The organism is Pseudarthrobacter sulfonivorans (assembly GCF_001484605.1).
In the GTDB taxonomy this organism is placed as follows: domain Bacteria; phylum Actinomycetota; class Actinomycetes; order Actinomycetales; family Micrococcaceae; genus Arthrobacter; species Arthrobacter sulfonivorans_A.
Genome location: NZ_CP013747.1, coordinates 2,009,894 through 2,066,400, shown reverse-complemented (window position 1 = coordinate 2,066,400; position 56,507 = coordinate 2,009,894). Strand labels below are relative to the sequence as shown.

Below are 56,507 nucleotides of genomic sequence, written 5' to 3'. Positions count from 1 at the left end.
TGATGTCCGGGTCCAGTGCCAGTGCGCGGGCGATTGCCACACGCTGGCGCTGGCCGCCGGAAACCTGCGACGGCGTGACCTCGGCCGCGGACTGCGGCAGGCCCACCAGGGCCAGCAGATCCTTGACCTTCGCGGCACGCGTTGCCGCAGTGCCGATGCCGTGGATCTGGAGGGGGTCCGTGAGGATGTCCTGGACGGTCATGCGCGGGTTCAGCGCCGTGGCGGGGTCCTGGAAGACCACGGACACGGAGCGGCCGAATTCCTTGCGCAGGGCGGCGTTCCGCTTGATGGCGGGCTTGCCGTGGAACAGCACCTCGCCCGACGTCGGCGTCTGCAGTCCCACGAGCACGGACGCGAGCGTGGACTTGCCGCAGCCGGACTCACCCACGATGCCCACGGTTTCGCCGCGGCTGATGCTGAAGTCGACGCCGTCGACCGCTTTGACGATGTTCGGGCGGAAGACCCCGCCGCCACGTGCGTGGTGGTAGACCTTGACGTCCTTGAGCTCGATGACCGGCTTGCCGGTTGATTCACTCACTTTGCATCCTCCTTCAGGTGGCTCGCCCAGTAGTGGTCAGCGTCCCCGCCGCCGGCGGCTCCTACTGACGTCAGGACCAGCTGCTGGTCGGGGTCGGCGTCGGACCGCAGTGAACGCGGGGCGAAGCGGTCGCCCGGGGCGAAGTCGCGCGGGGACGGGACGGTGCCGGGGATCTGGTGCAGGCGCACGGCGTCGGCCTCGATGGAGAGGACAGCGCCGAGCAGGCCGCGGGTGTACTCGTGCTTGGGGTTCTGCAGCAGCTCCGAAGCCTGCGCGGATTCCACCACCTGGCCGGCGTACATGACGGTGATGCGGTGGGCCAGGGAGGCCACCAGGGCAAGGTCGTGGCTGACGAAGACCATGGCGAAGCCCAGCTGTTCGCGCAGCTCGTTGAGCAGGTCCACTACCTGCTTCTGGACGGTGACGTCCAAGGCGGTGGTGGGCTCATCGGCAACCACGATCTTCGGTGAACGGGACAGGGCCATGGCGATCAGGACGCGCTGGCGCTGGCCGCCGGAGAGCTCGTGCGGGTAGCTGGCGAGCGTCCGGACAGGATCGAGCTTGACCAGTTCCAGCAGCTCGGTGGGGGTCTTGCGGCCTCCGCGCTTGGTCAGCTGCTCCATCTGGTCCTTGATCTTCATGGACGGGTTCAGGGAGCTCAGGGCGTCCTGGTAGACCATGGCGATCTGCTGGCCGCGCAGGCCTTCGTAGGCCTTGATGCTGCTGTGGCTGGTGGCCGGATCCAGCAGTTCCTTGCCGTCGAACTTGATGGACCCGGTGACCTGCGCGGTTTTGGGCAGCAGGCCCATGACCGCGAGGGACGTGATGGACTTGCCGCAGCCCGATTCGCCCACCAGGCCCATGGTTTCGCCTTCGCGGACCGTGAAGGAGACGTTGTCCACAATCGCGGTGTCGCCGAAGCGGCCCGGGAAGCGGATGGACAGGTTCCTGACCTCGAGGACGTTGCGGGCGCCGGCCGGTACCTGGGGGAGGCGGTCGGTGCGAGTGGCCTCGATGGCGGAGAGCAGTTCCAGTTCCTTGTCCAGCAGCAGGTGCGGGTTCGCCGCGGCCAGCTTCGGATCGGAGAGGATGGCTGCCTCGTTGTAGTGCTCCTCTGTGAGGACGTCGCCGTAGGCGGCGCGGACGCCGTCGAGCTCGTGCTCTTCCACCACTGACGGCTGGGCCACGGAGGTGCCGATCTGGGTGTCGACGCCGGCACCCACCGCTGCGCCGGCCACAGCAGCTGCCGAACCGTCGTCGTCCTTCACTACAGGTGCCTTGCGCAGTTTCGGGTTCACCATGGCGTCGGTGAGGCCCTCGGCGAGGATGTTCAGCGACAGCACGGTCAGCAGGATGGTCACACCGGCGAACGTGGTGGCCCACCAGCCGCCGGACAGGACCAGGTTGCGGCCGTAGGAGATCACGTTGCCCCACGACGGGGCGGGATCCTGGACGCCGGCGCCGAGGAAGGACAGCGAGGCTTCGAGGATGATGGCGTCGGCCACCATCACCGTGGCGAACACCAGCACGGGGGCGGCGGTGTTGCGGACGATGTGCTTGAGCAGGATGTAGAAACGGCCTGCGCCGATCACACGCTCGGCACGGACGTAGTCCTCGCCGTACTGGGAGAGCACGTTGGCGCGGACCACGCGGGCCAGCTGCGGGGTGTAGATGATGGCGATCGCGATGATGATGGTGGGAACCGAGTTCCCGAACGCGGCCAGCAGCACTGCGGCCAGGGCGATGCCCGGGAACGCCATCAGGATGTCCATGAGGCGCATGATCAGTTCGTTGACGGCCTTGCTGGACGTCGCGGCGAAGGAGCCCAGCAACGCGCCCACCAGGATGGCCAGGATCACGGCGCCGAGGCCGATCATGAGCGAAGACTGGGCGCCGAACAGCAGGCGGGAGAAGATGTCGCGGCCCAGCCGGTCGGTGCCGAAGAAGTGCTCGGCGCCCGGCGGGGTGGCGGGGACGAAGGTCTCCAGCGGATCGTGCGGCGCGATGACCGGCGCGAACACGGCGGAGAGGACGATCATGATGAGGAAGAGGAGGGCGATGCGGGAGCCCCAAGGCAGCGCCTTGAAACGGAGGCCCGGGGCACTCAGCCGTTCAGCAAGCTTGCTACGCATGAGCTATACCGTCCTGATTCGGGGGTTGATGAGCAGGTACAGGAGGTCCACCACGATGTTCACCAGAACGAAGGTGACGGAGATGGTGAGCACCACGCCCTGGACCAGGTTGACGTCCAGGTTGGTGATGCCGTTGAGGATCAGCTGGCCCATGCCGGGCAGGGCGAAGATCATTTCAATCACGACGGCGCCGCCGAGCAGGTAGCCCACGCGGAGTCCCAGCACGGTCACCGGGGTCACCAGGGCGTTGCGGAGGACGTTCTTGGAGACCACTTCGCGGTAGGGGACGCCGTTGCCGATGGCGGTGCGGACGTAGTCGCGGTCCAGCTCCTCCACCATCGAGGTGCGGACCACGCGGATCAGCGAGGCGGAGACCGGGATGCCGAGGGCCAGGGCCGGGAGGGCCATCGAGTTGAGCCAGCCGCCGAAGCCGGATTCCGGCGTCGCGATGCCCCCGGAGGGGAACAGGGGGCTGGCGCCGAGGGCGAACCACTGGATCAGGAGGATGCCGAGCCAGAACGACGGCGTGGCGATCGCGGCGATCGAGAAAACGCGGACCAGCTGGTCCTGCCATTTGTCCCGGTACAGGGCGCCGAGGATGCCGAAGGTCAGGGACAGGACGATCGCGATCAGCACGCCCAGGAAGGTCAGCTGCAGCGTCAGGGGGAACGCGGAGCCGATCATGGCGGCCACCGACTTGGCCGGCGGGGTGGTGACGCCGAGGTCGAGCTGCAGAAGCCTGCCGAGGAAGGCGAAGTACTGGATGACCAGCGGGTCGTTGAGGCCGTTTTCCTGGCGGTACTGCTGCTTCGCTTCTTCGCTGGCGCCGTCGCCGAGGGCGGAGCTTGCCTGGTCGCCGGGAGCGGCCTGCAGGACAAGGAAGACGAGCAGGGTGATGCCCAGGATCATCAATGGCAGTGCTGCGAGTCTGCGGCCTAGCAGACGCAATATCGTGACCAATTTGTTCTCCGGTTTGTTTGGTTGTGCCGCGGGGGCCGCGTCACGGGGTGGTGCTTCTCAACTTAGAGGGGCTGTGGCCAGCGGGCCACAGCCCCTGCTGCGTCGAGTTGGTGGTGCCGTCTCCCGGGAGGTCCCGGGGGGGGCGCTCCTTAAGAGGTGCGTCCGACGTCGATGAACGACATGCCGGTGGTGGGCAGCGGCTTGAAGCCGTTGAGCTTCTTGTCGTCCCAGGCGGAGGGCAGCTGGCGGTGGAAGATCGGGTACAGGGGAACTTCGTCGGAGACGAGGTCCACAATTTCGCCGGTGATCTTCTTGGCATCTGCTGCGGCAGCCTGGGAGCCCTTGTTCATCAGTTCCTGCAGCTTGGCGCGCTCCGGAGCGGTCCAGTAGGCGCGCTTTTCCATCCAGGTGGCGCCCGAGTAGAACCAGCTCAGGAGCAGGTCCGCGTCGTTGCCGAAGACTGACGGGTCGCCGGGGGCTGCGACCACTGAGTAGTCGCCGGTGCCGACGCGGTCTGTGTACAGCGCGCCGGACTGGATGCTCTTCACGGAGACCTTCACTCCCGGGATCTTGTTCCAGGATTCGAGGATCAGCGGGGCAACGTCCTTGACCCAGGCGGTGTCCGTGGTAAGCAGTTCGAATTCGAGGCTCGTGACGCCGGCCTGCTTCAGGAGGTCTTCAGCCTTCGCGGCGTCGTAGCCGTAGACGTTCTTGGCCTTGACGTAGTCCGGGTGGCCTTCCTGGAAGTAGGAGCTGGCAGCCTTCGCGTTGCCGAACAGGGCCTTCTTGATGATGGCTTCCTTGTCCAGGCCGTAGTGCAGGGCCTGGCGGACCAGCTTGTTGTTGAACGGCGCCTTGTTGCAGTTGAACATCAGGAACATCAGGCCGAAGGACTGGACTGATTCAACCTTGACCTTGGACTTGAGGCCGTCGATGTCTAGGTAGGGGACGTCCTCGATGGCCTGGACACGGCCGGACTGCACGGCGGTGACGCGGGCGGCCGCGTCGGAGAGCAGGAGCCAGGTCATGCCCTTGGCCAGCGCCGGCTTGGGGCCGTTGTAGTCCGCGAACGCTTCGAAGACGATCTTGTCGTCCTTGGCGGCGGAGACGAGCTTGTAGGGGCCGGTGCCGACGGGCTTGGCGTCGAAGGCCTTGAGGTCCGTGGCCAAGGCCTTGGGGACAACCTTGACCACGGAGATGCGGGGGCCGAAGCCGGGGAAGGCGTACTTGAGGGTGAACTCGACCGTCTTGGCGTCAACGGGCTTGACTTCCTTGATGAACGGGATGAACTGCGAGAACAGGGACTTGTTCGCCGGATCCATCACGCGGGTGAAGGAGAAGGCCACGTCTTCGGTGGTGACCGGGGTGCCGTCGTGGAACTTGGCGCCGTCGCGGATGGTCACCTGGTAGGCGGTGTCGTTGACCTTCTTGGGGTCCGATGCCGCCAGCGCGTTGTAGGGCTCGCGGGTGGCCGGGTGCAGCTCGATGAGGCCTTCAAAGATGTGCAGGTTGACGGCCATCGGCGTGGCGCCTGAGGAGCTCAGCGGGTCGAAGCCGGTGGAGAGGGCGTAGGAGATGCCCGCTTCGATGGTGAGGTCCTTGTTGACTGCCGCGGCGCTCGCCGAGCTGCCGGTGGTGGTAGCTGCCGGGCTGCCGCACGCGGCCACTGAGGCGGTGAAGGCTGCAGCGGCGCCCATGGCACCGGTCAGCTTGAGGAAGTTCCGGCGGCTGGCGTCATTGACCAGCGGCAGGTTCTTGGTGATGTTGTTCATGAGGGCCTCGCCATTCCAGAAGGTTTATCGGATGTAGGACGTCCGAGCTCGTATGTCGACTGTAAGCGTCATCACAGGTTCACGTCAAGCGCCAGTTTCCTCCGACGCTCTCTCACTTCCTGCGGGTTTTCCCCGGACGCTCTCTCAGATCCTGCGGGTTTTTCGCAAACGGTCTCTCACTTCGGCTCGCTTATGTCGCCAGAGACCGTGTCAAACGTGAAAGCACGACGGCGGCGCTCGGCAGTGCCGCCGCGCTCGCCGACCACTTCAAAGACCACGTCCGCGCGGCCCTGTGCCACATCCGCCTCTGTGACGGTGTACCCGGGCGTGAAATAGAGCGCCTCTTGCCCGGGGCCAAGATCCGCCGCGGGGAAGGCATTCGAGCCGGGACCGGACAGCCGGACGGCGGTCACCGGCGAGGGTCCGTCGTTGCGTGCCCTGCCGGTGAAGGCCAGGATGTCCCCGACCTTGTAGCCGGGAATGATGGGGCCGTAATTCAGGTCCTGTGCCTCCCGCGTGCCGATGACCTGCGCAGCTTCGGCCGAGTAGCCCTGGCCGATTTCTTTCCAGGTGTGCACACCCCAGTCCTCACCGGCGGACTGCATGACGTGGAACTCGCCGGCGTTCTGCCAGACCTTCGGGCGGCCGGGCGTGATGGAACGCAGGTCCATGTCGAACACCAGCCCGGCGCCGCCGTCCGGAACCCTCGCATCGGCGTCGGATTGGGGCGAAGCGCTAGGGTCGGCGGCGGCAGCGGGGCGGGCGGTGAGCTGCGCCGTGAGTTGTTCCGCGGGCACCGAGGCGAACACGATTTCCCGGTAGCCCTGGCGCTCGTAGAGGACGCCGATGTTGCCGTCGGGGAGCCGGGCGGCTGTTGAATAGGCCGAGCTGCCCGGGCACAGGACCAGCTTCGCGGGCCAGCTGAGGCCGTCATCGGTGGACAGGCTGATCACCGTGTTCCGCCGCAATGCCGTGTCCAGGTTGTTGGTGGCCAGAAGCCATGAGCCGGTGGCGTCGTCGGCGGGGGAAGCCAGGGACGGCAGGCCGTCGAAGCGGACCAGCGAGCCGTTGTCACCCGGGTCCGGGAGGTCCTCGACCGGACGCAGCGCGCTCCAGGTGGCCCCGCCGTCGTCGGATATTGCGGCAAGGCGGCGCGGTGTGCCGCGGCTGTGCATCAGGAGCCGGCCGTCCTGGAGGGAGGCAACCTTGTTTTCGTTGGGGGCGTGGCCGTGCGTCCGGGCGCCGATGGGCTCCCCGAGCGTCCAGGTGTCGCCGTGGTCGTCGCTGTAAGCGGAGGCGGCCATGATCTCGCCGCCGGCTAGGACCACAAACTGCTGGACCAGGCGGCTGCGGTAAGGGCCGGTGTGGATCTGGATGCCCTGCCCCGCCGCCGCGAAGATCCCGGTGATGGCCGGCTCGCCCGTACTGAGCCCACGCGTGTGAACCGGCTGGCGGATCTTGAGCTGGGCGGTGATCCTGCGGTGCTGCCAGGTCAGGCCGTCGTCGTCCGAGTAGCTGAGGTCGCAGTGCTGGACGTCGTTATCGGGCTCCAGCCCGGCTGCCGCTTCGAAGAATCCGGCACGCGTACCGGCAGCGTGGAACATAAAGATCCGGCCGGTTTCGACGTCCACCAGGAGGCTCGGATCGCCGTAGCCGTTGAGGCCGCCGCCCGTCCTCACTACCTGCTGTTCGCCCCAGGTCCGGCCGTTGTCCGTGCTGCGGCGGAGCAGGAGGTCGATCGGGTTGGGAAGGTCATCGAGGTTGGGGCGGCCGTCGTAGGCGGCCAGCAGGGTGCCCTGCCGCGAGACCGCGAGGGCGGGGATCCTGTATTGCCGGTAGCCGCCGGTGCCGCGGACCGCCAGGACGTGTTCGGCGTCGGGCAGGGCAGCCCTCATTGACTGGAGGACATAGGATGTCATATCTCCATGGTAGGCGACGCGTAACACGCCTGTGTAGGCGGGCGCATCTCTGGCAGAGTATGACCATGCTCACAGTTATAGGCGAGGGCCTTGTTGACGTTGTCCAGCGCGCCTCCGGAATCGAAGCCCACGTGGGCGGCAGTCCCCTTAATGTCGCGGTGGGCCTGGCTCGCCTCGACCATCCCGTGCAGTTCGTCGGCCGCTACGGCCGCGACGCCTACGGGGATTCGGTGGCGGCGCACCTGCGCTCCAGCTCCGTTATGCTGCCGCTGGGCCCCGACGAGCTGCCAACCAGTGTGGCCACCGCCGTAATTGACGACGACGGTGCCGCCACCTACACGTTCGACCTCGCCTGGGAGCTTCCCGGCCTGTCGGACCGCCTCGCCTTTATGCTGCAGGGAACCACCCTGCTGCACACCGGCTCCATCGCCACGATGCTGGCGCCGGGCGCCGCGGCGGTGCTCGCCGCCGTCGAGCACGCCCACCCCGCCGCCACGATCAGCTTCGATCCCAACTGCCGGCCCAGCATCATCACCGACGTGGATTATGCACGGCGGCAGGCGGAGAAATTTGTCACCCTTTCGGACGTGGTCAAGGCCTCGGACGAGGACCTGGAGTGGCTGTACCCGGGTGTGGACGTGCTGGAATCAGCACGCCGCTGGCTGTCGTTGGGCGGTTCCGAGGGGCCTGCCCTGGTGGTGGTCACCCGCGGCGCGGCCGGTCCGTGGGGAATTACGGCCGCCGGTGAAGCCGCGATTGACGCGCCTCGCGTGGAAGTGGCCGACACCGTGGGCGCCGGTGATTCCTTTATGGCCGCGCTGCTTTCGGGGATCGTTGATCGGGGCCTGGACGGCGCGCAGAACCGGAAGGACCTGCGCGAGCTTCCGGCCGAGGGCCTGGCTGAGCTCCTGGCCCACGCTGCCCGCGCGGCGGCCGTCACGGTTTCCCGCCCGGGCGCCAACCCGCCCACGCGCGCCGAACTGAACGCGGTTCCGGCGGAGTAACGCGCGCCGCGTGGCCCTGGCCCCGACGTCCCGGGCCCGGGGCCGTCAGGTCGTCGGGCTGCGCAGGTGCTCCTGGCAGCCCACCGCGTAGGCCTCGCGGAGCCAGGCGGCAAGTTCGCCGTCGACGTCGGATGCCTCGGTCACGCGCACCGTGTACAGATGTGTGTACGGAGACAGCGTTTCGATTCGTCGGAATCTGGGCGACTCAACCCGGCGCGTGAGCCAGAACTCCACATCGAGCCACTTGTTCGCGGGTTTGACCCCGGCGAACCGGACCCGAACCATAAAGGCGACACGGTCCCGGTACGGAACAAGCGTTACCGGGCCGATCGCCTCAACCGTCCGGCGAACCACCTCGAACAGCCGGTGGATGCTGGCTGGCCTGCCGCGGAACGGCTCGTCGAGGGTGTGCTGTGAGCAGGAATGGTTCATGTTCCGTGTGACAAACTGCCGTCCGCAAGAGGGGCAGGTCCACAAGGCGCGGCCAGTGCGCCGGCCCGGTGGCGGGATGTCCGCGCCCAGCACCTGGGCCACGAGCTGTTCAACGCGGCGCGCACGCGTCGACGGGGTCCGAGCGTCCTCGAGGAAACGCATCAGCTCCCGCCGCTGCGAAACGGGCAGCTGCCCCCAGTTGCCAGCCGCTCCTACAGTCGCGTCCAGGGCGGCAGCCAAATCTCCGGGCGGGATGACCTCGTCGGAGCCGAGCGCGTGAACGTCCACTGTGACCGCTTCCCCGACGCGCACGCCCGTTGCCGTCCGAAGGCCGCCGGAAAGATACAGGACGTGCTGGCCGGACCTGCCCGGCATCACCGTGGCGTTGAACTCCGCACCCCTGAGCGTGCCGGTCACCCTGATCCGGCCATGCTCCGCAAGCGGCAGCAGCTCAGCCACAGCTGCCGCCGGGACGTCCACGAATGGGTTGGAGCCCCGCAGCTGAACGTCGGCGGTGAAGCGAACCATAGGGTTATTATCGACCCGGCCGGTCGGCTCGAAAAGGAACCCTGAGGGATCGCGAAAAACCCGCCCACTGTCTGTAATCCGGAGAAGTTGCAGGCAAGCGGGCGGGTTGAACGCGGGCTATTCCTTGCCGAGTCCGGCGGCTGACGTCTTCTGCCCGGTCACCTCGTTCAGGGCCGTCAGGTCAAAGATGCCGTTGATGTCCGCCTGCTTGGTGGTACCGGCTTCCACGCCGTCCTTGAGCAGCTTGGGGTAGGTTCCGGCGAGCGGATCCACCGTGAAGACGATGTTCTTCAGGGACCGCTCGATCACGTCGGCCTTCAGTTCGGCGCCGGCCGCTTCCTTGAGGGCAGCGTTGATGACGCTGGCCTTCTCGGCGGCAGCCGCGCTGTTCAGCCAGTCAACGGACTTGGCGTGGCCTTTAAGGAGCGCCTTTACGGTGTCCGGGTGCTCGGCGGCGAACTTCTTGTTCACAATCAGGATGGTGGTGGGGAACTCGCCGGCCTTGCCGGAGAGTGAGCCGTCCCAGAGGTCCTTTTCGTCCACCAGGACCTTGGCCCCGGCCGTCAGCACCAGGCGGGAGGCCCAGGGCTCAGGCAGCCACGCGCCGTCGAGCTTTCCGTCCTGGAACAGTTTCAGCGTCTGGGCGTTTTCGGTGGGGTTGATGGCCACATCACCGCTGCCGTCAACGTTGGTTTTGTAGCCCTGCGAGCCCAGCCAGGCGCGGAGCGCCACGTCCTGCGTGCCGCCGAGCTGCGGCGAGGCGAGCGTCTTGCCCTTCAGGTCCGCGGCGGAGGTGATTTCCGGCTTGACCACCAGCTGCGCACCACCTGCGGCCGCGCCGGCAATGATGCTGATGGACTCCCCGCCGCTCTTGACGAACGAGTTGATGGCCGGGTTCGGGCCGATGTAGGTGGCGTCGATGGCGCCGGCGTTCAGGGCTTCGATCGCGGCTGGCCCGGCGTTGAAGACCTGTGTGCTGAGCTTGGTATCGCCCAGTTCTTTGGCGATGTGGCCCTGGCTGACACCCACCAGTGCGGGTGCGTGCGTTACGTTGCCGAAGTAGCCGAGTTTGAGCTCTGCTGCCGGGTTGCCGGCCGGTGCGGCAGAGGTCGCTGCGGAGGTGGCGGCGTTGTTGCCGGAGACGGCCGAGGCCACGGCCACGCCGCCGCCGACCAGCGCCAGAATGCCGGCCACGATGCCGATCTTCAGGCCCAGCGGACGCTTCGGAGCGGAAGCCTGGCCGGCCACGATGCGGGTGGCGGCCGGTTGGTTTTGCGGAGTGTTATCCGGGGGAGTTGTCACGGTATTTCCTTTGCTTGCGGACATGTTGAAGATGAGGTTACGGACGGCCCCCACGCCCCACAACGGCACCGGACACGGACGTTCACGCAACGACGTGCAGGCTCAACAGAACGTAGCGCGGCGTCAAAAAACGTCGTCGGGCGACTCCAAGAGGCCAGCCCCAGGGAGGAGGCTTCACGGCCCGGGAAGCCCGCCGCTCCACGTAGACTGGCAGGATGCGGCTGGTAGCAAGTGATATTGACGGAACGATTCTTGGGCACGACGGAAAGATCAGCGACCGCACAGTCCGGGCCTTCCATGCCTGCCGGGACGCTGGCATTGAGCTCGTTTTTGTCACCGGCCGCCCGCCGCGCTGGCTCCACCCGCTGGAGGAACAGCTTGGCCACACCGGCACGGTCATCTGCTCCAACGGCGCCGTGGTGTGGGACCTCGAAGCGGACCGGCTGGTTTCCGCCCGGACGCTGGGCATGGACGCTGTGCTGGAACTGCGGCGGATCATCAAGGAACTGCGCCCGGCCGCTCTCTTCGCCGCGGAAACGCTGAGCGGATTCCATCTCGAGCCCGGTTTCATCGAGAACGGTTCCAGCGAGCTGCTGGCCGAATTTACCCCCGCCCCGCTGGCCGAAACGCTCACCCCGGACGACGCCGTCGTGAAGTTCCTGGCGATTGTCAGGGATGGCACCGCGGACGACTTCCTGGCCGCGGTGCGGCCCGCCGTCGCCCATCTGGCGTCCGCCACGCACTCCGCGCCCACCGTGGCGATGCTGGAACTGTCCCTCCCCGGCGTCAACAAGGCCGTCACCCTGGCCGAATACGCCAACTCCCTGTCCATTGACGCGGCAGACGTCGTGGCGTTCGGGGACATGCCCAACGACGTCGAGATGCTGCGCTGGGCAGGCCACGGGTACGCCATGGCCAGCGGCCATCCGGACGCCATCAGCGCCGCCGGGCAGCAGGCACCCCACTTTGACGACGACGGCGTTGCCCAGATCCTCGAGGCCAGGCTCGCTGCGCTGGGGGTAGAGCTGTCCTGATCCCGGCGCCATAGCCGGAATTCACAGCTTCCGCTCACCTTCCGTTCACGTTTGCCACCTACCGTGGGCTACGGATACACATCCGCGGCTAAAGGGGAAGTCATGGCAAGGAACGGCAATCAACGCGCGGCCGAAGCGCCGCTGCGCCCGGCAGAGCCGGCTGCGCACTGGAAGGCACTGAAAGAGGGCGACCGCGTGCGCGTCCGCCGCGCCCCGGGATACGAAACGAGCGGGTTCGTGGACGCCATCACGTGGGACCACACCGCTGTGTGGGTGGATCTCGACGACGGCCATGGCCGCACGCTGCTGCACTGTAGTGACGGCGTGGAGATTGTGCCGCAGGACGCTTAGCCCAGGGGCTCCGGTACGCTCACAAGCGTGACTGAGCCGTTTTTTGATGCTTCCGGCGGTGCTGCCCGTCCTTCGCATCCCATCGCCATGGCCCACCGTGGATTCTCGCGGGAGGGGCTGGAGAACTCGATGGCCGCCTTCCGGGCCGCCGCCCAACTTGGCTATGAGTACCTCGAGACGGATGTGCACACCACCTCCGACGGCGTGCTGCTGCTCTTCCACGACGACACCCTGGACCGGGTCACTGACGGCCGTGGCCGGATTTCCGAGCTAACCGCCGCCGAGGTTTCCACCGCGCGGATCGGCGGGCGCGAGCCCGTGCCGCTCTTCGATGACCTGCTGATGGCCTTCCCGGCCGCCCGGCTGAACCTGGACGTCAAAGACTGGAACTCCGTGCAAAGCCTGGCCGCCGGCATCGAACGGCACGCCGCACATGACCGTGTCCTGGTGGCAAGTTTTTCGGACCGCCGACGCCGGGCGGTGCTGAAGCTGCTGAGCCGTCCGGTGGCGTCGTCGGCAGGGATGGTGACGAACGCGCTGTTCGTCCTGCTGGGCCCGGTACTTCCGGCCGCGTGGCTGCGCTATGTGCTGCGGGGCCCGTTGCGGGATGTCCAGGCGCTGCAGGTTCCGGTCCGGTACGGGGCCATCCGCGTGGTGACGCCTGCCTATGTCCGGCGGGCGCACGCCCTGGGCCTCGTGGTCCACGTGTGGACCATCAACAACCCTGCCGAGATGCACCGGTTGCTTGACCTGGGCGTGGACGGGATCGTGACGGACCGCGCGGATCTGCTGAAGCAGGTCCTGCAGGAGCGAGGCGAGTGGCAGGGCAGCTGACCCGGGTTGGAGCGTGTCGTTGTCGAGGGTACCGTTTTCGAACGTGCCGGTACCCGCTGTGCCGCCGCGCGGTCCCCGTCAGTCAGCGCCGCCGGGACCGTGGGCGTGATCGGCTGCGGCGGCGAGGCGGCGGAGCCCGTCGGGGTCAAGCGGCGTATTCCATGCCGCCCAATCCTTAGGCTGCACCGAGGGCCGGCCCAGCAGGTAGCCCTGGCCGGCGCTGAAGCCCAACTCGGTGAGGACCATCAGTTCCTCGGCGGTTTCAACACCTTCGGCCACCAGAATACTGCCGATCTGCTCCGCGAAGTCCACCAGGCAAGCGGCCAGGGCGTGCTGGGACGTATCCGTGTCCACGCCGCTGATCACGTTCCTGCCCAGCTTGATGAAGTCGGGCCGCAGATGGAGCATCCGGCTGAGGGCGCCCGCGCCGGGGTGTGAATCATCGATTGCAATGCGCAGCCCGCGTTCCCGGAGCGGCGTAATTGCGGAAACGAAATGCGAGTATTCCTCGTCCGGAATTCCGTCCGTCAATTCGAGCACAATGCGGTCTATTGGCAGCTCGATGTGGTCGAACAATTCGGGCAGCCGGGGATCCAGACATGACGTGGGGGAGATGTTCAGGGCGACATAGACGTGCGGGGGGAGTTTTGCGGCTGCGGCGGCTGCGGACGCGAGTGCCGAGAATTCCAGGTTGGCGCCCAATCCAACGGCGGCCGCCTCGGCGAACCAGAGTTCCGCGCTGGCGCCGTCGTCGCTGACAAAGCGCGACAACGCCTCTACGCCCACAACGGCCTTGGACTCGAGGCCGTAGATGGGCTGGAACGCGGTCATCAGCATCTGGTTTTCCAGTAGCGAGCTGATCCGCGACAGGCTGCGCAGGGAATCCAGCTGCTCGGCCACCTGTGGCGGCATGGCGCTGGGAGGCTGCGGGAAGCGCGCGGTGTCGGGCGTATCCGCGTCTGTGGTGTCCTGTTGCCGGCGTTCCAGAAGATATTCCAGCAGGGCCCGTTCCGGCATGCCGGGGTTTTCCCCCAAGCGGTTGCTAAGGCGCTGACGTATTGCCGCGCCGGCAGGATCGGAATCCGCCAAAACCGCCGCAATAACTCCCCAAGCTTGTACGCGAACCGTCATTAGCAACGCCCCCAGTTGACGAAGTAATGGCTCCTTGGCCCCTTTATTTTCAAATTTCCAGTTGCCTTCGGAATGCGCTACTTCTGATTAATGCCGATCTTCCTGGCCTCGAAGAATCGGATACCGCAACTTGATGGTATATCGGGATGATCCAAAAGCGCAGCCCCTAATCGATCAACCTCTATTACTTTCGGAAGAAGTTTCGGCCAGCAGCGCAGGAATCCGTTCGGGCGGGACGGGTTTGCTGAAGAAATAGCCCTGTGCGCTGAGGCACCCGAGGTTCCGGAGGTGCTCGGCCTGTTCCGCCGTTTCCACGCCTTCCCACACGGCTTCGAGCCCGCAGGCGCGCACCAGCTGCAGGACTGCAGCCACCAGTGCCGGCTGGCTGGGGTCTGTGCCCAGGCCCTCGATCAGGGACCGGTCCACTTTGACCCGGTCCACGGGGAGCCGGCGCAGGTAGCTGATGGAGGAGTATCCGGTACCGAAGTCGTCGATCTCGATCCCGACCCCCAGCCCGCGCAGCCCGCCCAGGGAATACCGGTCCAGGTCGTTGCCCCTGACGATGGCCGCTTCGGTCAGCTCCAGGACAACCTGCTCGGGACGGACGCCTGTCTCCTTGAGCACGGCGCGGACGTCCTCGATGAACTGCAGGCTCTGCAGATCCGTCGCGGAGATGTTGATCCGGACGGAAAACCGGCTGTCCACCAGGTCGGCATCAATCCAGGTGCGTAGCTGGCCTACAGCCGTGTTTAGCACCCACAGGCCCAATTCGGAGATCAGGCCGGCATCTTCTGCCAGCGGGATGAACTCGTCCGGCATGATGCGCCCGCGGGTGGGGTGGTCCCAGCGGATCAGGGCTTCCACCCCTTCAATGCGCCCGGTGCCCAGTTCAACCACGGGCTGGTAGTGCAGCACCAGGCCGTTGCCCTTGATGGCGGCCCGGAGATCCTCAAGGAGTTGGCTGCGGAGCCTCCGGATGAGCAGGAGCCCGGGTTCGAAGACGTGGAGCCGGTTCTGGCCCTCGGCTTTGGAGGCGTACATGGCCACATCGGCCTCCATCAGCAGGTCCTCGGCCCTCCGCCCGGCCGCCCCGACGCTGAGTCCTACGCTCGCCCCGCAGCGGACGGTCCGGTCAGGCAGGTCAATGGGTTCTTTGATGGCGGCCAGGATGCGCTGGCCTACGACGGCGGCCTGGTCGGCGCCCGTGGCCGGCATAACGATGGCGAACTCGTCCCCGCCCAGCCGGGCAACCACGTCGCTGGTACGGACGGCGCTGCGGATGCGTTGCGCCACGGTGATCAGGACCTGATCGCCGGCAGTGTGGCCGAGGGTGTCGTTGATGGATTTGAAGGCGTCAAGGTCAAGGAGGAGGATGACGGGCTGGCTGAGGGGATCGCCGTCGTGGTCCTGGGCGGACTTCAGCGCGGACAGAAGCGCTGAGCGGTTCGCGAGGCCGGTGAGGGGATCCTGCATGGCCATCATCTGCATTTCGCGGTGGGCTTCGTGCAGCAGCTGTGTGCGGACCTCAACGCGCTGCTCAAGCTCTTCGTAGATGATCTGAAGGTCCTCGGCCAGGAGGTTGGTGCCCATGATGATGGCGTCGAGCTCGTCCCGGGCCGGCGATACTTCTATCCGCGACTGGAGGTCTCCGGAGGCGAGCCTGACGATGCCATCGAGCAGCTGGGAGAGCCTGGGGTCATCGTCAGCGAACATCTGGTGCCTCCTTTCCGGGTTCAGGTTCCGTGGGACGCGTGGGCTCCAAGGCGGAGGTTCACGGTGACAGTGGTGCCAACGCCCAGCTCCGAGGTTACGTCAATGCGGCCGCCGTGGCGTTGGACGATGTCCTGCGTGATGGCGAGCCCAAGTCCGGTGCCCGGAACCGCCCCGGACATCGCGTTCGAGGCGCGGTAGAAGCGGGTGAAGATGTGGGCTATCTCGTCGCTGGAGATCCCTATCCCGCTGTCCGAGACGCTGACCGTCGCCCAGCGGGTGCCGTCTGCATCTGCCCGCGTCAGGCTGACGACATCGATCTGTCCGCCGCCTGGGGTGAACTTGATGGCATTGGAGACCAGATTCGTGAAAACCTGCTGCAGCTGAACCTCATCGGCAAGGATTTCCTGATCCTCCGAGGCTTGAGCCATCACAATGGCGACGTTCTGCACTTTCGCGAGCGGCCTGAGCGCAGCGGTGACGATCTCCAGAGTCCGAGCCAGCCGGACAGGGGTCAGGTGCAGCGGGCTTTGTTCATGCCCGTTGCGGGAAACGCTCAGCATGTCTTCGATCAGCAACCGCAGCCGTTCCGTGTTCCTGACCACGATGTCCAGCATCTGGTGGACCTCGCTGGACACGGGATCGGACGTATTCTCCTGGATCATGTCCAGGTACGCCATGATCGATGTCAGCGGCGTGCGGAGCTCATGGTTGACGGTGGCCAGGAAGTCGGTTTTGGCTTTGTCCAGCTGCTGGAGCTGCTTGACCACCTGCTGCTGGCTGGTGATCAGGTGGCTTTGGATCAGGCCGTGGGCGGTATTGCCGGCCACGTGCTGGATCAGTGCCAGCTCGGCCCGCGACCATTCCCTGGGCGAGTTAAGCAGGGCGATCCAAATAATTCCCAGGGACGTGCTGCCGTCCCCCATCGGGACGGCCACGAATGCGGCGGCGCGCAGTTTCGCGAGTTCGGCCGGCAGTTGGACGTCGCCGGTGCCCAGCGGTGCGAACGCTCCGTCCGCCGTCAGTGCCTCAGCCCGCGACCACAGTGCGTCAGCCGTCCTGCGCACCGGGTCTTCGTCCGTGAACAATCCTTCGGGCAGCGGAGCCAGGCCGGGCCGCTGCCACTGGGCGGTGATGGGTGGCACCCTGTCGTCGTCGAATGTGGTCAGCCAGACGCGGTCCGCGCCGAACGTCTCGCCGAACCCCCTGACCACAAAGTCGGCGATCTGTTGCGGATGGTTGGTTCCGCGGACCGCCGCGGATACCTGCCGCAGCCTTTCGCGGAGCGTCTCCGCTTCCTGCCGCGCTTCATTCCGGCGGGAGACCAGGTTGATCAGGGCTGTGGCGCGGTGGACGAGTTCCTTGGCAGCAGGCGGCTTGGCGATGGAGTCCCGTACGCCGGCATGCTCCACTGACTTGACCTCTGCCGGACTGTCGAGATCCACGAGGACCAGCACAGGGGCGGTCGCGTCGACGTCGGAGAGTGAACTGTCCAGGATCAGGACGGAGGGCTCGCGCTCGTCCAGAAGCGCCGACAGACTGGCCGCGTCGCCGCCAGTTTTGACCGTGAAGCCCGCCGCCTCCAGGGCCGCCGTGGTGAATTCCCGGCGCCCGGCGTCGGGGTCCGCAACGACAGCCAGGTATGGCACGGTTGCGAAATGTGGTGTGACCGCTGGCAAACCTGCCCCCTTCGCTCCTGAGTGAGCACCTGCTTGCTCCTGACTGAGTACATTGTAGGGTGACGGAGCACACCTGTTCCTATAAGAATGCGCGGAGGGTAATCGTGACAAGTCAGCCTGAAGAAGCAGCCAAGGCGGACCTGACGCTGGATGAACAGGGTGTTATCCAGCTGAAGTGGCCGCGGGGCGTGTCCATCGCGGAATCCGACGCCCAGGCCGCCATGCAAAACGTGAACGACCTGTGCGGGGCCCGCCGCCATCCCATGCTGGTGGATATGGCCACCACGGCCCAGGTCAGCCGGGGAGCCCGTGCCGTTTTTGGCCGCCCCTGCCAGGCTTCCCGCATTGCGCTGCTGGGGGCGTCGCCCGTGGACAAAGTACTGGCCAACTTCATCCTGGGCATCAACAAACTGCCCTGCCCCACCCGGTTCTTTACGTCCCGCGACGACGCCATGGCCTGGCTGCTGAAGGAGCCCGCGGCCACCGCCTGAACGGACCAGCCCGGCCAAACCGCCGCAGCCTGTTTGACGTCCTATATTTGTACGGTGTCCTCCCCAGCGAAACCGGTGCTCGCCGCCTTGCGGAAGTACTTGATCCTGCCCAAACTGATCAGGCTGTCCTGGTCGGCTCCGAAAAACAGGACCATGGCCTGGGACAGGTATTGGGCCGGAATCGCCAGGACGGGCGCCCGGAGTGACGTGCTGTGGGACTCCGGCACGGATCATGAGCTGCTGGGCTACCGGGACGTCCTGCAGCGGCACTTCGATCCCAGCCTTCCCGTGGTGGATGTGGGGTGCGGGCACGGCGCCTTCAGCCGCGCGCTGACAGCGTTTTCACCCCAGGTCCTGGGTGTTGACGTCTCTGCGAACGCGGTGGCCCGTGCCCGTGACGAATCGGCGGGCGTTGAGGGTGTCAGCTACCTGGCGCGTGACATGACCGAGCCAGGGGCGGCTTCCGGGCTGGTGGGATCAACGGATGCCAACGTCTTTGTCCGCGGTGTGCTGCACGTCCTGACCCCGGCCGACCAGGCCGCGCTGATGGAAAATCTGAGGCAGCTCGTGGGCGCCCGCGGCACAGTCTTCCTGGCGGAGACTAACTTCCAGGGCAACCCGGTGGAGTACGTCGCGCATCTGGGTGCGTCGCTGCGGAGCATCCCGGCCCCGCTGGAGCTCGCGATCCGGACACTGCCCATGCCGGGCCACTTCGGACCGCAGGAGCTCGCCCGTGTGATGCCCAGGGACCGGTGGACGCTGGTGGAGGACGGGGCCGCGACCATCGAGACCAACCCGCTGATGGACGCCGGGGGGAACAGCCGCATACCGGGTTACTTTGCGGTGCTCAAGGCTAAGGATCCCGACGCCGGCCGGTAGGGGGCGTCCCGTGCTGTCCGCATGTCGGATTGGGCAAGCGCTTTCCCGGACGCGGCTGGCATGATGGACGGCATGCGCATTCTCATCGCTCCGGACAAGTTCAAGGGCTCGCTCACCGCCGCGGAGGCCGCCGCCGCCATCGCCGAAGGTGCGCTGCGCGTCTACCCGGACGCCGTCGCCAACCAGTTTCCCATCGCCGACGGCGGTGAAGGAACCCTGGAGGCTGCCGTTTCGGCCGGCTACGAGGAGCGGCTCAACGCCGTCGTGGGTCCCATCCTCGCCCCCGTGGGCGCCGCCTGGGCCATCCGGAAGAACGCCGACGACGGTGCTACCGCCGTCATCGAGACGGCGCAGGCCTCCGGCCTGGCCGAGATGGAGCCCACCCCCGCCAACGCCCTGCGGGCCCACAGCTACGGCTGCGGACAGCTGATCGCCGCGGCCCTCGACGCTGGAGCCACCGAGATTGTGCTGGGCCTGGGCGGATCGGCCATGACCGACGGCGGCAGCGGCGCCCTGCGTGCGCTGGGACTCAAGCCGCTGGACGCCGCCGGCAACGTTGTTCCGCTGGGCGGCGGATCACTCGCCGACGTTGCAGCCCTCGACACCACCGGACTGGACCCGCGCCTGTCCGCCGCCTCGTTCAGGATCGCCGTGGACGTCCAGAACCCTCTCTATGGCCCCACAGGCGCGGCCCACGTCTTCGGGGCCCAGAAGGGCGCCGACGACGAGGCAATGGAACAGCTCGACGCCGGTCTCCGCAACTGGGCGTCCGTACTCCGGGAGGCCACTGGCCGGGACGTCAACATCCCGGGAGCCGGGGCGGCGGGCGGCTTCCCGGCGTCGTTCCTTGCCTTCACCAACGCCCGGCTGGAAGGCGGGTTCGCGCTCGTCGCCGGGCTCACCGGCCTCGCAAGCCAGCTGGACAACGCCGACCTGGTGATCACCGGCGAGGGTTCCATGGACTCGCAGTCGCTGACCGGCAAGGCCCCCATCGCGCTCGCCGACGCAGCCCGGGAACGCGGGATCCCGGTGATCGTGGTGGCGGGGCGGATCCTGGTGACGCCCGAGGACCTCGCGGCGCACGGCGTGGTAGCCGCCGCGCAGCTGCTGGATGTCGCGGCCAGCCCGGAAGACGCCGTCGCCAACGCGGCAAAATACGTGGCCTGGGCTACCAGCCAGGTTCTGGAAGGCGCCTGAAGCCAGCCCCGGCGGCAAGCGCCCCCGGCGGCGCTGGGCTTACTGCCTGGGCTGCGGCTGCCTGGGCGCGCGCCGCTCAGGCCCCGGTCTCGTAATGCGGCTCGGCCACCGGCTTGGACTCGGGTGAGCCCTTTTCGCGGAGGTAGACGGAGGCGCCCACCAGGACCGCCACGGCGAGGAATTCGCTTTGCCAGTTCTGGAAGGACTCGAACCAGAACCGGCTGGTGGCCAAGTACTGGAACAGGGTGACGGTGGGCTGGCCGTGGGTTTGCTGCTCCTCGTTGTAGGCCGACGTTCCGCCGGCGGCGTGCAGGCTGAACGAGGCAACAAACAGCAGCAGCAGGAGTATGGACAGGGAGTGCTCATACAGCTTCAGCACCAGGCCGCCGCGCTTCACCGGCCACGGCGTGGCCTTGCTGATGGTGGCATCGCGCGGATCCTGGTCCTGCGGCGCAGCCTTGCCCACGGGCTTGGATTCGGAGGACCCCTTCTGGAAAAGGAACACGGTCAGGATCACGTACATGGCCATCTGCAGGAACTCGGATTCCCAGTTTTCAAACGTGGCCTCCACAAAATTGCCCGTAGACAGGTACTCCAGAACCGTGACTCCCGGCTGCCCGTGGGCCGCCTGGTCCTCGCTGTACGCGGCAGCTCCGGAGAGGATCATGCCAACAAAAAACGCCAGGAAAAGTCCGGCGTTGGCGAGCAGAAGCCCGTGTTCCTTGGCCCACGTGCGCATGTGCACTCCTTCGAACGAATCCCCCGCAGCTTGCTGACCTGGCTATTGTTCGGCTGCGCGTTTATTGAGCCGCAGCGGGACGTAGACCAGCAGCACCAGAAGGACCGCCAGCAGGATTCCGCCGGCGGTCAGGCCGGCGGTGCGGCCCGCTGTCACGTCGAAGACCAGGGCGGCTGTCCCGACACTGAGCATCCCCACGCCGGCCAGGGCAATTTTGGTAATGGTGTCTGCGCTGGAGACCAGGGTTTCCTTGAGCCTTTGGCGGAAGAGCCGGCGGTGGACGCTGACGGGCAGCAGGATAAAGGCGGTGGTCAGCGTCGCGATCACCACGTTGACGAGGTAGAGGCCCACCTGGAAAACGTCCAGGTCCTCGAACCGCTGCTGGAACGGCAGCGTCAGCAGAAAACCGGCCAGGATCTGGACCCCGGTCTGCAGCACCCGGAGTTCCTGCAGCAACTCAGCCCAGTTCCGGTCAAGCTGCTCCTCGCGGGTTTCATTCCGGCCGGTGCTGCCGGTGAAGTCCTCCCCATCCGACATGTTTCTCCTTGCTCCGGGGCTAGGCGTGTGCTCCAAAACTAGGCTGAAGTTGCGCCAAGGGCAACGTTTGATAAGTTTACTGATTATTTGCCGATTCAAATGATGAGGGCACGTCAGATTCACATCCACAACAAGGAGGAACCATGAGTCAGGACAACCAGCGCACGGAACCGGACGAGGAAGTGGGCGGCTACGGCACGCCGACGCCGGAACAGGAGCTGGGCGGCGCGGAGACCAATGATCCCGGGTTCGAGCCGGGCGAACCGCCCGTCCCGCGCGACGCCGACGTGCCCTCCGCGGAGGCGGAGATCAACGACGCCAACGCCGATTCGCAGGGTTCTGGACCCTTCTCGTCGGAATCGGGACAGGATGCTGCCGGCCTGCCGGACGGCAGCGGAACCGACCGCGCCAAGAACAAATCACCGAACGACGACGGCGACGAAAGTTTCGACGCCGGGTAAGCACTGTTCTGTGCCCGGACTGCGGTTTTTATGTGGCTGGACCACGCCCTGGGGGCCTTCGCCGGACGTATCCTAGAAGCAGGTTTTGCAGTGGGCCACGCGTTTCGAACCTAGGCGTGGAACATGGCCGCGGAGACACCGGGGGAGCCGGGCTGGGAATCGCTTCCCGACCCCCAGGATGTGGTGTTCGACAGCACGGATGTTGAAGACTTCCTTGCTGCGGTTACCCGCGAGTTCATGCGCGACATCGATGGCGATTCCCGCGGGATCAGCTGGGCTGTCACCTTCTTCCGCCCCGGATCGGCCCGAACCGCCGCAGCCGGCACTCCCGCGGCCCGCGCCGCAGACGAAGAACAGTGCTCGTTTGCAGACGGACCCGTGCTTGAGGCCGTGCGCACGGGGAATTTTGTGCACCTGGCCGACGTCGCCCGCGACCGGCGATGGCCGGGCTATGCCAGTGCTGCCGCGGACCACGGCGTCAGGTCGCTGCTGTCAATGCCGATTGCGGCCGCCGCCGGTTGGAGCGCCGCACTGAGCCTCTACGCTTCCACTCCCCACGCCTTCACCAGCGAGGACATCATCAGGACGCGCCGGTATGCGCGGCAGGTGGCCCGGTCGCTGTGGATGGTGGTGCGGGTGGCGGAGCGGGCCGAAGCCGGCGCGCAACTGGCCGTAGCCCAAAGCTCCATGGTGCTTATGGACCTGGCAGTGAGCACCCTCAAATCCGATTACGGACTCGGCCATGAGGCGGCCCTGCAGTACCTCCGGACCGTCGCGCGGCACACCCGCCAGGGGCTTCGTGAGACCGCCTTGAATATTGTGGCTGCCTCGCGCCCGGACCCCGCCGGACGTGACCAGGAAAACGCCCCTTTCCGGGGACTCGCTGGAATTGAAACCTCCTCCCTCAGCGAGGGACCCTACAAAACAGGGAGCACGGCATGAACGTCTGGAAACAGGACATTGCAGCCAAGAAAACCGCTGTGGAACCGGCGCCCCACCCGTGGCACCGCTTCGTGGCACTGGGCGATTCCTTTACCGAGGGCATCGGAGATCCCGAGCCGCGCAGCGAGGGTGGTTTTCGCGGCTGGGCGGACCGTGTGGCCGAGGAGCTCAGTGCGAACCAGCCTGATTTCGCCTACGCCAACCTTGCCGTCCGGGGCCTGCTGGTACAGCAGATCCTCGACCACCAGCTTGCCGCGGCGGTCGCCCTGAAACCTGATCTGGTCACGCTCTCCGCCGGCGGTAACGACATTGTTTTCCGGCGCAGCGATCCTGACCGGCTCGCAGAAAAAATCGACGACGGTGTGGCACAACTGGCAAGGTCCGGCGCCACCGTGGTCCTCTTTGCCGGGCCGGATTGGGGTGCGACGCCAGTCTTCAGCCAGATCCGCGGCAAAGTGGCGATCTTCAATGAGAACCTCCACGCGGTGGCGGCCCGCCATGACGCGGTCATGGTTGACCTGTGGTTCCTGCGCGAACTGTCGAACCCGGGCATGTGGGATCCGGACCGGCTGCACTTCTCACCACTGGGGCACCACACCATCGCCGCGGCCGTGCTGAAGGCCCTGGGTGTCCCGCACACGCTGGAGCCCCTGGCGCCCAAGCCGCCGCTGCCCCGCGGCTGGAAGGAAGCCAGGACCGAGGACCTCATCTGGGCACGGGAATACCTGGTTCCGTGGGTGATCCGGCAACTGAAGCACCCCGCAGCCGGGGAGCTGACCGCCAAGCGTCCCGAGCCGCGGCCAGTCTTCGGCATCGGAACCCCGTCCGGACCATTCATCGGCGGCGGTCACGCGGCCTGACGCAACAGCCGGACGCAGGTGCGGACGGGTCAGCGCTTCTTCTGCGCGCGTTTCGCTGCTGCGTTGACGGCTGCCTTGACGGCGGGAGGCAGGCCCGCCTGCTCCGCTTCCGGTTCAGCCACCGAGCCGCGGACCTTCGCGATGGCTTTCATGCCGTGGTAAATCACCAGGGCGGCGGCCGAGCCGAGGGCGATGCCCGTGAATGTCAGTTCCCCGATGGTCCACGTGTAGTCGGCAATGCCGATGATCAGGGCGACGGCGGCGGTGGTCAGGTTCACGGGGTTGGAGAAGTTCACCTTGTTCTGCACCCAGATCTTGACACCCAGGATGCCGATCATGCCGTAGAGCATGGTGGCCGCTCCGCCCAGCACGCCCGGCGGGACCGTGGCAATGAGTTCGCCGAATTTCGGCGAGAAGCTCAGCACAATGGCGAAGACGCCGGCAACCCAGTACGCCGCCGTCGAATACACCTTGGTGGCCGCCATAACGCCGATGTTCTCCGCGTACGTGGTGGTGCCGGAGCCGCCGCCGATACCGGCGAGGACCGTGGCGGCACCGTCGGCCATTAGCGCGCGGCCGGAGACGCCGTCGAGGTTCTGGCCGGTCATGGCCGCCACGGACTTCACGTGCCCGATGTTTTCGGCCACGAGGACCAGTACCACGGGGACAAAGAGGCCAAGCACGCCCACGTGGAACTCGGGGGTCTGGAAGTGCGGGAGGCCGATCCAGGCGGCGGCTTCCATTTTTTCGTAACTCACTTCGCCGCGCAGCATGGCCACGAGGTAGCCCACCACCACGCCCACGAGGATGCTGAGCCGGCCGACGATTCCGCGGAAAAGAACGCTGACCAGGATGATGGTGGCCAGCGTAATGACGGCGGTGACGGGGGCGGCGTCGAAGTTCATTTTCGCCGCGGGGGCCAGGTTCAGGCCGATCAGTGCCACGATGGCGCCTGTGACGATGGGCGGCATCAGCCGGTTGATCCAGCCCGCGCCGAACTTTTGCACGATCGCGCCGATCAGGGCCAGGGCGACGCCGGCGAGCACCACTCCGCCCAGCGCGCCGGGCACGCCGAACTGCTGCTGGGACGCCATGATTGGCGCGATGAACGCGAAGCTGGAGCCGAGGTAGCTGGGAACGCGACCCTTGGTGATCACCAGGAACAGCAGCGTTCCGATGCCGGAGAAGAAGAGGGTGGTAGCCGGCGGCATGCCGGTGATGATGGGCACCAGGAAGGTGGCTCCGAACATGGCTACGACATGCTGCATGCCCACACCGATGGTCAGGGGCCAGGCCAGCCGCTCATCCGGAGCAACCACGTGGCCGGGCTTAATCGATTTGCCGGTGCCGTGGAGCTTCCATTTCATTCCGAGCATGCTCATGGTCGGGGCCTTTCAAGGGGGTTGCCGCTGGGGCTGGGATCTTCCGGTGCAACAATACCGCGCGGCCCGGTCCGGGTCAGCAAGTGCTGTCGAGTGCCTTCCGCGCGATCCTCAATACTTCCCAGGCCAGCTCATTGCTGGGCGCGTACGGGGTGAGGTTTAGCGGTCCAGGTGGATACGCCAGATTAATGGTCAACTGGCGCCTGGCGTCCGGGGTTGTCAGGGCCATCGTTCCGTATCCTGCCGTGTCGCCCGGGTGGCCGTAGTAGAAGCCGCCTTCGCAGGCGTCGCCCCACCGCTCGAGGCCCAGCCCGTAGCCCTCGGGCGCCAGCAGCATCTCTTTGACGGTGGCCGGCTTCAGGAGCCGCCCGTCCATGAGGGCAGCGTAGAACGTGTTCAGGTCGCCAACGGTCGAGACCAAGCCGGCCGCGGTGTCGCCGATGAGCCCGGCCAGGTACGTCGTGTCGACGCGAACGCCGTCGATGGTGATGTAGCCGTGGACCATGGTTGCGGGTGCCGGGCCGGGTCCGGTCAGGTGGGTGCCGGTCAGCTTGAGGGGTTCGATAGTGTCTGACCGGAGGACCTCGGCGATGGGCTGGCCGCGAAGGCGCTGCACCATGAGGCCAAGGGCAATGTAGTTCGCGTTGGCGTACTGCATGCCACCGCCGGGAGTCAGCACCCACGGCACGCTGGCTGTCAGGGCAAGAATTTCTTCAGCCGTGATGGGCTGCGTCAGCGCCTGCTGCAGCGTGCGCGACGTCAACTGCGGGTCGTGATAGTTGGGCATGCCGCTCGTGTGCCGCAGGAGATGCTCCACCGTGACAGGGCCTGGCGGCTTCATCAGGCTGTCGAATTCGGGGAGGTGCCTCCCCACCGGATCCTGGAGCCGGATGATGCCTTCCTCCACCAGTTTCAGGACCGAAACGGCCACCATGGATTTGGTGACGCTGGCGACGTGGACCGGGTCGGTGACCTCGGCCGGCGCCGACGTTTCAAGGCTGCGGACGCCGCCTGCCGACGAAAATGTCTCGCCGTCGATCCGCGCCTCGATCAGGACTGCCGTGGCTCCGAGGTCCAGCATCCGTTTGCTGAATTCCGCCAGGATGGTCCGGTATGTCACGGTCGCCCGGGTGACCTGCACAGGCGCCGGCGGCGCCGCTGTGCAGCCCGTCAGCACTACTGCCACGATGGCGGCCAGAACGGCGGAGAACCGGACCGGTGATGGGCGCTTCCGAGGCTCCGACATGTCTTCACGTCCCTGCTGGGGTCGGGCGGCGCAGGAGCACGATCAGGCAGGCTGCGCCTTTACCGCCCATGTTCCTCAGGCTTTCTGGAGGGGTCAAGCCGCAATCCCGGCTCCGCTGTGCGGAACGTCACCTGCCGTATTGGGAAGATTGCGGGCGTGCTTGAAGTTACAACTATGGAAAGCAGACCGCCGGCCCATCATTTTCGATGAGCGGGCCCAGCGAAAGGTACGCCATGACTATTGCCCACGAAGAAGCGGTTATCGATTCGGCCGCCGTCGACGCCATTTTTGCCGAGGCCCGCACGGCCAACTCCTTCACCGGCGAGGTGACCGAGGACCAGGCCCGCGCCATCTACGAACTCACCAAGTTCGGCCCCACGGCATTCAACTCCCAGCCCCTCCGCGTGACCTACGTCCGCTCGGACGAGGCCCGCGCCACGCTCGTTGACACCCTGGCCAACGGAAACAAGGCCAAGACCGCCTCCGCGCCGCTGGTTGCAGTCCTCAGCTACGACACCGCCTGGGCCGAGCAGTGGGACAACTTCCTCCCCGAATACAACGCTCCGAAGGCTATGTACGACGCCGCCCCGGACCTGGCTGCGTCCACCGGCAACAACAACGCCCACCTGCAGGCCGGCTACTTCATCCTGGCCGTCCGGTCCCTCGGCCTCGCCGCGGGCCCGATGACCGGAGCCGACTTCGGCGCCATCGACGCCGCGTTCTTCCCGGCCGGCGACCAGAAAAGCTTCCTGGTGGTCAACATCGGCCAGGCCGGCGCAGACGCCTGGGGCGCAGTGAAGCCCAAGTTCAGCTACGAGGACGTTGTCCGCACCGTCTAACGCTGTCTCACTAGTCCGAAAATGGAGGGGACGTGACCGCGGTCGGTGCGCACTGTGGTGCACTCCGTCGTGGTCTGGCGGGTGTTGGTGTTGGTATGAAGACGGGGTAGGGTCAGGCTGCGGGTGCGAGGGTGACGGTGTAGCCGAGGGCTTCGAGCTGGCGGATGTGGCCTCGTTTTCTGCTCTCGGGGTCGGTGCGGCGGCTGAAGTAGTCGGGGCCGAGGTCGTTGAACCGGGCGTCCGGGTCTTGGAGCAGGTGCCAGATGATCACGAGGATGGAACGTCCGGTGGCGACGATAGCGCGTTTCTTGCCCCGCCGCCGCGCGATCCTCTGGTGGCGTTCGCCCAGAAAGGTGTGAGTTTTGCTGGCCCCGACGGCGGCCTCGCCCAGGACCCGGGCGAGATAGCGGTTGCCGTGTCCGGTCGAGCCGTTTCCCTTGGTCTTCCCCGCGGAGGAGTTGATGCCCGGGGAGAACTTCGCCCAGGAACACAGGTGCCCCGCGGTCGGGAACCGGGTCATGTCTACCCCGATTTCGGCGATAATAGCGGCAGCAGCGACGGGGCCGATGCCCGGGATCTCATCCAGGCGTTCCGCTGCCGCCGCGAAAGGGGCCAACTGCCCCTCGATCTGTTCATCGACCGCGGCGATATCGGCATCGATGCCGTCGATCCTTGCCAGCATCCGGGCCAGCAGGAAGGCGTGGTGGTCATCAAATTGGCCGGTGAAGGCCTCCTCAAGTTCGCTGATCTTCCCCCGCATCCGGGTCCGGGCCAGCTGCGCGAGCCTACTCGGGTTCCGTTCGCCGGCGATGAGCGCTGCCATCATTTCCCGCCCGGACACCCCGAAAATATCCGAAGCGACGACGGAGAGCTTGATGCACGCGTCCTCGAGGAGTTTTTCGACCCGGTTCTTCTCCGCGGTCCGGGTTCCGACCAGATCAGCGCGGTACCGGGTCAGGTCCCGCAGCCGGCGGATCGGGGCAGGCGGGACGAAACTGGGCCGCAGCATCTGCCGCTCGGCGACCTTGCACAGCCACACGGAATCGAGCACGTCCGTCTTCGGCCGGCCCGGCAGATGCTTCACGTCGCGGGCGTTGACCAGCCACGGCTCGAGCCCGTGCGCCTCCAGGAGGTAAAACACCGGCTTCCAATAGTCCGAAGTCGCCTCCATCACGACCCGCTCGATCCGGAGGTCCACGAGATGGTTGGCCAGCTCCATCAACGACCGCGTCATCGTGGAGTGCGTGGACACCTCCTGCAACCGTTTCCTCCGGTCCCCTTCCGCGGGGACCCGGACACAACACACGAGTTCGGCCTTGCCAATGTCGATCGCGGCGACTCTGGCAATGATCTGATCCTCATCCTGGGTTTCAGCCAGCATGGCTACTGCTCATCTCCTCACAGAGCGGAACTTCTGATTATCGAAGCGGCCGCCCGCGGGGATCACCGGGAAAAATCGGAATCTAGTCCTCGTTCTCGGTAAAAGGAAACAGTGAAGGGCCCACGGCGTGATCCCCGGCGCCCGGCTTAATGACGGACTGAAAGAACCATAGTGACTACGGCGTCGGCAGGCGACCACAGGCACATTTTCAGCCCGGAACGGGCGCCCCGCAAGGGGCATACAGGCTTAATGCGGCTTTAACACCGACGCTCTCTCACTTTCTTGAGGAAAGTGAGAGAGCGTCGGTCATTTAAGCGCATCTAGTGAGAGAGCGTTCGCTTTTGCCTGCGCAGGTTAGGCGATGACGCCGTCCACCAGCGCCTTGGCTTCCGCCTGGACCTGCTTGAGGTGCTCCTCGCCCTTGAAGGACTCGGCGTAGATCTTGTAGACGTCCTCGGTCCCGGACGGGCGCGCGGCGAACCAGGCGTTCTCCGTGACCACCTTGAGCCCGCCGATCGACGCGCCGTTGCCGGGCGCCTCGGTCAGCTTGGCGGTGATGGTTTCGCCGGCCAGTTCAGTTGCGGTGACGTCCGACGGCGAGAGCTTGCCGAGTGCCGCCTTCTGCTCCCGCGTGGCTGCTGCATCAATGCGCGCGTAGACGGGGGCGCCGAACTGGTCGGTCAGGCCCTTGTACAGCTGTGACGGGGACTTGCCCGTGACGGCGGTGATTTCCGAGGCCAGCAGCGCAAGCAGGATGCCGTCCTTGTCCGTGGTCCAGACGCTGCCGTCCAGCTTGTTGAAGGAGGCGCCGGCAGATTCCTCGCCGCCGAACGCGCCTTCGCCGGACAGCAGTCCCGGCACAAACCACTTGAAGCCCACAGGGACCTCAACCAGTTTGCGGCCCAGGCTTTCCGCCACACGGTCGATGATGGAGGACGAAACCAGGGTCTTGCCCACCACCGAGTCGGGGTTCCAGCCGCTGCGGTTGCGGTAGAGGTAATCGATGGCGACGGCGAGGTAATGGTTCGGGTTCATCAGGCCACCGTCGGGGGTCACTATGCCGTGCCGGTCGGCGTCGGCGTCGTTTCCGGTGGCGACGTCGAACGCGGCCGAACTGCCGCCGTCGGACATCCTGTTGATCAGGGAAGCCATAGCGAACGGCGAGGAGCAGTCCATCCGGATCTTCTCGTCCCAGTCCAGGGTCATGAACGCCCACTGGGGATCCACGGTGGGGTTCACCACGGTCAGGTCCAGGTGGTGGCGCTCGCCGATCTCGCCCCAGTAATCCACGGCGGCACCGCCCATGGGGTCGGCACCGATGCGGACACCGGCCTCGCGGATGGCGTCCAGGTTCAGCACGGACGGGAGGTCGTCAACGTAGCTGCTGAGGAAATCAAACTTGCCGGTGCTGTCCGCGGCGAGGGCGTCGGAGACGGGGATGCGCTTCACGCCCCGCAGGTCGTTTTCGAGGAGTTCGTTGGCGCGGTTGGCGATCCAGCCCGTGGCGTCGGAATCGGCCGGGCCGCCGTGCGGAGGGTTGTACTTGAAGCCGCCGTCTCCGGGCGGGTTGTGGCTGGGCGTGACCACAATGCCGTCTGCTTCCGGAGTGCCGGGCTGGCGGTTGTTGTTGTATGTGAGGATGGCGTGGCTCAATGCCGGTGTGGGGGTGTAGCCGTGCCGCGCGTCGATCAGCACGTGTACGCCGTTGGCTGCGAGAACCTCCAGGGCGGAGTTCTGCGCCGGCTCGCTGAGGGCGTGGGTGTCCTTCGCCAGGAAAAGCGGGCCGGTGATGCCCTGCCCGGCGCGGTATTCCACGATTGCCTGCGTGATCGCGACGATATGTTTTTCGTTGAACGACGCCTTGAGGCTCGAGCCGCGGTGCCCGGAAGTGCCGAACGCCACGCGCTGGCCGGGATCACCCAGATCCGGCGTGATGTCGTAATACGCGTCGAGGAGCGCAGTGATGTCAACAAGGTCCTGGGGTTGGGCAACTGTGCCCGCGCGGCTAGCCATGGCACCAGCATGCCAGACGTGGGCTGGAGTCAAAACGCGCGGTCCATAATCCGGTCCCTATGACGCGGAAAAGTCCCCGCCGGACGCTTGGCAGCAAGTAGTTAAGGCAAGTACTGGGCCCAAAAGTACCTATATACCGGCTCCCCGCGGCGCTGCTACGTTCGGAAAAACTCAGGAAAGAATGCCCGACGGCGGGGAGCGCCGCCGTCGGGCTCTGCAGTAAGTGTCTGGCACTGCAGTAAGTCGCACACTGCAGTGAGTTGGCATGCGGGAGCCAGGGGGTAGGTCATGGGGGCAGGAGACGGCGCGGCCGAGCAGTCGAGGCTTGCTGCCGAACGCGTGCAGCGGCTGAAACGCCAACTCGATCAGGCTGAACGCGCCACGAAGTCGTGGGACGCCGGAGCCGTGGGCGAGCGGCTCGTGGCGGACAGCCTGAGCGGGCTCATTCCGCACGGCTGGTACCTGCTGAACGATGTCCGCTGGCCCGGGCGGCCCAAAGCCATCCTTGACCATGTGCTGGTGGGTCCCGGCGGAGTGGTGGTGGTCGATGCCAAGAACTGGACCGGGGAGGTCCGGGTCTCCGCCGGTGTCCTGTGGCAGGGCCGTTTTGCCAGGACGCAGTCCGTGGACGGGGCACTGGCGCAGTGCGCCGCCGTTGCGTCCGTGCTGGCGCCGCCCCACCGGCGGTTCGTCCGCCCGTTGATCTGCCTCACCGGGCAGCCGGACCTCTTCGGCATCACCAATTCAGACGTCGCCGTGGCAGGGGCAGACCGCGTTGTTGCTGCCGTCTTGGCGCTGCCCCCGGTGCTGGACGAGCAGACGGTGGTGGGCCTGTATGCGCACCTCGGCGAGCAGCTCACGCAGGAATCTGCGGCGGAAAGTCCTGCGGTGAACTCGCTGTCCGTGAAGCCGCTGTCCGTGAAGCCGCTGACCGTGAAGTCACCGACCGTAGAGCCGGCGGGCGGAGGGCCGCCGGTGGCTGGGCCGCCGCGGTCCGGGCAGACAGGGGGCCGTAGCGGGCCCCGGCAGCCCGCCTATGGCACCCGCCGTGGGGCGGGCAGCGGCGGCTCGGGACGCGCCAGGAAGTCGAAGGCGCAGCACGACGCGGCCAGTGGAATGACCCGGTTGATGTTCCTGGCTGCCTTTGTGGTTTTTGCTGTCTACGTGCTGCCGTATTGGGGGCGGTAGGACTGGATGAGGGCGGCTGTAGGCCTGTAATGCAGGCGGCGGTAGGCTGGGAAGCGAAGACTTCGAATGGGGAAAATCATGACTGACCAGCCAACTCCGCGCCCTGATTCGCAAGGGTCCGGTGCGGGACCCGGCGATTCGCCGGCAGGCTACGAGCCGCCGCAGTTTGTGCCGCCCCAGGGCCCAAGCATTCCGGCGCCGCCGCCGTATGACCAGAACCCGTACGGCCAGAATCAGTTTGGCCAGGACCAGTACAGCCAGAACCAGTACGGCCAGCCAGGCCAGTACAACCAACCCGGCGCCTACGGCCAGCCTGGCAGTCCGTACGGCGCGACGTATGGCCAGCCTGCAAGCCCTTACGGCCAGGGTGCCAGCCCTTATGGCCAGGCGGCGTACGGGCAGCCCGCCTACTACGGCATGCCCGCCCAGCAGCCACAGGGCCTGAGCATCGCCAGCATGGTCCTCGGGATTTCCTCGGTCATCCTTGGCTGGCTGATGATTCCGCAGATCGCCGCAATCATCACCGGCCATCTGGCCCTCCGCCGTGAACCCTCTGGCAAGGGCATGTCCATCACCGGGCTGGTCCTGGGCTACCTTTGCCTGCTGGGTTACGGGGCGTTCTGGCTGCTCCTCATCATCGGGCTGACGTACAGCTCCACCTACGGCTACTGAGCCCCCGGTCGCAGCTGACCCCGGCTAAGAGACGCTGCGCAGCGGAAAGGCCCCCGTCAGGGGGCCTTTCTTCAGGTGGGCCTGACTCGCAAAATCAGACTCTCTCGCGCCTGCGCTCAGCGGCCGGTTCCTGGGCTTCGTGGGTCCTCCGGCGACGCGGGAAGGCCCAGAAGGTGAAGTCCTGGGCCGTGTAATGCGGCTCCGGACGGTCCGGCGGTGTTTCCTGGCGCGCTTCGGGTTTCCGGTCGGATTCCTTCTTGGCACGCCACCCGAAATCCTCCATCGATGAATAGCACATCACAGACCTCCTCATAATGACTGCCCCTTAATCGTCCTCCGGATCGGCCCCCGAGTCGACACCCTGGAGCAGTTCAAACGGCCATCAGAAGCCGAGTTGCGCCGCCACCTGGAGCAGGAGCAGTTCCGATCCCGCCGGCCCTACAAGCTGGATCCCCATCGGGAGGCCATGCGCGGGTTGCCCGCCGGTCCAGTGCACAGGAATCGTGATGGCAGGCAGGCCGCAGACATTCACCATGGAGGACCACGGGGCGAATTCGCACTGCCGGCGGTAGTCGCCGTCGGCATCCCCGGGCCATTCCGCAGCCGGCCACGGTTCGTCACCGTGCGTTGCCCCGGTAAACCAGCCCACAGGGCGGGGCGTCTGCGCCAGGGACGGCATCAGCATCAGGTCCCAGCCGCCGTACTGCGTGATGGTGTCGCGCTCGAATTGCCGGAGCAGCGCCAGCGATTCATTGAGCTTGGCGGCGCTGCGCTGCTGGGCCCGGCGCCTGAACGTACGGGTCAGCGGGGCCAGAAGCGCTTCGCGGTGCGGGCTGATCCGGGCAGTTCCGACGGCGGCGGTCCACGCGGTGGTGAAGGCGTCCGCGTAGCGGTTGTCGTAGCGGATGGCGGCTTCGCTGACGGCGTGCCCGGCATGCTCCAGCATTTCGGTGCCCGCCTGCAGCGCGGCCAAGGCTTCGGGTTCGGGCGTGAACGGAAACGTGGCGAACCAGGGGCTGTCCAGGGTCAGGCCTATGCGCAGCGGGCGCGGTTCGTGTGCCACAGCGTCGAGATAACTGCTGTCACGGGACGGTGCCAGAGCATCCATCAGCAGGGCCGAGTCGGCTGCGCTGCGGGCCAGGGGCCCCCCCACCACCAGGCGGGCGGGGTCGCCTGAACTCTCGCCCGACGGCACCACGCCGCGGCCGGGTTTGAGTCCCACGAGGCCGCAGGCGGCGGCCGGGATGCGGACGGAACCGCCGCCGTCGGTCCCTGGCGCGAACGGAAGCAGGCCAGCGGCCACCGCGGCAGCGCTGCCCCCGGAGGAGCCGCCCGAACTCCGGCTCGGGGCATGGGGATTGCGCGACGGCGGTGCGATGCGGTTTTCGCTGTACGCCGTCAGTCCAAACTCCGGAACCTGCGTCTTGCCCAGTGAGACCACGCCAGCGGCTTTGAGCGCAGAGGCTAACGCGCCATCGGCGGGTGCCCGTTTGTGGTCAAGTGCAGCGCTTCCGTGGGTGGTCACCACGCCGGCGACGTCGGTCAGGTCCTTGAATGCCACCGGCATGCCGTGCAGGAGCGGCAGGCCGTCCGCGCTGCCTCCGGAGTCCCGCGCGGAGTCGTTCCCGGAGTCTTTTCGGAGCTGGACGAACCGGGCATCGGCGGCGGCTGCGTCGGCCATCGCCTGATCTGCCGTGACCGTGACAAAGGCGCCCAGCAACGGGTTCTGCTCCGCGATCCGGGCCAGGAAATGGGCTGTGGCTTCCCGCGCTGAAAGCTCTCCCGCGCGGAGCGCATCCCGGAGCTGAACGGCCGGCAGGTCGTGGATGTCAGCCAAGGAAGCGAGGCTCCTGGCGCCTCTCGGAAGCGGTGGTTCCATCCGCTCCACCGGCTTCCGCGGTGACGATGTAAGCGCCCTTGCCCCGTACCTCGGCAACCGCTTCCACAAGTTCCGTGCCGTGGTAGACCAGCCCCACGCCGTCGTCCGTGCAGTGCGTTTCCCCCAGTATTCCGTCAGCCACGAGCCGGTGCACCAGCGGGCGCCGCCTTTCCTCTGAGTCGTAATGGACGCCATTGGCGTACGGGAGGAAGGCCAAGCCATTGGTCACTGCACGCAGCTCCGGCCCAAACGAATCAGTGGTGCCGCCCTGGTACCAGCAGATTGATCCGGCCGAAACCCCCGCCAGCACAACTCCGTGCTGCCACACGCGGTGGAGAATGCCGTCCAGCCCGTGGGCACGCCAGACGGCAAGCAGGTTCACCACGGAGCCGCCGTTCACCCACACCACGTCCTGTTCCAGCAGATGCGCCTCCGGGTCTGCGTGGTTTGGCATGGTGAAGAGGTTGAGGTGGCTGAAGTCGAAGCCCGCCAGCCACGCGGCCTCATCCATTTCCGCATTGAACCCGCGCTGATCCCCGGCGGCCGTACCCACGTGGGTGACCCGCGGCGGCCGTCCGCTGGCTCCGGAAAGCTCGACGGCGTAGTGCAGCAGGCGGTCAAACTCCAAGCGTGTTCGAACACCTTGCCTGTAGCCTCCAGACGTGGCCAAAATGGTGGGCTGCTCAGCGGGCAAGGATCCTCCTACGGGTCTTCAACAGCGTAACTTGTCCCTGGTTTCGGGAGCGGCGCGATCGGCTGGCGCTAGGCTGGAAGGAGACCCGTGATTCTCCGAAAGAGGACTCCCATGAGCGATTTTGATACCGTGCCCGTCAACGACGTCCCAGCCGACGCCGTGATTCTGGATGTCCGCGAAGGCTACGAATGGGTTGCCGGACACGCTGAGGACGCTGTGCACATTCCCCTGGACCAGCTTCCGGCGCGGCTTGACGAACTGGACCCGGACCAGGACGTCTATGTCATCTGCCGCACTGGCGGACGGTCCTTCCGCGCCGCGCAATGGCTCACCGGACAGGGCTATACAGCCATCAACGTGGCCGGCGGAATGGACCAGTGGCTCGAGTCCGGCAAGCCACTCGTGTCCGACAACGGCCTCAAGCCGCTCATTCTGTAGTTCAGCCCGAACCTGCGTCCCGTCACCACAGAGGAATCCATGCCCGCGACACCTGTTACGTACACCTTCCTCGGGCCTGAGGGCACGTTCACCGAGGCGGCACTTATGCAGGTTCCGGATGCCGGAGGGGCCACCCGCATCCCGGCCTCCAACGTCAACGCTGCGCTGGACATGGTCCGCGATGGCTCTGCGGACGCAGCGATGGTCCCCATTGAGAACTCGGTGGAAGGCGGGGTTACGGCCACGCTGGACGCCATTGCCGGCGGGCAGGAACTCCGAATTATCCGCGAAGTCCTGGTCCCCATCAGCTTTGTCCTGGTGGCCCGACCCGGTGTGCGAATTGATGACATCCGCCGCATTTCCACTCACGGCCATGCCTGGGCACAGTGCCGTCTCTGGGTGGATGCGAATATTCCAGGTGCAGAATATGTTGCCGGCTCCTCCACGGCGGCGGCAGCGATGGGCCTCCTGGACGGCGACGCCCACTACGACGCCGCGATCTGTGCGCCCATTGTGGCCCAGGAGCAGCCAGGGCTGACAGTCCTGGCGGAGAACATCGGCGACAACCCGGGTGCAGTGACGCGGTTCATCCTGGTGAGCAGGCCGGGCGCACTGCCCGAACGGACCGGTGCGGACAAGACCACGGTGGTAGTCCCGCTTCCGGAAGACCGCCCGGGTGCGCTGATGGAAATCCTGGACCAGTTCGCCACGAGGGGCGTGAACCTCAGCCGGATCGAATCCCGGCCTACGGGTCAGTACCTGGGACACTATTTCTTCAGCATCGACGCTGACGGGCACATCGCGGACGCCCGTGTGGCTGATGCACTGGCTGGGCTTCACCGCATCAGCCCGGCCACCCGCTTCCTTGGCTCCTATGGACGGGCTGACGCCCAAAGCTCCAGCGTCGCGCAACACACCTCTGACGAGGCATTCCGGGCGGCGCATGAATGGGTTGAGCAGATTCTGCAGGGGGAATGAACGCAGCTTGACGCCGCCCGAGGCTTCGCCCACAGCGTAGGGCAAGGTACTTCCGCGGGATAGTTACTGTGCGTATGCTTGCTTGATCCACTTGGGGGATGGCCCCTAATGAAGGGAACAGGTCATGAGTACCAGCAGCACAGACAACGACGGCCAGGGCATGATCGTCAATCCGAAGCCCACAGCCGACAACCAGGACTGGGACGGGGATGACGCTGACCGCGCCGACCGCCTGCGCTTCGAAGAGGAGCAGGCCATGATCCGTGAGCAGTCCGAGGCACGTGCCGCGAAAGCTGCTGCAGAGGCTGGAGCTGCCAAGAAGGCAACTGCCTGAGGCGGGACCGCTCAGGCCGGTTGGCCCTTGACCCTTATCAGGAGCGAGCGCGGTTCCACGCGGACCGTGAGCTTGGTGGCCAGCCCGGACGTGTCGCCGTCGATTTGTGTGGGCATGGGCTCCGGGCACTTTATGACGATTCGGCCGGCCCGGTACATCGTCATGATGGGCAGGTTGCCCTTGTGTTTGAAGAGGATTTTCGCGTACATGGCCAGCCAGCCGATGGCGCTGCGGGGGCTCATGACAACCACATCCAGCATGCCGTCATCGATCATGGCTTCCGGGATGAAATCGATCCCGCCCGGGACCAGCCCACAGTTGGCAAAGAGGACGCTGCGGATGTTCCGGACCTGCTCAGGCTTGTCATCCAGCGCGACTGAGACCTTCCTTCGCCGCCCCGGCAGGTGACGCATTCCGGCTTCGGTATAAGCGAGCCAACCTACGGCTTTCTTTAGGCCGGCATTGGTATCAGCGAGTATTTCGGCGTCCATGCCGATCCCGGCGATCACCAGGAACGCGTGCTCGGAAGAGTGTCCCGTGCGGGAATTCTCGATGCCCATCCGCGCGGTATCGATGTAGCGCTGGTGGCCGAAAAGCGCTGTATGCACGTTTGCGTGAAGGTCGTTGACATCCAGATCCACGTTTCGCGCCAGGAGGTTTCCCGTCCCCAGCGGAATCAGGCCCATGGCCACATCCGTGTGTGCGAGGGACTCTGCCACCACCCGCACGGTGCCGTCGCCACCGCCCACCAGAACGACGTCGGCCTTGTAGTCCAGCGCCGACCGGGCCTGGGAGTATCCCGGGTCCTCGGCGGTGGTCTCCAGGAAGAGGGGTTCGTCCCACCCAGCTGTCAGGCAGGCGCGCTGGATGGCTTCCTTCGCTTCGGGGGCACGTGCCTTGACGGGGTTGAGGATGACGACCACGCGTTGCTGGGTGAGTCCCGTTTCGTGCGCGTCTTCATGGACCGCGCTGCGGATGTGCAGGGCCTTGAGCTTCCGGACGCCCCACCAGCTGGAGACGGCGAAAGCCAGCGCCGCCGCGCTCAGGACGTAGAGAAGCCAGTCGTTCATGGTGCTTCAACAGTATCCCGGCCGCGGCGCCGCGATTCCCCCCCGTCAGGCCGGGCAGTGTTGGTCCCGCCGGATTCGATACTCTTGTCTGGTGATCGACGTAAAAGACCTCAGCGAAAACCCGGACAAGTTCCGTGCCAGCCAGCGCGCCCGCGGCGCAGACGAATCAGTGGTGGACGCGATCATGGCCGCAGACTCCGCCAGGCGTGCCGCCCTGATCCGGTTTGAAAACCTCCGCGCCGAGCAGAACGTCTTCGGCAAGAAGGTGGCGCAGGCCAAGGGCGATGAGAAGAAAGCCCTGCTCGCCGAGGTCAAGGAACTGGCCAACACTGTGAAGGCCGCATCGGCCGAAGCAGACGCTGCCCAGGCCAAGCAGGACGAACTGCTGCGCAGTATCCCGAACCTTATTGAGGGCGGCGTCCCCGAGGGCGGCGAGGACGACTATGTGGTGGTCAAAACCGTTGGAACGCCCCGCGAGTTCCCCGATTTCGAGCCGAAGGACCACCTGGAAATCGGTGAGCTGATCGGCGCCATCGACATGGAGCGCGGCGCGAAAGTTTCGGGCTCACGCTTCTACTTCCTGCGCGGCGTGGGTGCACGCCTGGAGATGGCGTTGCTGCAGATGGCCATGGACCAGGCCATCGAGGCCGGCTTCGTTCCCATGATCACCCCAACCTTGGTGCGCCCCGAAACCATGCAGGGCACAGGCTTTGATGTAAAGCACGACGCCGAGATCTACCGTCTCGCCGAGGACGACCTTTACCTGGTGGGCACCTCCGAGGTTGCCTTGGCCGGCTACCACGCGGACGAGATCCTGGACCTGACGGCCGGCCCGATCCGGTTCGCCGGGCAGAGCTCCTGCTACCGCCGTGAGGCCGGCTCGCACGGCAAGGACACCCGCGGCATCATCCGTGTCCACCAGTTCAACAAGGTGGAGATGTTCGTTTACACCACGGTGGAGAAGGCCGCAGCCGAACACGAACGGCTCCTGGCGTGGGAAGAGGAGATGCTGGCCAAGTGCGAGCTCCCGTACCGCGTCATTGACACCGCCGCCGGCGACCTCGGCATGTCCGCGGCCCGCAAGTTCGACTGCGAAGCCTGGGTTCCGACGCAGGGCGCCTACCGTGAGCTGACCTCCACCTCGAACTGCACGACTTTCCAGGCCCGCCGCCTGAACATCCGCGAGCGTGTGCTCAACGACGAAGGCGTTGCCAAGGGCACCCGTGCCGTAGCCACCCTCAACGGCACGCTGGCCACCACCCGCTGGATCGTGGCCATCCTGGAGCACCACCAGAACGCCGACGGCTCCGTCAACGTCCCGGCCGCACTGCAGAAGTACCTCGGCGGGATGGAAGTCTTCCCCGTCCTCTAGATTTTTGCGTACTGACTCCGGCACCTTCGAGTTTCCGCCGCAACACCTCCGGGTCGGCAACGGCTTTCCAGTCCCAACGGGCAACGGTGTAGCCGAACGCCCGCAGCCGATCCTCGCGCTTTTTCTCCGCCAGAACCGTCTCCCGCGCGCTCCGGCGGTAGGCGCGACTCAAGCCACGGCTGCTGCCCGTGAGGGCGCGTCTGCGGCTGGCAAGGATCAGGGCAGGAGGAGTGGATTCCATGGTCCAATGCTCAACTGGCCGCGAGAGCTCGGCCAGCCCCGCCTGCTCGCATGTGGATAAGTCGCAGCAGTTCCCCTCCGGGTGGGCTTTTCCCCGTGACATGCTGCCGGGGTATTGACCGCGCGGCGGGGGAATCTAGGGCCAGCCAGCGGGAACGGCGTGCCGAAGGTTAACACTCACACCGGGGATAACCCTGTGAGTATTAACCGGGTGTTCATGCGCGCTGTGGCCTGCGTCCTAGCCGGTTTCAGGGGGTCTCTGGTCTACTGGATGTATGACTACATTGACTGAAACCACAGTCGCTGGCATCGATGACCAGCGGATCGCAAGCGAAAACAGCACCACCAAGTTCATGGTTGCCCTGGACGTGGACGGAACCCTGGTGGACCACGACGGCCACATGTCCGTGCCTGTCCGTGAGGCCGCCCAGGCCGTTGTCGCCGCAGGGCACGATGTCCTCATCGCCACCGGCCGTTCCCTGAACGCCACGCTGCCCATCATCGAGCAGATCGGCATCGACCGCGGCTATGCCGTCTGCTGCAACGGCGGCGTGACCCTCCGGCTGGATCCGGACCTGACCGACGGATATGAAATCATCCACAAGGCCACCTTCGATCCGGCCCCGGCGCTCCGGGCATTGCGGCAGAAGCTGCCCACTGCGAAGTATGCGCTGGAGGACGAGGACGGCAATTTCCTGTCCACGGAACGATTCCAGGACGCCAGCTTCGGCGTCGAGGCCATCGGCGTCGACTTCCAGACCCTGCTCGAAGCCACCGCCGTCCGCCTTGTGGTGTTCAGCACCGAAAACACCCCGGAAGAATTCACCGCAACCATCCAGGAGATCGGACTGGCCGGCGTCACCTATTCGGTCGGCTGGACGGCGTGGCTGGACATCGCCGCCGCCGGTGTTACGAAGGCCAGCGCGCTGGAACGGCTCCGCGGCCAGCTGGGGGCTGAACCCCACCGGACCGTGGCCATTGGCGACGGCCGGAACGACATCGAAATGCTGGGCTGGGCCGGGCGCGGAGTCGCCATGGGCCAGGCCCCGGAGGAAGTTATCGCCGCCGCGGATGAGGTCACGCTTTCGGTGCTCGACGACGGCGCCGCGCACGTGCTGCGCAGCCTCATTTAGAGCGTGGCCAGCTGCTCTGGAGCGGCAACCCTAGACTGGGGCTGTGCACTTCGAGGAGTGCCCGGCGCCGCCCGGGCTGCAGCCGTTCGTCACGGGCTTCTGGTTCATCCGGGCCAGCCCCGCGGCACGCTATGAAAAGATCCTGCCCGGACCCTCGGCCCACCTGGTCCTGAACCTCTCGGATCCGTACCGGCTGATCGACCCCGCCGGTTCCGAGGGGCCGGCGCAGGAAGTCGCCGCCGGGTTTTACTCGGGACTCCAGCGCACGTACCTCATCAGTGAAAACCCCGCGCAAATTTTCAACGTGGGAGCCGTTCTCGCGCCCTTCGGCGTGGCCGCATTCACGGAGCAGCCGCCGTCGGCCCTGACCGGACGGGTACTGGATGCGGACCGGATCTTCCCTGGATTCGGCCATCTTCGTGACTCGCTGAGCCGAGGAACGGAAAGCCCGACGCCGGAGCGCGCCTTCGCGGCGCTGGAATCGTTCCTCACGGCGAGGCTCCGTCCCGGTTACCGGTGCGACGAAAGGGCGGCAGCCGCCGTCGGCCTCCTTGCCCGGGACGATATTCCGGTGGCGGACCTTTCGAGGCGACTGGGACTCAGTACGTCCACGTTGGAACGGATCATGATGCGGGACTGCGGAACGACGCCGAAGGGGTTCTCCGACGTGTGCCGCTTCCACCGTTTCGTCAATGCGGCGGCAGCTTTGCCGCCCGGAGCGGCAGCGGGACGGCAGCTCCTGGCCCTGGCCGATTACTACGACCAGCCCCACCTGATCCGCACTTTCCGGCGCTTCAGCGGCTTCACGCCGTCGGAATATCTGAGGATTGTCCGCGAACACGGCGCCGACTACGCCACGTTCGTGCCGGTGGAGGCGGTGCCCGGCCTGAGGACCTGACACTGCGGCATTTTTACAAGACCATACGGATTTCCGCCGCTAGCATCGGGCTATCACCCCTTGAAAGGCGGATGCCCCCATGGCCATCAACATCAACTGGCTGGCCGTGCTGCTGGCCGCCCTGGCGAGCTTCATCGTGGGAGGGCTCTGGTACTCGGTGCTCTTCGCTAAGGTATGGCAGCGCGAGGCCGGCGTGACGGATGAGCAGCTGAAGCACGGGACCGTGCGGGTTTTTGTGGGATCGTTCCTGCTCGCAGCGGTGATGGCCGTGGTGCTCGCGGCGTTTATCGGCGACGGCGGTGCCGGATTCGGTGCCCTAGCCGGGTTGGCTACGGGCGCGGCCTGGGTTGCGGCTGCCCTGGGCGTCAACTACCTCTTTGAACGCCGCAGCCTCATGCTGTTCGCCATCAACGCCAGCTACAACATCGTGACGTTCACGGCGATGGGGGCGATCATCGGCGCCATGCAGTAACGGCGAGGTGAAAGGGATCGTTCAGCGCACCTCAAGGATGAGTGCAAGCAACCGTGCAGCAGCGGGGCGGGCAGCGTGTTCCTCGTTCCATTGGGACCGGGCCACTGCCTTGCTGACGGCCTGGGTGGTGATGCTGAGTTCCTGGGCCACCGCTTTCTGCTGTCCGCGGACGCCGGGGGTCATGAGGTCCAGCACGCGCCATTCAGCCCCGGATCTGTCCCGCACTATATGGCCCAAAAGCCGCAGCACGGCCTCGGCTTCGTGGGCGATGTCCGCCAGCGGTCCTTCCACGGCGACCGGGATGCGTTCTTTGCTGTTCCGGAGCCGGTCCACAGCGCGCCGGGCATAGATCAGGCCGTGGCCGGAGGCATCCTTGATCTGGTTGGGAAGCGGCTCGTTGACCGGCCCGACGCCGAGCCCCACGTACCAGGAGCCGCAGCGCAGGGCGATCAGGGCAGCCTCCACGGCCTGATGCGGGCAGTCCACAATGCCTTGGACTTCATCCTCCACAGACCGGTCGAAATCCAGGCGCGCGGGTATGTGCCGCAGGTCCTTCAGCAGCTGAGGGACGCGGTCGCCGTCGCGCCGGCTGTCGGTCTGGTTGATGGTCAACGTGAACATGTGAAACACAGACTACCCGCTGGCAGCTGGCTCAAGGCAAGTGGGCGACGGGTCTCCAGCACCGCCACCCCCGGGCCGGAGAGCGGGCCCTAGAAACGGATGGCGTCTATGACCTTGACGCGCACAGCCACCAGGGCCGGAATCGCTCCGGCCAGCGCTCCCACCAGCACTGCGGCACCCAGGCCAAGGAGCGCGGCCTCCACCGGGAAGGGCGGGAACTCGGTAAGCCCCGACCCAACCCTGGCCTCGATCCACGGATTCTTGACCACGGCAACGGCAATCATCACACCCACAATGCCCGCCACCGCCGTCGCCACAACAGACTCCATCATCACGCCCACAAAGATGCGTTGCGATGTTGCCCCGAAGCTGCGCCGGATGCCAATCTCCCGCACCCGGTACCTCACGGTGACCATGGAGATGTTCAGCATCCCCACGGCGCCAAGGAGCATCACCAACCCGGCAACGCCCGCCACCCCCAGCTGGACCATCGCGAAGGGATCGCCATGGCTGGCATAGTCCCTCCGCTCCACGTGGGCCTCCATGCCCGGGAATTGCTCCCGGAGGTCCGCGGAGATGGCTGCCTTGAGTGAATCGGCCTGAGTGTCCTGCACCCAGATCTCAAACTGGCTGGGGCCGCCCATGGACACCACCCCGGCACGGGCGGCGGCGTCGGTCAGCATATAGGCCGACGGCGGCATCTGCGGATAGAGATCGGGAACCACCCCGATGATCACCGCAGTGGTTTTCTGCGGACCGGCCAGCGTAACGGCCGGCTGGGTGGTGAGGTTGGGCCGTCCGGCGGCGGTGTAGAAAGCCTCGGAGACCACAAGTGCAGGGGCAAACCGTTGCTCGTCCGTGTCCGCAAACCATGATCCCTGGGACAGGTCCACACGATGGATCACGCCGTAGTCGGGGTCGACCACCTGGACCTGGGCCGACTGGACGCCTCGCGGAAACTGGAAGTCATGCTGGGTCTGCGACACGTTTGTGGAGTAGGTGATGCCGTAACGCTCGCCAATGCCGCGGTACGCCTGGCTGAGCTTTTCCGGGTCCGGCAGCGTCTGGCCGTAGACCCCGAGGCCAAGGGTCGCGGTGCGGCCGCCGCTGCGTTCCGAGGTGGCCTTGTAGCCTTCGCGGACCAGGTTGCCCATGCCCACCACCGAGGTCAGCGCAGCGACGGAGAGCGCCACACCTATCAGGGCCAGCAGGATCCGGGTCTTGTTGATGCGAAGTTCCTGCCAGGCCTCAACAATGGCCGACACGAGGCCGCTCATGACGCCACCCCGGCTGATGCTGCTGCGGAAAATCCCGCTGGAACAGTCGGGGCCATGCCCTCGGGATCCGGGTGGGCCGGGATCTCGGCGCCGGTCAGAACGCCGGATTCCAGCCGGTAGCAGGCGCTGGCAAGCGCGGCCACGTTGACGTCGTGCGTGATGGTGAGCAGCGCCGAGCCGGATTCGGTCGCGACGGTATCCAGGAGCGCCATCACTGTCTGGCCGGTTTCGACGTCGAGGGCTCCGGTTGGTTCGTCCGCAAGGATAAGCCGGGGCTTCCGGACCAGGGCCCGGGCGATCGCCACGCGCTGCTGTTCGCCGCCGGAGAGCATGTTCGGCATAACGTCCGCCCGGGCACTGAGGCCCACCCGGTCCAGCATTTCCATCGCGAGCTCGCGGCGGCGCCAGAAGGCAGTACCGCGGGCATACAGCAGGGGGGTGATCACGTTGTCCAGGGCGCTGCGGCCGGGCAGCAGGTTGAACTGCTGGAACACAAATCCCACGGAAGAGCCGCGAAGCCGGGCCCTGGCGTTGCTGCTCAGGTGGGCCACAGGTTCGCCCAGGAAGCGGACCTCGCCGCTTGAGGGCAGGTCCAGCAGGCCGATCAGGTTCAGCAGGGTTGATTTTCCGCCGCCGGACCGCCCGATGATGGCGGTGTGGTCGCCGGCATGTACGGCAAGGTCCACCCCCTTGAGAATGTGCAGTTCCTGGTCGTCAGGAAGCCTGACGGTCCGGGTGACGCCCGTCAGCGAAACCAGTTCCTCCACGGTTAGCCTCCCGCCGGGTAGGCCATGCCGGGCTGGAGCCCAGGCTGTACCTGCGCCGGCGCGCCCGGGATGAATTCGAGGACAAATTCGCCCTCGGCCAGCCCGGAAACTACCTCAACCCGGGAACCGTCATTGAGGCCCAGCTGGACTTTCCGCTCTTCCGGAGGGCCCGAGGCCACTGCTCCGCCTGGAACGCCAGGGCCGGCAGGGCCTGAAGCGGCGCTACCTTCGCCCGGCGCTGACTGGACTGGTCCGCCTACCGCTGCGCCGCCGTCGGACGGTGAACCATCGGGAGCGGGACCTCCCGGTGCCGGACCTCCGGCGGAGACCCATACGGTGCCGTCCGTAACGGTGCCCCGGACCGCGGTGAGCGGAACGGTAACAACATCCGCCGACTGGCCGGCCGTGACGGTCATGGTGGCGCCGAGCCCGGCAAAGACCTCGACTCCGCTCGGGACAGAGCAACTGATGGTGCCGGTGGGGGTGCCGCCCTCGGCCGGAGTCCCGCCGAGAGGTCCTGCGGCAGCGAACGGAACTCCCCGGCTGGCCCCGCCAGCGCCGCCGGCCCCGCCGGCAGTGCCGCCCGAAGTACTTGCCAGGCTCTTCAACGTCACGGCGGGACAGGTGAAGGGAGCCGGGCCGCCCACCACCGAGATCACCGCTGAACCCGGCTTGGCCAGGAGCCGGTACTGCTGGGCGGCGTCGATTGAACCGCTGACCGTGAACGTACCGGGATTCACAGTTGCTGTCGTTTCCCCTACGCTGACCTGCTGATCGATCAGGATAGTGAGTGTTTCCACCGTCCCTGAGACCGGAGCGTAAACGTCCGTATAGGTGTAAACCGGTGCGCTTCGGACAGGTGCTGCCGGTGCTCCGCCTTCGGACTCTCCGGAAACCCGGGCCGTAGCGGCCGGATCCGGCTGAACCTCGGTGCGGACCTGGTAGAGCGGGGCCTGTGTACGAACCTCCTGGCCCGGCGAAACGAACAGGTAGGTGACGGTGCCCGCCGTGGTGTTCTTCACGGCAACGGCGGCGTCACTGTCCACAGTGGCTTGCACTTCAACCGTGTTCGTCACGGTGGCCCGGGTTGCCTGGACCACCGGGATTGAGACCTCCGCTGACGGTCCCATGAGGCCTTGCTGCGGCTTCATCCCGTCCACGAAAGCGATCTTCACCAGTGCGACGGCGATGACGGCAAAAACTGCCAGCCACGCCACCGGCAACACAATGCGCCTAAAAATCCTCATTACTGCCCCCATCAGTAACTCCCCGCAGACCAGTTTCCGCGGAAAGCGTGCTGCCCACACCCTATACTGAGTACGTAGCCAATTCGCGCAACCCGGGCTCCTACATCGAGCGGTACTCGAGCGCTCCGGGAATCCGGCCCGTCTCACCCAATCCGTCGCCGCGGGCAAATCCGGCCCACAGCCGGCGCATCTCACGGCCAACGGCGTCGATCTCATCCCAGGTTGCGCCCTTGAGGAGCCCGGCAGCGGCCCAGGTCTGTTGGTTTCCGAAGAGCAGCGGCAAATCAACGGTGTGTGCGGCGCGGTAGGAGTTTCCCGGTGCGCCCCAGGACAGCAGGTAGCTGTAGGCCTTGCCCCCGGCGCGGGCGTGACGGCGGGCAAACTTACGGGCGGATCTGCCGTAGACCGCCTCCGTCACCGCCCAATTAATCGCCCGCACGGCAACGCCGCCCAGGCCGGGGATCTTGCCCAACCGGCTGACCACGGGACTGCGGGGCAGGAACAGCCGGGCCTCGTCGGACGTGTGCCCGATCAGCACTTCGATGCCCCGGGCCGTGGCGTTCCAGGCGGCCTCGACGCGTGATTCCGGCGGCAGCGGCGCGTGCCCGTACTGGGTGCCGAACGGCATGGCCGCCATCAGGCCAAACTTCCGGGCCACCTGAGACACGTGGTCTTCGATGGCCACAACGTCCAGCATCGGGGTGTCCTCCGTGACGGCTTCGGCGGCGATGCCCATGGCACGGCTCATCTTGTGCCGGCCGCGGGTGATGCCCAACGGTGCACTCTGGATGATGGCCCGCTGGAACAGGGACGGCGCCTCGGGCGTCGCCATGAGGTGGGCTACGGAGTCGCCGCCCGCGGACTGCCCGAATGCGGTGACGCGCCTCGGGTCCCCACCGAAGGCCGCGATGTTGCGCTGCACCCACCGGAACGCTTCCAACTGGTCCAGCAGGCCGAGGTTCGCGGGCCGGCCGGTTCCGGTGGCCAAATATCCGAACAGGCCCAGGCGGTAGGTCACCGAAACGACGATGACCCGGTTCTCCGACACCAGCGACGTGGCATCAAAGATCGCCAGGTCGCCGGAACCGGACGTGTAGGAGCCGCCGTGCAGCCACACCATAACGGGGACCTGTTCGCCGTCGGCAAGCCCGGCCGGAACGGTGATCGACAGCCGCTGGCAGTCTTCACTGCCGGGGAGTTCGCCGTACCGGGTACCCAGGACGTCGTCCAGGAACGGAACGGGGCCCTGCGGGCAGGCCGGCGCGAGCGTGGTGGCGGCATAGCTGGCGGTCCAGTCGGACGGCGCCACCGGAGGTTGAAAGCGGCCCGCGGTGGCGTAGGGGATGCCCGTGGCGCGAACCACCTCACCGTCCCGCCACCCTGTGATGGGCCCGCACAGCGGTTCAAAATACGGCGGCTCAAAATACGGGGGATTCGAAGGCTCGGAACTCACCCTCCACCTTAAACCACAACGCGGGGTCACTTCCTGCCCAATTCCGGAGGTGGAATGGGCGGGAAGTGACCCCGCGTTGCAGGCGTGCGGATTAGTGCGCTGCCGGCACGTAACGCTTGATGGAGGCTTCCAGTTCGGCCTCGGCGGCGGCGCGGTCGCCCCAGCCCTCAGCCTTGACCCACTTGCCCGGCTCGAGGTCCTTGTATCGGGTGAAGAAGTGCTCGATTTCCTTGATCAGGAATTCGCTGACATCGCTGATCTCCTGGATGTGGTCAAAGCGGGCGTCAACCGGGACGCACAGGACCTTGGCGTCGCCGCCGCCGTCGTCGGTCATGTTGAAAACGCCGATGGGACGGGACTCAACGATGACACCGGGGTGCAGATCGAAGTCCTGCAGGAGCACCAGTGCGTCCAGCGGGTCGCCGTCTTCGCCCAGGGTGTTCTCGAAGAAACCGTAGTGCGTGGGGTACTGCATGGAGGTGAAGAGGACGCGGTCCAGGCGGACGCGGCCGGTCTCGTGGTCAACTTCGTACTTGACGCGAGATCCCTTGGGGATCTCGATGGTCACGTCATGCTTCATGGAATGCTCCTCGGCAATTGCAGGGGGTTCGCGGCACAGGAGACGAACAACAAAAAGGAGTGTCGGTGCCGCCGACTACTATTGAGGATATAGCGAGAGGCCCAGGTTTCAGGAACTTGCGGGGAAATTTCAGGACTTGAGGACCAACAGCAGCATGAAGGAAACATCGGGCCCCGGCGCATTCCGGCACACCCTCCGGCGCGGGCTGCGAGCCTGGCCCACCGCGCTGCTCCTGGCCGTGATCGTTATGCTGGCCCTCCCCGCCGCATGGCTGGTTGCCCCTGCTTTCGTCAGCCCGCCTCCTGCGGCGACACCCGAAGTGCCCGCCTGGCAGCAGGCCCCCACCGCGCTTTCCGCCAGAATGGGCCTTTCTCCGCTCACGGAGTCGGCGCCCGTGCCGCTGCCCTCCGCGGTCGCCGCTCAATTGGACGGATTGTTAAAGCCCGACGGCGACGGCAGCTTCACGGGGCTGGTCCAGGATGCGCTCACTGGCCAGGTCCTGTTTGACCGCAGCGGTTCGGAGAGCCGGATCCCCGCCTCCAATATGAAGCTGCTCACTGCCGTGGCCGCCCTCCGGGCAATCGGGCCGGACCACCGTTTCAGCACCAAGGTCCTGGCCGGGCCCGCTGCCAATCAGGTGGTGCTCACCGGCGGCGGCGACGTCCTCCTGGGCGCCGGAGAATCCGCTCCCAACCAGGTGATGGGCCACGCCGGACTCGCCACCCTCGCGACCGCCACCGTGAACGCGCTCCAAACCGCAGGAACAACCGGCGAGCTGACGGTCCTGGTGGACGACTCCCTGTTCACCGGCCCAACGCTGAACCCCGCCTGGGCAGACGGGGACGTTGCCGCGGGCGAGGTTGCCCCGCTATACCCTCTTGCGCTGAACTCGGCGCGCTTTGACCCGGCCGTGACCACCGGCCCGCGCCCGCAGGACTCGGCAATCACCGCCGCCGAGGCGTTTGCCGCGCAGCTCAAGACGGCGGGTGCCGCTGCGGGATTCACGGTAGCGGCCGGCGTCGAACGTTACACCGCGCCTTCGGGCGATGCGCCCCCGGCAGAAGGGCCGGCGGTCCTTGCCGAGGTCCGGTCCGCCACGGTCGGCCAGCAGGTGGACCTCATGCTGCAGACCTCGGACAACTACCTGGCGGAGGTCCTGGGCCGGATGGCCTCGGCGGCTGCGGGCGAGCCCGCCAGCAACGACGGCGCCACCGGAGCAGTCCGCGCACAGTTCGCGGATTTGGGCATCCCTACGGACACCATGCGGCTGGCGGACGTGTCCGGGCTGGCGCTGGCCAACCAGGTCTCTGCCCGCCAGTTCGCGGAAGTGGTGCGTGCCATCGCCAGCGGGACCGACACCCGTTTGCGGGCCGCGCTGGATGGATTTCCGGTCGCGGGGCTGACCGGAACACTGGACACCCGCTACGTCGATGGCTCCACGGCCCGCGGCGCCGGCCTGGTGCGGGCCAAGACGGGGACCCTGAACTCGGTCATCGCCCTCAGCGGCTACGTGGTGGACGCCGACGGCCGGCTCCTGGTCTTCTCCTTCATCGGCAACGACCTGAAGCCTGGCACCGCCGGGAACCGGGAAGCCCTGGACCGGGCCGCCACGGCGCTCGCCGCCTGCGGCTGCCGCTGACCTGCTCGTACCGCAACCGGGTTCCTACCGTAAGCGGGTTCCTACCGTTACCGCTGCCCTGCGCCGCAATAGCGGTGGGCAGCACTGTTCATGCGGGTCCTGACCGTTGTTATGCGGGCCTGCTCTTTTAGGAGCAAGTACTTGCGGCGCCGCGGGCGGAAAAACAAGTACCGGCTACTCGTGACACTTGACGGAGGCCAGCCCTAGGCTCAACCACACGCGGACTCCGTGTGTTCGGCTACGCAAAGGACATCCGCCATGGAAACGTCATGAAGGGGGAGGCTGGTGTCCATTTCCGATCAAATTCCGTGACGCAGTCCCGACCCACTCCCGCCAAGTCGCGGAAGGCGTGACCTTGTGCTCGAGGCCGCGCGTTCGGCGGCTCGCCGCGCCCCATAGAGGGCGTCTTCGGATCGCCTCAGACCCGGCGCGGTTCCGACAGCGCTGCCCCTCGGTGAGCTCCGAAACGGGGCGCCCGTGGCAGTTGCTGAAAGCAATGAATTCCGACAGCGAAGGCCACAATCATGTTCCAGCCAAGTAGGCGACTATTAGCCCTCAGTTCCGCTTTCACGCTGCTCCTGACGATGTCGACTGTGGCGTCGTGCGCGGCGCCGGATGCCGGGCAGGCGCAGCCCAACTCCACCGGCACTTCGGGGCCGGCATCGCCGTCAGGGTCACCGACAGCGACAGCGACGTCGCAGGCGCCAGAGCTGTGCGGGCCAGGGTCTGCGGTCAACTTCGACAAGACCGCCTTCCAAGGCTCTCCGACGATCGACAACAAGTGGTTTCCGCTAAAGCCAGGCACCGTGTATACCACCACCGGCACGGTCGCCGCTGAAGATGACACCACCGAACGCAGGGTCACACACACCGTAACCGGCCTGACCAAGGTCATTGACGGTGTGAAAACCCTGGTGATGTGGGACCGCGATTACCAGGACGGGGCGCTGGTTGAATCGGAGCTGGCCTTCTTTGCCCAGGATAACGCTGGAGCGGTTTGGCTCTTCGGCGAGTATCCCGAGGAGTTCGAAAACGACAAATTTATTGGGGCGCCGAATACTTTCATCCACGGGATTTCGGGGAGCCAAGCCGGAATTGCAATGCAAGCGCAGCCACGGACCGGCACGCCGGAATATGTTCAGGCTCACGCGGCTTCAGTGGGTTTCCTCGATTGCGCGCGTGCCTACGAGGACAACGTAGCGCTATGCGTCCCCACCGACTGCTACGGAGGCGTGCTGGTGATTGATGAGCACAATCCGCTGGAACCGGACGTAGGCCACCAGCGTAAGTTCTATTCAGCCGGCACTGGGCTGGTAAGGGTGACAGCCGAGGGCGGCGTGAAACAGGAAACCCTGGACCTCGAAAAAATCGAACAGCTCTCCGACGCCCAACTGGCCGACGTCAATGAACAAGCACTTGAGCTCGACCAGCACGGATATGAGGTCAGTAAGGACGTCTACGCCAAGACGGCTCCTGCCGAAGTTGCCACCAAGACTCCGTGACGCGAGTGAAGGACAGCGCAACCGGCCGATTTCTGAAACGAACGACAGGCGCAGCCCCGAGCCGTTCGCCGGTCAGCGAACTTAAGGACCATCCGCCGTCCGCTGTGATGTGATGGGGACTATGGAGTCCACTGCGCGTGATTCGTCAGCCCCGGCATCATCCAGCCCGGCCCAGGCCCTGATCAACTGGGACCTGGCCGCGTCCACGGCCGCCCGGCTGGCCTCGGCGGGGCCAACCCTCAACTCGGCGGAAATCGGCGAAGCCGTGGACAGCCTTCGCCGCCTCGCGGACGCCTCCGTCCCGCACGTCCACGAAATCACGGGCCTCGAAGCCGCACGGGACCTCCGCGACTCTTCTGTCCTGGTGGTGGACCGGGCCAGCTGGGCCAAGGCAAACACACAGAGCTTCGCCGTGATGCTCAAACCCGCCATGGACAAAATGCTCGAAAGCCGCCGCGGCAACGTCAGCCCGGCGGCGGCCAGCGTCAGCGGCGCCATCACGGGCAGCCAGCTCGGCGCTGTCCTGGCGTTCCTGTCCAGCAAGGTCCTGGGCCAGTACGATCCCTTCGCCGCGTTGGCCGAGGGTTCCAAAGCGCCCGCCGCCGGCCGCCTGTTGCTGGTGGCGCCCAACATCGTGGCTGTGGAGCGCGAGCTCAACGTCACGCCGGACGATTTCCGGCTCTGGGTCTGCCTGCACGAACAGACTCACCGGGTGCAGTTCGCGGCTGCGCCCTGGCTCCGCCACCACATGCTTTCCGAGATCGACAACCTCAGCGGGCACCTGCTGGGCAACGTTGATTCGCTGATGGAGCGTGCCTCCGCCGCCGCGCGTTCCCTCAAGGACCGGACCGCCACCGGCAGTACTCCCGGCCGCGGCGCCATCCTGGACCTGTTGCAGAACCCCGAGGAAAAGGCGTCACTGTCCCACCTGACGGCCGTGATGAGCCTGCTGGAGGGCCACGCCAACGTTGTGATGGACGCCGTCGACGCCAGCATCGTCCCTTCCGTCAGGACCATCCGGCAGCGCTTCACCGACCGCGGCAAGGACCGCGGCGTGATGGAGAAATTCATCCGCAGCCTCCTGGGCCTGGACGCCAAGATGCGCCAGTATTCCGACGGCGCCAAGTTTGTCCGCGCTGTAGTGGACGTGGCCGGGATGGAGGGCTTTAACCGGGTGTGGGAATCCGCGGACAACCTCCCGACTGAGCCCGAAATCCACGACGCCAAGCTGTGGGTCGACCGGATGGGCTTGTAGGTGCCACACGCCCCAAACGTGCCGGACGCCCCAAACGTGCCGGAAGCCCGCACGGCTTCAAGCGGACGACGACGGCCTGGCCGGCTCGCGCCCGTCGTCGGCAAGGCGCGCAAAATGGTCCAGAACGCCCTGGCGGACGCCGGCTATCCGGCCCACGTGCTGGTGGCCTGCAGCGGTGGCCCGGATTCGCTGGCCCTCGCAGCGGTGGCGGCCTATTTCGCCCGCCGCGGCCACGTTGACGGGCACCCACTGACGGTCGGCGCCGTCGTGGTTGACCACCAGCTGCAGGAGGGCTCGGCCCAGGTGGCTGCTGCCACAGTCCAGACACTGAAGGAACTGGGTCTTTCCCCGGTGGACCTCCGGACCGTCACCGTCGCCAGCACCGGGATGGGCCCGGAGGCCGCCGCCCGGGATGCCCGCCATGCAGCGTTGGAGGCTGCGGCCCAGGAGCACCGAGCCGCCGCCATCCTGCTCGGCCACACCCTGGACGACCAGGCCGAACAGGTCCTGCTGGGTCTTGCCCGCGGCTCCGGCACGCGCTCGCTGGCTGGAATGCGGCCTGCCCGCGGCCTGTTGCTTCGGCCGTTCCTCGGCCTGCGCCGCGCAGACACCCTGGAGATCTGCGACGTTGAGGACCTCGAGCCCTGGCACGATCCCAGCAATGCAGACCCGTCGTTTGCCCGCTCCCGGACCCGGGTGGAAGTGCTGCCGATGCTCGAGGAAAAACTCGGGCCCGGCGTGGCTGAATCTCTGGCCCGGACAGCGTCCATCCTGCAGTTGGACGCCGACTATCTGGAGGACGTGGCAGATCGCACATTTGCAGCCTTGGCCGAGCGGTCCGGACCGGAGGTCAGCCTCCCGGAGGAGGCTTTGGGGGAACTTTCCCCGGCCATCAGGTTCCGGGTCATCGCCAAGGCAGCGGCCGACGTCGGGGGTCAACAGCCCAGCTACCAGCGCCTTCTGGCGGCGGAAGCGCTGCTGCGCCGGCAGGGTTCCGCCGGTCCCGTGGAGCTGCCTGGCGGGGTGAGCGTGTACCGGCTGTCCCTCGCCGAGCTGGCCCAGCGGGACGCTGCGGAAATGCGGCCCGACGGTCCCGACGGCGGCGCACCCGTTCCCCGTGAAGCGGCCCGCTGTGGGAAGCTAGTATTCCGGCCTCAAAAACCGCCCCAAGAATAGTCGCACCCCGCATCTACACAGGAGCCATTGGTGGATTCAAACGACGTCCAGGCAGACCTCAAGCACGTTCTCTACACCAAGGAACAGATCCAACAGCGGATCGCTGAGCTCGCTGCGCAGATCGACAAGGACTACGAAGGCCGCGAAATCCTTCTGGTCGGTGTACTCAAGGGCGCTGTGATGGTTATGGCCGACCTCGCCCGCGCGCTCCACAGCCACGTTTCGATGGACTGGATGGCAGTGTCCTCCTACGGCTCCGGCACCCAGTCCTCGGGTGTTGTCCGGATCCTTAAGGACCTGGATACGGACCTGATGGGCAAGGACGTCCTGATCGTCGAAGACATCATTGACTCCGGCCTGACCCTGTCCTGGCTCAAGACCAACCTGGAATCCCGCGGCACTGCTTCCGTGGAGATCTGCACCGCCTTCCGCAAGCCCACGGCCGCCAAGGTGGAGATCGACGTCAAGTACGTCGGCTACGACATCCCCAACGAGTTCGTGGTGGGCTACGGACTGGACTACGCCGAGAAGTACCGCAACCTGGACTTCGTGGGCACGCTCGCCCCGCACGTTTACGAGTAGCCACTCTCGCCGAGATGGCAAGTCACGGCAGTCGCACCAACGGACACTGCCGTGAAATGCCATCTCGCTGCATTGCCGGCGGCGGCCTCCTTGGAGGCCGCCGCCGGCAGTTAACGTGCTAAGGACCTAAGGCGTCGCCCGGAAGTCCAATCAGGGGGCGCCGGGGCGCAGCCCGCTGACCTGGTTTCCTGATCCCCAACGGTGGTGGGAAGTGCCAAAATGTGCCAAAGCCGCCAAAATAAGCCAAAACGATTTATCAGCAGCCGCGCATTAATGTGGGCCCGCCCGCCCGCGGCCGTCAAACAGGCAAAACGTCACACAATGTGACCCTTGACACTTGCCTCAAGAGGGGCATACATTGTTGCCAAGTCGTTTTGGCAAAACGATTTTTCACCCCACAGACCGTCTCGCCATTCCGTTCGAGAGAAAGTGAGTCGACAGCGATGTCCACTCGAAAAACCATCAACAGGTTCGTCACCATCGGCGGCCTCTGCACCGCCGTCGCACTTGCGGCCACAGGGTGCGGCGCAGGGGGCCCGACCAATTCGGGTAGCGCCGCCAGCACCGTCAACGTCCTGGTGGAGGCCGGCGGCCACGCCGTGCTGACAGGCGTGGCCGAGCAGTGCAAGAAAGACGCGGGAATCGACGTCAACTTCGTCGAGCTTCCCTATGACGGCATGTTCAACCGGCTTTCCAGCGAGTTCTCCTCCGGCAACGTCTCCTTCGACGTCGCTGCACTGGACTCCGTATGGCTGCCCAGCTTCAAGGACGCCGTCCAGCCCATCGACGAACTCTTCACCGACGAAGCCAAGAAGGACATTTTCCCGGCCCTCGTCAAGGAAGCCAACGTGGACGGCCACTTCATCGGCATGCCCGCCTGGACCAACGCCGAAATCATCCTTTACCGCACGGATCTCTTTGAAGACGCCGCGAACAAGGACGGCTTCAAGGCAAAGTACGGCTACGACCTCGCGGCACCCAGCACCTGGCAGCAGTACAAGGACATCTCCGAGTTCTTCACCAAGGACGGCATGTACGGAACCGACGTCAAGGGCGGCGTCGAGACCGAATGGCTGGCACACGTCCTCCAGGCCGGTTCCCCGATGGTCATGGACGAAAACAACAACGTGGTCATCGATAATGCGGCCCACAAGGAAGCGCTGGACTTCTACACCAGCCTGACCAGCTATGCGCCTCCGGGTGCCGCGCAGGTGGACTGGGCCGCTGCGCAGAACCTGTTCAACCAGGGCAAGACCGCCATGACCCGCTTCTGGGCCCACGCCTACCGCCAGATCCCCAAGGATGCACCGGTAGCCGGCAAGGTGGGCGCGGCTCCGATGATCGGCGGCAGCGCAGGCGTGGCCGGCGTTCCGGGTCCCTGGTACCTAACAGTCCCCAAGGCCACCAAGAACACGGACAACGCCAAGAAGTTCGTCAAGTGCGCCTACGACTACAACAGCCTGGGCATCGAGTCCAGCCTGGGCCTCGCCTCGCGCATCTCGGCCTTCGAGAAGTACCAGGACAAGGCCGGGTACGAGAGCTTCGGCCCACTGATCAAAACCCTCAACGGTGACGCCACTGCCACCCGGCCGGCAACCGAAAAGTGGCAGCAGATCGTGGACACCGTCCTGGTGCCCCTCCTGCAGAAGGCTGTGGCCGGCGGGGACTCCACCGCCCTCCTGGCTGACGCCAAGAAGCAGATCCAGGACCTCCTCAAGTAAACTCCGCGGCCGGCACCTGCCTCCTCCGGTGCCGGCCGCGGCCCCAACAAGCAGAAGAGAAAACCGTGCGCATCTCCGATCGCCGCTTCGCAACGTTTCTGATGGCCCCAGCGGCGTTATTCCTCGCCATCTTCGTGGCCTACCCGCTGTTCCGCCTGGTGGCCGACAGCTTCTTCAAAATCTCCCCAATCGCCGGCGGAGCCCGCGACTTCGTGGGCATGGACAACTACTTCCGGGCCTTCGCATCGGAGGCGTTTATGGGCGCCGGCTGGCGGACCCTCGCCTACACCCTCGTGGTGGTCACGCTCGAATTCGCCCTCGGTCTGGGCATGGCCTTGCTCTTCACGATGCTGGGCCGCAACTCCCAGATCTGGCGGACCGTGTTCCTGTACCCACTCATGATTGCGCCGATTGTGGCAGGCCTGCTGTGGAAGTTCCTCATGATCGATAACTTCGGCCTGATCGGGACACTTATGCACCAGGCCGGGCTGCTGGCCAACCCCAACCAGATCGGCTGGTTGTCCGACCCCAACATCGTGCTGTTCTCGGTGGCCATCCCCGACATCTGGCTCACCACGTCGTTTATGTGCCTGGTGCTGTTTGCGGGGCTGCAGAACATCCCCGGTGACATTATCGAAGCGGCCCGCCTGGACGGCGCCCGGGCGCCCGCCATGCTGTTCCGGATCATCCTTCCCCTGCTGCGGCCTGTCATCGCCGTCGCGCTGGTGGTCCGTGGCATCGATGCCGCCCGCGCCTTCGACACCATCCTCATCCAGACCAACGGCGGCCCCCAGTCCGCCTCCGAAACCATGAGCCTGCTGATTTACCGCACCATGATCCGCTTCGGCGATCCCGGACTGGCAAGCGCCATGGGCACCATCTACCTGCTGGCCATGCTCGCCGTCGCCTTCTTCGCCGTCTCCACCATCTGGCGGCCAGGAAAGGACAACTGATGAGCCTCGCAGACCGCCGCCTTCAAGGTCCAGCCGCAACGGAGACCACCATGCCAACTACAACAGCGCCTTC

The 56,507-nt window shown here is 66.1% G+C and carries 54 protein-coding genes (2 of these 54 running past the window's edge); 28 read left to right on the top strand and 26 right to left on the bottom strand.

Annotated elements, in window-relative coordinates; translation table 11 throughout:
• From AU252_RS09195 to AU252_RS09175, 5 genes are all read right to left on the bottom strand, one after another.
• Positions 1–538, bottom strand: the 5' portion of a protein-coding gene (locus AU252_RS09195; RefSeq protein ID WP_058930447.1) for an ATP-binding cassette domain-containing protein. Its footprint begins 269 nt before the window's first position; 538 of the gene's 807 nt are visible here — the first part of the coding sequence; its start codon is at positions 536–538; its stop codon lies off the left edge, out of view.
• On the bottom strand, positions 535–2,670 hold the full coding sequence (locus AU252_RS09190) for a dipeptide/oligopeptide/nickel ABC transporter permease/ATP-binding protein (RefSeq protein WP_058930446.1): 2,136 nt from the start codon (positions 2,668–2,670) through the stop codon (positions 535–537). The genes AU252_RS09195 and AU252_RS09190 overlap by 4 nt, the downstream gene beginning before the upstream one ends.
• A gap of 3 nt (positions 2,671–2,673) precedes the next feature.
• Entirely contained in the window at positions 2,674–3,630 is a 957-nt protein-coding gene (locus AU252_RS09185) for an ABC transporter permease (RefSeq protein ID WP_099093382.1), read from the bottom strand.
• Between the two features lie 149 nt (positions 3,631–3,779).
• On the bottom strand, positions 3,780–5,402 hold the full coding sequence (locus AU252_RS09180) for an ABC transporter substrate-binding protein (protein WP_058930444.1): 1,623 nt from the start codon (positions 5,400–5,402) through the stop codon (positions 3,780–3,782).
• Positions 5,403–5,578: 176 nt separating this feature from the next.
• Positions 5,579–7,321, bottom strand: a complete 1,743-nt coding sequence (locus AU252_RS09175; RefSeq protein ID WP_058930443.1) for a sialidase family protein — start codon at positions 7,319–7,321, stop codon at positions 5,579–5,581.
• A 65-nt stretch (positions 7,322–7,386) separates the two neighbouring features.
• On the opposite strand from AU252_RS09175, the gene AU252_RS09170 reads away from it, so the two are divergent.
• Positions 7,387–8,325: a PfkB family carbohydrate kinase gene (locus AU252_RS09170; RefSeq protein ID WP_058932854.1), complete on the top strand. Its 939-nt coding sequence runs from the start codon at positions 7,387–7,389 to the stop codon at positions 8,323–8,325.
• A gap of 45 nt (positions 8,326–8,370) precedes the next feature.
• On the opposite strand, the gene AU252_RS09165 is transcribed toward AU252_RS09170, so the two are convergent.
• The gene (locus tag AU252_RS09165) at positions 8,371–9,285 is read right to left on the bottom strand and encodes a DUF1905 domain-containing protein (RefSeq protein ID WP_058930442.1); all 915 of its coding nucleotides are present in this window, start codon (positions 9,283–9,285) and stop codon (positions 8,371–8,373) included.
• Between the two features lie 117 nt (positions 9,286–9,402).
• Complete coding sequence (locus AU252_RS09160) at positions 9,403–10,611, bottom strand: ABC transporter substrate-binding protein (RefSeq protein ID WP_058932853.1); 1,209 nt, start codon at positions 10,609–10,611, stop codon at positions 9,403–9,405.
• A 191-nt stretch (positions 10,612–10,802) separates the two neighbouring features.
• Between AU252_RS09160 and AU252_RS09155 the strand changes: the two genes are divergently transcribed.
• The 3 genes from AU252_RS09155 to AU252_RS09145 all read left to right on the top strand — a co-directional run bounded on the left by AU252_RS09155 (position 10,803) and on the right by AU252_RS09145 (position 12,806).
• Positions 10,803–11,621: a Cof-type HAD-IIB family hydrolase gene (locus AU252_RS09155; RefSeq protein WP_058930441.1), complete on the top strand. Its 819-nt coding sequence runs from the start codon at positions 10,803–10,805 to the stop codon at positions 11,619–11,621.
• Positions 11,622–11,723: 102 nt separating this feature from the next.
• Entirely contained in the window at positions 11,724–11,972 is a 249-nt protein-coding gene (locus AU252_RS09150; protein ID WP_056347627.1) for a hypothetical protein, read from the top strand.
• Between the two features lie 27 nt (positions 11,973–11,999).
• Positions 12,000–12,806: a glycerophosphodiester phosphodiesterase gene (locus AU252_RS09145; protein ID WP_058930440.1), complete on the top strand. Its 807-nt coding sequence runs from the start codon at positions 12,000–12,002 to the stop codon at positions 12,804–12,806.
• Positions 12,807–12,884: 78 nt separating this feature from the next.
• On the opposite strand, the gene AU252_RS09140 is transcribed toward AU252_RS09145, so the two are convergent.
• The 3 genes from AU252_RS09140 to AU252_RS09130 all read right to left on the bottom strand — a co-directional run bounded on the left by AU252_RS09140 (position 12,885) and on the right by AU252_RS09130 (position 17,296).
• Complete coding sequence (locus AU252_RS09140) at positions 12,885–13,841, bottom strand: EAL domain-containing protein (protein WP_240484357.1); 957 nt, start codon at positions 13,839–13,841, stop codon at positions 12,885–12,887.
• A gap of 270 nt (positions 13,842–14,111) precedes the next feature.
• Positions 14,112–15,650 carry a putative bifunctional diguanylate cyclase/phosphodiesterase gene (locus AU252_RS09135; RefSeq protein ID WP_056347634.1) on the bottom strand — a complete coding sequence of 513 codons (1,539 nt, stop codon included), beginning with the start codon at positions 15,648–15,650 and terminating at the stop codon, positions 14,112–14,114.
• Positions 15,651–15,670: 20 nt separating this feature from the next.
• Positions 15,671–17,296, bottom strand: coding sequence for a sensor histidine kinase (locus tag AU252_RS09130; protein ID WP_240484356.1), 1,626 nt, complete (start codon positions 17,294–17,296; stop codon positions 15,671–15,673).
• A gap of 134 nt (positions 17,297–17,430) precedes the next feature.
• On the opposite strand from AU252_RS09130, the gene AU252_RS09125 reads away from it, so the two are divergent.
• The 3 genes from AU252_RS09125 to AU252_RS09115 all read left to right on the top strand — a co-directional run bounded on the left by AU252_RS09125 (position 17,431) and on the right by AU252_RS09115 (position 19,893).
• Entirely contained in the window at positions 17,431–17,817 is a 387-nt protein-coding gene (locus tag AU252_RS09125; RefSeq protein ID WP_058930437.1) for an STAS/SEC14 domain-containing protein, read from the top strand.
• A gap of 75 nt (positions 17,818–17,892) precedes the next feature.
• Positions 17,893–18,696 carry a class I SAM-dependent methyltransferase gene (locus AU252_RS09120; protein WP_058930436.1) on the top strand — a complete coding sequence of 268 codons (804 nt, stop codon included), beginning with the start codon at positions 17,893–17,895 and terminating at the stop codon, positions 18,694–18,696.
• 72 nt (positions 18,697–18,768) lie between these two features.
• Positions 18,769–19,893: a glycerate kinase gene (locus AU252_RS09115; protein ID WP_058932852.1), complete on the top strand. Its 1,125-nt coding sequence runs from the start codon at positions 18,769–18,771 to the stop codon at positions 19,891–19,893.
• 76 nt (positions 19,894–19,969) lie between these two features.
• On the opposite strand, the gene AU252_RS09110 is transcribed toward AU252_RS09115, so the two are convergent.
• Together AU252_RS09110 and AU252_RS09105 are read right to left on the bottom strand one after the other, a co-directional pair.
• On the bottom strand, positions 19,970–20,632 hold the full coding sequence (locus AU252_RS09110; protein ID WP_058930435.1) for a DUF6766 family protein: 663 nt from the start codon (positions 20,630–20,632) through the stop codon (positions 19,970–19,972).
• Between the two features lie 42 nt (positions 20,633–20,674).
• Positions 20,675–21,169: a DUF6328 family protein gene (locus AU252_RS09105; RefSeq protein ID WP_058930434.1), complete on the bottom strand. Its 495-nt coding sequence runs from the start codon at positions 21,167–21,169 to the stop codon at positions 20,675–20,677.
• 143 nt (positions 21,170–21,312) lie between these two features.
• Here AU252_RS09105 and AU252_RS09100 point away from each other — a divergent pair, with 143 nt between their 5' ends.
• The 3 genes from AU252_RS09100 to AU252_RS09090 all read left to right on the top strand — a co-directional run bounded on the left by AU252_RS09100 (position 21,313) and on the right by AU252_RS09090 (position 23,432).
• Entirely contained in the window at positions 21,313–21,630 is a 318-nt protein-coding gene (locus AU252_RS09100) for a hypothetical protein (RefSeq protein ID WP_058930433.1), read from the top strand.
• 123 nt (positions 21,631–21,753) lie between these two features.
• Positions 21,754–22,572, top strand: a complete 819-nt coding sequence (locus tag AU252_RS09095; protein WP_058930432.1) for a GAF domain-containing protein — start codon at positions 21,754–21,756, stop codon at positions 22,570–22,572.
• Positions 22,569–23,432, top strand: coding sequence for an SGNH/GDSL hydrolase family protein (locus AU252_RS09090; RefSeq protein WP_058930431.1), 864 nt, complete (start codon positions 22,569–22,571; stop codon positions 23,430–23,432). Before AU252_RS09095 ends, AU252_RS09090 begins: the two co-directional genes overlap by 4 nt.
• A 29-nt stretch (positions 23,433–23,461) precedes the next feature.
• On the opposite strand, the gene AU252_RS09085 is transcribed toward AU252_RS09090, so the two are convergent.
• On the bottom strand, positions 23,462–24,814 hold the full coding sequence (locus AU252_RS09085) for a uracil-xanthine permease family protein (protein ID WP_058930430.1): 1,353 nt from the start codon (positions 24,812–24,814) through the stop codon (positions 23,462–23,464).
• Between the two features lie 76 nt (positions 24,815–24,890).
• A complete protein-coding gene (locus AU252_RS09080; protein WP_058930429.1) occupies positions 24,891–26,060 on the bottom strand; it encodes a serine hydrolase domain-containing protein in 1,170 nt (389 codons plus the stop codon).
• 233 nt (positions 26,061–26,293) lie between these two features.
• Between AU252_RS09080 and AU252_RS09075 the strand changes: the two genes are divergently transcribed.
• Positions 26,294–26,899, top strand: a complete 606-nt coding sequence (locus AU252_RS09075; RefSeq protein ID WP_058932851.1) for a malonic semialdehyde reductase — start codon at positions 26,294–26,296, stop codon at positions 26,897–26,899.
• A 112-nt stretch (positions 26,900–27,011) separates the two neighbouring features.
• Here AU252_RS09075 and AU252_RS09070 read toward each other — a convergent pair whose 3' ends face one another.
• Both AU252_RS09070 and pgm read right to left on the bottom strand, forming a co-directional pair.
• Positions 27,012–28,280 (bottom strand): IS110 family transposase, encoded by a 1,269-nt coding sequence (locus AU252_RS09070; RefSeq protein ID WP_058930130.1) that lies wholly within the window; start codon positions 28,278–28,280, stop codon positions 27,012–27,014.
• Between the two features lie 354 nt (positions 28,281–28,634).
• Entirely contained in the window at positions 28,635–30,293 is a 1,659-nt protein-coding gene (pgm, locus tag AU252_RS09065; RefSeq protein WP_058930428.1) for a phosphoglucomutase (alpha-D-glucose-1,6-bisphosphate-dependent), read from the bottom strand.
• A 288-nt stretch (positions 30,294–30,581) separates the two neighbouring features.
• Between pgm and AU252_RS09060 the strand changes: the two genes are divergently transcribed.
• Both AU252_RS09060 and AU252_RS09055 read left to right on the top strand, forming a co-directional pair.
• On the top strand, positions 30,582–31,481 hold the full coding sequence (locus AU252_RS09060) for a nuclease-related domain-containing protein (RefSeq protein ID WP_058930427.1): 900 nt from the start codon (positions 30,582–30,584) through the stop codon (positions 31,479–31,481).
• A 78-nt stretch (positions 31,482–31,559) separates the two neighbouring features.
• Positions 31,560–32,153, top strand: a complete 594-nt coding sequence (locus tag AU252_RS09055; RefSeq protein ID WP_058932850.1) for a DUF4190 domain-containing protein — start codon at positions 31,560–31,562, stop codon at positions 32,151–32,153.
• 94 nt (positions 32,154–32,247) lie between these two features.
• Here AU252_RS09055 and AU252_RS09050 read toward each other — a convergent pair whose 3' ends face one another.
• The 3 genes from AU252_RS09050 to AU252_RS09040 form a co-directional block, all read right to left on the bottom strand.
• Entirely contained in the window at positions 32,248–32,451 is a 204-nt protein-coding gene (locus AU252_RS09050) for a hypothetical protein (protein ID WP_058930426.1), read from the bottom strand.
• An 84-nt stretch (positions 32,452–32,535) separates the two neighbouring features.
• Positions 32,536–33,990, bottom strand: coding sequence for an amidase (locus AU252_RS09045; protein ID WP_058930425.1), 1,455 nt, complete (start codon positions 33,988–33,990; stop codon positions 32,536–32,538).
• On the bottom strand, positions 33,983–34,726 hold the full coding sequence (locus tag AU252_RS09040) for a peptidase E (RefSeq protein WP_058930424.1): 744 nt from the start codon (positions 34,724–34,726) through the stop codon (positions 33,983–33,985). The genes AU252_RS09045 and AU252_RS09040 overlap by 8 nt, the downstream gene beginning before the upstream one ends.
• A gap of 111 nt (positions 34,727–34,837) precedes the next feature.
• On the opposite strand from AU252_RS09040, the gene AU252_RS09035 reads away from it, so the two are divergent.
• The 3 genes from AU252_RS09035 (at position 34,838) to AU252_RS09025 (ending at position 36,476) form a co-directional block, all read left to right on the top strand.
• Positions 34,838–35,164, top strand: a complete 327-nt coding sequence (locus AU252_RS09035; protein WP_058930423.1) for a rhodanese-like domain-containing protein — start codon at positions 34,838–34,840, stop codon at positions 35,162–35,164.
• Between the two features lie 39 nt (positions 35,165–35,203).
• The gene (gene pheA / locus AU252_RS09030; protein WP_058930422.1) at positions 35,204–36,142 is read left to right on the top strand and encodes a prephenate dehydratase; all 939 of its coding nucleotides are present in this window, start codon (positions 35,204–35,206) and stop codon (positions 36,140–36,142) included.
• 124 nt (positions 36,143–36,266) lie between these two features.
• Positions 36,267–36,476, top strand: coding sequence for a hypothetical protein (locus AU252_RS09025; RefSeq protein WP_056347667.1), 210 nt, complete (start codon positions 36,267–36,269; stop codon positions 36,474–36,476).
• An 11-nt stretch (positions 36,477–36,487) separates the two neighbouring features.
• Here AU252_RS09025 and AU252_RS09020 read toward each other — a convergent pair whose 3' ends face one another.
• The gene (locus AU252_RS09020; protein ID WP_058930421.1) at positions 36,488–37,546 is read right to left on the bottom strand and encodes a diacylglycerol/lipid kinase family protein; all 1,059 of its coding nucleotides are present in this window, start codon (positions 37,544–37,546) and stop codon (positions 36,488–36,490) included.
• A 91-nt stretch (positions 37,547–37,637) separates the two neighbouring features.
• Here AU252_RS09020 and serS point away from each other — a divergent pair, with 91 nt between their 5' ends.
• The 4 genes from serS (at position 37,638) to AU252_RS09000 (ending at position 41,661) form a co-directional block, all read left to right on the top strand.
• On the top strand, positions 37,638–38,918 hold the full coding sequence (gene serS / locus AU252_RS09015; RefSeq protein WP_058930420.1) for a serine--tRNA ligase: 1,281 nt from the start codon (positions 37,638–37,640) through the stop codon (positions 38,916–38,918).
• Between the two features lie 515 nt (positions 38,919–39,433).
• Positions 39,434–40,291, top strand: a complete 858-nt coding sequence (locus tag AU252_RS09010; protein ID WP_058930419.1) for an HAD family hydrolase — start codon at positions 39,434–39,436, stop codon at positions 40,289–40,291.
• A gap of 43 nt (positions 40,292–40,334) precedes the next feature.
• Positions 40,335–41,189, top strand: coding sequence for a helix-turn-helix domain-containing protein (locus tag AU252_RS09005; RefSeq protein WP_058930418.1), 855 nt, complete (start codon positions 40,335–40,337; stop codon positions 41,187–41,189).
• Positions 41,190–41,268: 79 nt separating this feature from the next.
• Entirely contained in the window at positions 41,269–41,661 is a 393-nt protein-coding gene (locus AU252_RS09000; RefSeq protein WP_058930417.1) for a DUF1761 domain-containing protein, read from the top strand.
• Between the two features lie 21 nt (positions 41,662–41,682).
• Here the strand turns inward: AU252_RS09000 and AU252_RS08995 are convergent, their stop codons facing one another.
• From AU252_RS08995 to AU252_RS08970, 6 genes are all read right to left on the bottom strand, one after another.
• Positions 41,683–42,282: a hypothetical protein gene (locus AU252_RS08995; RefSeq protein WP_058930416.1), complete on the bottom strand. Its 600-nt coding sequence runs from the start codon at positions 42,280–42,282 to the stop codon at positions 41,683–41,685.
• Between the two features lie 89 nt (positions 42,283–42,371).
• A complete protein-coding gene (locus AU252_RS08990) occupies positions 42,372–43,559 on the bottom strand; it encodes an ABC transporter permease (protein ID WP_058930415.1) in 1,188 nt (395 codons plus the stop codon).
• The gene (locus AU252_RS08985) at positions 43,556–44,326 is read right to left on the bottom strand and encodes an ABC transporter ATP-binding protein (RefSeq protein ID WP_430929474.1); all 771 of its coding nucleotides are present in this window, start codon (positions 44,324–44,326) and stop codon (positions 43,556–43,558) included. The genes AU252_RS08990 and AU252_RS08985 overlap by 4 nt, the downstream gene beginning before the upstream one ends.
• A gap of 2 nt (positions 44,327–44,328) precedes the next feature.
• A complete protein-coding gene (locus AU252_RS08980) occupies positions 44,329–45,573 on the bottom strand; it encodes a hypothetical protein (protein ID WP_157768962.1) in 1,245 nt (414 codons plus the stop codon).
• Positions 45,574–45,673: 100 nt separating this feature from the next.
• On the bottom strand, positions 45,674–47,026 hold the full coding sequence (locus AU252_RS08975; protein WP_058930413.1) for a carboxylesterase family protein: 1,353 nt from the start codon (positions 47,024–47,026) through the stop codon (positions 45,674–45,676).
• A 91-nt stretch (positions 47,027–47,117) separates the two neighbouring features.
• Positions 47,118–47,606: an inorganic diphosphatase gene (locus AU252_RS08970; protein WP_056347687.1), complete on the bottom strand. Its 489-nt coding sequence runs from the start codon at positions 47,604–47,606 to the stop codon at positions 47,118–47,120.
• Between the two features lie 154 nt (positions 47,607–47,760).
• Between AU252_RS08970 and dacB the strand changes: the two genes are divergently transcribed.
• The 8 genes from dacB to AU252_RS08930 form a co-directional block, all read left to right on the top strand.
• On the top strand, positions 47,761–49,245 hold the full coding sequence (dacB, locus tag AU252_RS08965; protein ID WP_058930412.1) for a D-alanyl-D-alanine carboxypeptidase/D-alanyl-D-alanine endopeptidase: 1,485 nt from the start codon (positions 47,761–47,763) through the stop codon (positions 49,243–49,245).
• Positions 49,246–49,769: 524 nt separating this feature from the next.
• Positions 49,770–50,747 carry a hypothetical protein gene (locus tag AU252_RS08960; protein ID WP_083510325.1) on the top strand — a complete coding sequence of 326 codons (978 nt, stop codon included), beginning with the start codon at positions 49,770–49,772 and terminating at the stop codon, positions 50,745–50,747.
• 121 nt (positions 50,748–50,868) lie between these two features.
• Positions 50,869–52,002: a zinc-dependent metalloprotease gene (locus tag AU252_RS08955; RefSeq protein ID WP_058930411.1), complete on the top strand. Its 1,134-nt coding sequence runs from the start codon at positions 50,869–50,871 to the stop codon at positions 52,000–52,002.
• Between the two features lie 114 nt (positions 52,003–52,116).
• A complete protein-coding gene (gene tilS / locus AU252_RS08950; RefSeq protein WP_058930410.1) occupies positions 52,117–53,178 on the top strand; it encodes a tRNA lysidine(34) synthetase TilS in 1,062 nt (353 codons plus the stop codon).
• A 30-nt stretch (positions 53,179–53,208) separates the two neighbouring features.
• Entirely contained in the window at positions 53,209–53,760 is a 552-nt protein-coding gene (gene hpt / locus AU252_RS08945; RefSeq protein ID WP_056347981.1) for a hypoxanthine phosphoribosyltransferase, read from the top strand.
• 443 nt (positions 53,761–54,203) lie between these two features.
• Positions 54,204–55,481: an ABC transporter substrate-binding protein gene (locus AU252_RS08940; RefSeq protein ID WP_058930409.1), complete on the top strand. Its 1,278-nt coding sequence runs from the start codon at positions 54,204–54,206 to the stop codon at positions 55,479–55,481.
• Positions 55,482–55,546: 65 nt separating this feature from the next.
• Positions 55,547–56,434: a carbohydrate ABC transporter permease gene (locus AU252_RS08935; protein ID WP_058930408.1), complete on the top strand. Its 888-nt coding sequence runs from the start codon at positions 55,547–55,549 to the stop codon at positions 56,432–56,434.
• Between the two features lie 50 nt (positions 56,435–56,484).
• Positions 56,485–56,507: the 5' portion of a carbohydrate ABC transporter permease gene (locus AU252_RS08930; RefSeq protein WP_058932847.1), read on the top strand. The gene runs 895 nt beyond the window's last position; the window shows 23 of its 918 coding nt (coding positions 1–23); it begins with the start codon at positions 56,485–56,487; its stop codon lies beyond the right edge, outside the window.

Bases quoted from the DNA above. Each gene is read 5' to 3' on its own strand.
- AU252_RS09190 (WP_058930446.1), bottom strand. From the start codon at position 2,670: ATGCGTAGCAAGCTTGCTGAACGGCTGAGTGCCCCGGGCCTCCGTTTC.
- AU252_RS09180 (WP_058930444.1), bottom strand. From the start codon at position 5,402: ATGAACAACATCACCAAGAACCTGCCGCTGGTCAATGACGCCAGCCGC.
- AU252_RS09175 (WP_058930443.1), bottom strand. From the start codon at position 7,321: ATGACATCCTATGTCCTCCAGTCAATGAGGGCTGCCCTGCCCGACGCC.
- AU252_RS09170 (WP_058932854.1), top strand. From the start codon at position 7,387: ATGCTCACAGTTATAGGCGAGGGCCTTGTTGACGTTGTCCAGCGCGCC.
- AU252_RS09165 (WP_058930442.1), bottom strand. From the start codon at position 9,285: ATGGTTCGCTTCACCGCCGACGTTCAGCTGCGGGGCTCCAACCCATTC.
- AU252_RS09160 (WP_058932853.1), bottom strand. From the start codon at position 10,611: ATGTCCGCAAGCAAAGGAAATACCGTGACAACTCCCCCGGATAACACT.
- AU252_RS09155 (WP_058930441.1), top strand. From the start codon at position 10,803: ATGCGGCTGGTAGCAAGTGATATTGACGGAACGATTCTTGGGCACGAC.
- AU252_RS09150 (WP_056347627.1), top strand. From the start codon at position 11,724: ATGGCAAGGAACGGCAATCAACGCGCGGCCGAAGCGCCGCTGCGCCCG.
- AU252_RS09135 (WP_056347634.1), bottom strand. From the start codon at position 15,650: ATGTTCGCTGACGATGACCCCAGGCTCTCCCAGCTGCTCGATGGCATC.
- AU252_RS09115 (WP_058932852.1), top strand. From the start codon at position 18,769: ATGCGCATTCTCATCGCTCCGGACAAGTTCAAGGGCTCGCTCACCGCC.
- AU252_RS09110 (WP_058930435.1), bottom strand. From the start codon at position 20,632: ATGCGCACGTGGGCCAAGGAACACGGGCTTCTGCTCGCCAACGCCGGA.
- AU252_RS09105 (WP_058930434.1), bottom strand. From the start codon at position 21,169: ATGTCGGATGGGGAGGACTTCACCGGCAGCACCGGCCGGAATGAAACC.
- AU252_RS09100 (WP_058930433.1), top strand. From the start codon at position 21,313: ATGAGTCAGGACAACCAGCGCACGGAACCGGACGAGGAAGTGGGCGGC.
- AU252_RS09095 (WP_058930432.1), top strand. From the start codon at position 21,754: ATGGCCGCGGAGACACCGGGGGAGCCGGGCTGGGAATCGCTTCCCGAC.
- AU252_RS09090 (WP_058930431.1), top strand. From the start codon at position 22,569: ATGAACGTCTGGAAACAGGACATTGCAGCCAAGAAAACCGCTGTGGAA.
- AU252_RS09085 (WP_058930430.1), bottom strand. From the start codon at position 24,814: ATGAGCATGCTCGGAATGAAATGGAAGCTCCACGGCACCGGCAAATCG.
- AU252_RS09080 (WP_058930429.1), bottom strand. From the start codon at position 26,060: ATGTCGGAGCCTCGGAAGCGCCCATCACCGGTCCGGTTCTCCGCCGTT.
- AU252_RS09075 (WP_058932851.1), top strand. From the start codon at position 26,294: ATGACTATTGCCCACGAAGAAGCGGTTATCGATTCGGCCGCCGTCGAC.
- AU252_RS09070 (WP_058930130.1), bottom strand. From the start codon at position 28,280: ATGCTGGCTGAAACCCAGGATGAGGATCAGATCATTGCCAGAGTCGCC.
- pgm (WP_058930428.1), bottom strand. From the start codon at position 30,293: ATGGCTAGCCGCGCGGGCACAGTTGCCCAACCCCAGGACCTTGTTGAC.
- AU252_RS09060 (WP_058930427.1), top strand. From the start codon at position 30,582: ATGGGGGCAGGAGACGGCGCGGCCGAGCAGTCGAGGCTTGCTGCCGAA.
- AU252_RS09055 (WP_058932850.1), top strand. From the start codon at position 31,560: ATGACTGACCAGCCAACTCCGCGCCCTGATTCGCAAGGGTCCGGTGCG.
- AU252_RS09050 (WP_058930426.1), bottom strand. From the start codon at position 32,451: ATGTGCTATTCATCGATGGAGGATTTCGGGTGGCGTGCCAAGAAGGAA.
- AU252_RS09035 (WP_058930423.1), top strand. From the start codon at position 34,838: ATGAGCGATTTTGATACCGTGCCCGTCAACGACGTCCCAGCCGACGCC.
- pheA (WP_058930422.1), top strand. From the start codon at position 35,204: ATGCCCGCGACACCTGTTACGTACACCTTCCTCGGGCCTGAGGGCACG.
- AU252_RS09025 (WP_056347667.1), top strand. From the start codon at position 36,267: ATGAGTACCAGCAGCACAGACAACGACGGCCAGGGCATGATCGTCAAT.
- AU252_RS09020 (WP_058930421.1), bottom strand. From the start codon at position 37,546: ATGAACGACTGGCTTCTCTACGTCCTGAGCGCGGCGGCGCTGGCTTTC.
- AU252_RS09010 (WP_058930419.1), top strand. From the start codon at position 39,434: ATGACTACATTGACTGAAACCACAGTCGCTGGCATCGATGACCAGCGG.
- AU252_RS09000 (WP_058930417.1), top strand. From the start codon at position 41,269: ATGGCCATCAACATCAACTGGCTGGCCGTGCTGCTGGCCGCCCTGGCG.
- AU252_RS08995 (WP_058930416.1), bottom strand. From the start codon at position 42,282: ATGTTCACGTTGACCATCAACCAGACCGACAGCCGGCGCGACGGCGAC.
- AU252_RS08990 (WP_058930415.1), bottom strand. From the start codon at position 43,559: ATGAGCGGCCTCGTGTCGGCCATTGTTGAGGCCTGGCAGGAACTTCGC.
- AU252_RS08980 (WP_157768962.1), bottom strand. From the start codon at position 45,573: ATGAGGATTTTTAGGCGCATTGTGTTGCCGGTGGCGTGGCTGGCAGTT.
- AU252_RS08970 (WP_056347687.1), bottom strand. From the start codon at position 47,606: ATGAAGCATGACGTGACCATCGAGATCCCCAAGGGATCTCGCGTCAAG.
- dacB (WP_058930412.1), top strand. From the start codon at position 47,761: ATGAAGGAAACATCGGGCCCCGGCGCATTCCGGCACACCCTCCGGCGC.
- AU252_RS08960 (WP_083510325.1), top strand. From the start codon at position 49,770: ATGTTCCAGCCAAGTAGGCGACTATTAGCCCTCAGTTCCGCTTTCACG.
- AU252_RS08955 (WP_058930411.1), top strand. From the start codon at position 50,869: ATGGAGTCCACTGCGCGTGATTCGTCAGCCCCGGCATCATCCAGCCCG.
- tilS (WP_058930410.1), top strand. From the start codon at position 52,117: ATGGTCCAGAACGCCCTGGCGGACGCCGGCTATCCGGCCCACGTGCTG.
- AU252_RS08940 (WP_058930409.1), top strand. From the start codon at position 54,204: ATGTCCACTCGAAAAACCATCAACAGGTTCGTCACCATCGGCGGCCTC.